This is a genomic window from Paenibacillus durus ATCC 35681 (genome assembly GCF_000993825.1).
Lineage (GTDB): Bacteria > Bacillota > Bacilli > Paenibacillales > Paenibacillaceae > Paenibacillus_AQ > Paenibacillus_AQ durus_B.
Map to the genome: position 1 here is coordinate 3,456,643 of NZ_CP011114.1, position 57,671 is coordinate 3,514,313.

At 53.8% G+C, this 57,671-nt stretch carries 50 protein-coding genes, 2 tRNA genes and 1 other annotated feature (2 of these 53 only partly in view); of the genes, 9 read left to right on the plus strand and 43 right to left on the minus strand.

Going from position 1 to position 57,671, the window contains the following annotated elements; translation table 11 throughout:
* From VK70_RS15970 to VK70_RS16055, 18 genes are all read right to left on the minus strand, one after another.
* Positions 1-182, minus strand: partial view of a DUF4321 domain-containing protein gene (locus VK70_RS15970; RefSeq protein WP_025697320.1) — the 5' portion only. 61 nt of this gene lie to the left of the window's left edge; only the first 182 of its 243 coding nucleotides appear in the window; the start codon lies at positions 180-182; its stop codon lies beyond the left edge, outside the window.
* Positions 183-324: 142 nt separating this feature from the next.
* Positions 325-1,791 carry an SPOR domain-containing protein gene (locus VK70_RS26560; RefSeq protein WP_144415248.1) on the minus strand — a complete coding sequence of 489 codons (1,467 nt, stop codon included), beginning with the start codon at positions 1,789-1,791 and terminating at the stop codon, positions 325-327.
* A 167-nt stretch (positions 1,792-1,958) separates the two neighbouring features.
* On the minus strand, positions 1,959-2,741 hold the full coding sequence (locus VK70_RS15980; protein ID WP_025696497.1) for a (S)-acetoin forming diacetyl reductase: 783 nt from the start codon (positions 2,739-2,741) through the stop codon (positions 1,959-1,961).
* A gap of 495 nt (positions 2,742-3,236) precedes the next feature.
* Positions 3,237-4,136: an ABC transporter ATP-binding protein gene (locus tag VK70_RS15990; protein WP_025696501.1), complete on the minus strand. Its 900-nt coding sequence runs from the start codon at positions 4,134-4,136 to the stop codon at positions 3,237-3,239.
* A 48-nt stretch (positions 4,137-4,184) separates the two neighbouring features.
* Positions 4,185-5,318: a taurine ABC transporter substrate-binding protein gene (locus VK70_RS15995; protein ID WP_233277693.1), complete on the minus strand. Its 1,134-nt coding sequence runs from the start codon at positions 5,316-5,318 to the stop codon at positions 4,185-4,187.
* Between the two features lie 53 nt (positions 5,319-5,371).
* Positions 5,372-6,217 (minus strand): ABC transporter permease subunit, encoded by an 846-nt coding sequence (locus VK70_RS16000; RefSeq protein WP_082210239.1) that lies wholly within the window; start codon positions 6,215-6,217, stop codon positions 5,372-5,374.
* A gap of 135 nt (positions 6,218-6,352) precedes the next feature.
* Positions 6,353-6,667 carry a DMT family transporter gene (locus VK70_RS16005; protein ID WP_025700814.1) on the minus strand — a complete coding sequence of 105 codons (315 nt, stop codon included), beginning with the start codon at positions 6,665-6,667 and terminating at the stop codon, positions 6,353-6,355.
* Positions 6,667-7,065 carry a DMT family transporter gene (locus VK70_RS16010; protein WP_025700816.1) on the minus strand — a complete coding sequence of 133 codons (399 nt, stop codon included), beginning with the start codon at positions 7,063-7,065 and terminating at the stop codon, positions 6,667-6,669. Before VK70_RS16010 ends, VK70_RS16005 begins: the two co-directional genes overlap by 1 nt.
* The gene (locus VK70_RS16015; protein WP_025700818.1) at positions 7,062-7,988 is read right to left on the minus strand and encodes a LysR family transcriptional regulator; all 927 of its coding nucleotides are present in this window, start codon (positions 7,986-7,988) and stop codon (positions 7,062-7,064) included. The genes VK70_RS16010 and VK70_RS16015 overlap by 4 nt, the downstream gene beginning before the upstream one ends.
* A gap of 125 nt (positions 7,989-8,113) precedes the next feature.
* Entirely contained in the window at positions 8,114-10,180 is a 2,067-nt protein-coding gene (locus VK70_RS16020; RefSeq protein ID WP_025700820.1) for an alkaline phosphatase family protein, read from the minus strand.
* A gap of 216 nt (positions 10,181-10,396) precedes the next feature.
* Positions 10,397-11,503, minus strand: coding sequence for a GGDEF domain-containing protein (locus VK70_RS16025; protein ID WP_051505233.1), 1,107 nt, complete (start codon positions 11,501-11,503; stop codon positions 10,397-10,399).
* Positions 11,504-11,840: 337 nt separating this feature from the next.
* Positions 11,841-13,229, minus strand: coding sequence for a UDP-N-acetylmuramate--L-alanine ligase (murC, locus tag VK70_RS16030; RefSeq protein ID WP_025700824.1), 1,389 nt, complete (start codon positions 13,227-13,229; stop codon positions 11,841-11,843).
* 6 nt (positions 13,230-13,235) lie between these two features.
* On the minus strand, positions 13,236-14,612 hold the full coding sequence (locus tag VK70_RS16035; protein WP_025700826.1) for a bifunctional folylpolyglutamate synthase/dihydrofolate synthase: 1,377 nt from the start codon (positions 14,610-14,612) through the stop codon (positions 13,236-13,238).
* Between the two features lie 5 nt (positions 14,613-14,617).
* Positions 14,618-17,251 (minus strand): valine--tRNA ligase, encoded by a 2,634-nt coding sequence (locus VK70_RS16040; RefSeq protein WP_036643320.1) that lies wholly within the window; start codon positions 17,249-17,251, stop codon positions 14,618-14,620.
* Positions 17,252-17,802: 551 nt separating this feature from the next.
* Positions 17,803-18,009, minus strand: a complete 207-nt coding sequence (locus VK70_RS27935; RefSeq protein WP_144415249.1) for a hypothetical protein — start codon at positions 18,007-18,009, stop codon at positions 17,803-17,805.
* Positions 17,993-19,144, minus strand: a complete 1,152-nt coding sequence (locus VK70_RS16045; RefSeq protein ID WP_025700829.1) for a DUF5808 domain-containing protein — start codon at positions 19,142-19,144, stop codon at positions 17,993-17,995. The genes VK70_RS27935 and VK70_RS16045 overlap by 17 nt, the downstream gene beginning before the upstream one ends.
* Before the next feature lie 15 nt (positions 19,145-19,159).
* A complete protein-coding gene (locus VK70_RS16050) occupies positions 19,160-19,555 on the minus strand; it encodes a GntR family transcriptional regulator (RefSeq protein WP_046723504.1) in 396 nt (131 codons plus the stop codon).
* Positions 19,556-19,718: 163 nt separating this feature from the next.
* Positions 19,719-21,053 carry a LysM peptidoglycan-binding domain-containing protein gene (locus VK70_RS16055; protein WP_046723506.1) on the minus strand — a complete coding sequence of 445 codons (1,335 nt, stop codon included), beginning with the start codon at positions 21,051-21,053 and terminating at the stop codon, positions 19,719-19,721.
* 207 nt (positions 21,054-21,260) lie between these two features.
* On the opposite strand from VK70_RS16055, the gene greA reads away from it, so the two are divergent.
* Complete coding sequence (gene greA, locus VK70_RS16060) at positions 21,261-21,746, plus strand: transcription elongation factor GreA (protein WP_025694499.1); 486 nt, start codon at positions 21,261-21,263, stop codon at positions 21,744-21,746.
* A gap of 164 nt (positions 21,747-21,910) precedes the next feature.
* Here greA and VK70_RS16065 read toward each other — a convergent pair whose 3' ends face one another.
* From VK70_RS16065 to VK70_RS16155, 18 genes are all read right to left on the minus strand, one after another.
* On the minus strand, positions 21,911-22,855 hold the full coding sequence (locus VK70_RS16065; protein ID WP_233277694.1) for an RluA family pseudouridine synthase: 945 nt from the start codon (positions 22,853-22,855) through the stop codon (positions 21,911-21,913).
* Positions 22,852-24,153, minus strand: coding sequence for a glutamate-1-semialdehyde 2,1-aminomutase (hemL, locus tag VK70_RS16070; protein ID WP_025695006.1), 1,302 nt, complete (start codon positions 24,151-24,153; stop codon positions 22,852-22,854). The genes VK70_RS16065 and hemL overlap by 4 nt, the downstream gene beginning before the upstream one ends.
* Positions 24,154-24,185: 32 nt before the next feature.
* Positions 24,186-25,187, minus strand: coding sequence for a porphobilinogen synthase (gene hemB / locus VK70_RS16075; protein ID WP_025695007.1), 1,002 nt, complete (start codon positions 25,185-25,187; stop codon positions 24,186-24,188).
* A gap of 425 nt (positions 25,188-25,612) precedes the next feature.
* Entirely contained in the window at positions 25,613-26,599 is a 987-nt protein-coding gene (locus VK70_RS16085) for an aldo/keto reductase (protein ID WP_025695009.1), read from the minus strand.
* Positions 26,600-26,836: 237 nt separating this feature from the next.
* Positions 26,837-27,826: an SPL family radical SAM protein gene (locus tag VK70_RS16090; RefSeq protein ID WP_025695010.1), complete on the minus strand. Its 990-nt coding sequence runs from the start codon at positions 27,824-27,826 to the stop codon at positions 26,837-26,839.
* A gap of 186 nt (positions 27,827-28,012) precedes the next feature.
* Positions 28,013-29,560: a uroporphyrinogen-III C-methyltransferase gene (cobA, locus tag VK70_RS16095; RefSeq protein ID WP_025695011.1), complete on the minus strand. Its 1,548-nt coding sequence runs from the start codon at positions 29,558-29,560 to the stop codon at positions 28,013-28,015.
* A gap of 9 nt (positions 29,561-29,569) precedes the next feature.
* On the minus strand, positions 29,570-30,532 hold the full coding sequence (gene hemC / locus VK70_RS16100) for a hydroxymethylbilane synthase (protein ID WP_025695012.1): 963 nt from the start codon (positions 30,530-30,532) through the stop codon (positions 29,570-29,572).
* A 4-nt stretch (positions 30,533-30,536) separates the two neighbouring features.
* Positions 30,537-31,184 carry a precorrin-2 dehydrogenase/sirohydrochlorin ferrochelatase family protein gene (locus tag VK70_RS16105; protein WP_025695013.1) on the minus strand — a complete coding sequence of 216 codons (648 nt, stop codon included), beginning with the start codon at positions 31,182-31,184 and terminating at the stop codon, positions 30,537-30,539.
* Positions 31,185-31,190: 6 nt separating this feature from the next.
* Entirely contained in the window at positions 31,191-32,018 is an 828-nt protein-coding gene (gene ccsA, locus VK70_RS16110; RefSeq protein WP_025695014.1) for a cytochrome c biogenesis protein CcsA, read from the minus strand.
* Between the two features lie 15 nt (positions 32,019-32,033).
* Entirely contained in the window at positions 32,034-33,422 is a 1,389-nt protein-coding gene (hemA, locus tag VK70_RS16115) for a glutamyl-tRNA reductase (protein ID WP_025695015.1), read from the minus strand.
* 292 nt (positions 33,423-33,714) lie between these two features.
* Entirely contained in the window at positions 33,715-34,344 is a 630-nt protein-coding gene (gene yihA / locus VK70_RS16120) for a ribosome biogenesis GTP-binding protein YihA/YsxC (RefSeq protein WP_025695016.1), read from the minus strand.
* Between the two features lie 20 nt (positions 34,345-34,364).
* On the minus strand, positions 34,365-36,719 hold the full coding sequence (gene lon / locus VK70_RS16125) for an endopeptidase La (RefSeq protein WP_025695017.1): 2,355 nt from the start codon (positions 36,717-36,719) through the stop codon (positions 34,365-34,367).
* Between the two features lie 167 nt (positions 36,720-36,886).
* On the minus strand, positions 36,887-38,596 hold the full coding sequence (gene lonB, locus VK70_RS16130; protein ID WP_025695018.1) for an ATP-dependent protease LonB: 1,710 nt from the start codon (positions 38,594-38,596) through the stop codon (positions 36,887-36,889).
* A gap of 202 nt (positions 38,597-38,798) precedes the next feature.
* Positions 38,799-39,935, minus strand: a complete 1,137-nt coding sequence (ispG, locus tag VK70_RS16135) for a flavodoxin-dependent (E)-4-hydroxy-3-methylbut-2-enyl-diphosphate synthase (protein WP_025695019.1) — start codon at positions 39,933-39,935, stop codon at positions 38,799-38,801.
* A gap of 102 nt (positions 39,936-40,037) precedes the next feature.
* Positions 40,038-41,294 carry an ATP-dependent protease ATP-binding subunit ClpX gene (clpX, locus tag VK70_RS16140; protein ID WP_025695020.1) on the minus strand — a complete coding sequence of 419 codons (1,257 nt, stop codon included), beginning with the start codon at positions 41,292-41,294 and terminating at the stop codon, positions 40,038-40,040.
* Positions 41,295-41,305: 11 nt separating this feature from the next.
* A complete protein-coding gene (gene clpP / locus VK70_RS16145; RefSeq protein ID WP_025689984.1) occupies positions 41,306-41,896 on the minus strand; it encodes an ATP-dependent Clp endopeptidase proteolytic subunit ClpP in 591 nt (196 codons plus the stop codon).
* A gap of 208 nt (positions 41,897-42,104) precedes the next feature.
* Positions 42,105-43,445, minus strand: coding sequence for a trigger factor (tig, locus tag VK70_RS16150; RefSeq protein WP_025695021.1), 1,341 nt, complete (start codon positions 43,443-43,445; stop codon positions 42,105-42,107).
* Between the two features lie 121 nt (positions 43,446-43,566).
* Complete coding sequence (locus VK70_RS16155) at positions 43,567-44,448, minus strand: hypothetical protein (RefSeq protein WP_179945318.1); 882 nt, start codon at positions 44,446-44,448, stop codon at positions 43,567-43,569.
* Positions 44,449-44,622: 174 nt separating this feature from the next.
* Here VK70_RS16155 and VK70_RS16160 point away from each other — a divergent pair.
* Positions 44,623-44,696, plus strand: a tRNA-Arg gene (locus VK70_RS16160).
* Between the two features lie 226 nt (positions 44,697-44,922).
* On the opposite strand, the gene pstA is transcribed toward VK70_RS16160, so the two are convergent.
* From pstA to VK70_RS16180, 4 genes are all read right to left on the minus strand, one after another.
* Positions 44,923-45,807, minus strand: coding sequence for a phosphate ABC transporter permease PstA (pstA, locus tag VK70_RS16165; RefSeq protein ID WP_025695023.1), 885 nt, complete (start codon positions 45,805-45,807; stop codon positions 44,923-44,925).
* Entirely contained in the window at positions 45,807-46,751 is a 945-nt protein-coding gene (gene pstC / locus VK70_RS16170; RefSeq protein WP_025695024.1) for a phosphate ABC transporter permease subunit PstC, read from the minus strand. Before pstC ends, pstA begins: the two co-directional genes overlap by 1 nt.
* Before the next feature lie 81 nt (positions 46,752-46,832).
* On the minus strand, positions 46,833-47,690 hold the full coding sequence (locus VK70_RS16175) for a phosphate ABC transporter substrate-binding protein (protein ID WP_025695025.1): 858 nt from the start codon (positions 47,688-47,690) through the stop codon (positions 46,833-46,835).
* 60 nt (positions 47,691-47,750) lie between these two features.
* Complete coding sequence (locus tag VK70_RS16180; protein ID WP_025695026.1) at positions 47,751-49,184, minus strand: TolB family protein; 1,434 nt, start codon at positions 49,182-49,184, stop codon at positions 47,751-47,753.
* Positions 49,185-49,431: 247 nt separating this feature from the next.
* Between VK70_RS16180 and VK70_RS16185 the strand changes: the two genes are divergently transcribed.
* Genes VK70_RS16185 through VK70_RS16195 form a run of 3 tightly spaced genes read left to right on the plus strand, consistent with a single transcriptional unit; the run spans position 49,432 to position 51,969 of the window.
* Positions 49,432-50,163 (plus strand): ABC transporter ATP-binding protein, encoded by a 732-nt coding sequence (locus VK70_RS16185; RefSeq protein ID WP_025695027.1) that lies wholly within the window; start codon positions 49,432-49,434, stop codon positions 50,161-50,163.
* Positions 50,160-51,209, plus strand: coding sequence for an ABC transporter permease (locus VK70_RS16190; RefSeq protein WP_025695028.1), 1,050 nt, complete (start codon positions 50,160-50,162; stop codon positions 51,207-51,209). The genes VK70_RS16185 and VK70_RS16190 overlap by 4 nt, the downstream gene beginning before the upstream one ends.
* Before the next feature lie 58 nt (positions 51,210-51,267).
* Complete coding sequence (locus VK70_RS16195; RefSeq protein ID WP_025695029.1) at positions 51,268-51,969, plus strand: TetR/AcrR family transcriptional regulator; 702 nt, start codon at positions 51,268-51,270, stop codon at positions 51,967-51,969.
* 116 nt (positions 51,970-52,085) lie between these two features.
* On the opposite strand, the gene VK70_RS28725 is transcribed toward VK70_RS16195, so the two are convergent.
* Complete coding sequence (locus VK70_RS28725; protein WP_201778732.1) at positions 52,086-52,187, minus strand: sporulation protein YjcZ; 102 nt, start codon at positions 52,185-52,187, stop codon at positions 52,086-52,088.
* Positions 52,188-52,328: 141 nt separating this feature from the next.
* Positions 52,329-52,546 (plus strand) — a binding site (T-box leader).
* Positions 52,547-52,589: 43 nt separating this feature from the next.
* On the opposite strand from VK70_RS28725, the gene VK70_RS16200 reads away from it, so the two are divergent.
* A complete protein-coding gene (locus tag VK70_RS16200) occupies positions 52,590-54,449 on the plus strand; it encodes an arginine--tRNA ligase (protein WP_046723509.1) in 1,860 nt (619 codons plus the stop codon).
* 359 nt (positions 54,450-54,808) lie between these two features.
* On the opposite strand, the gene VK70_RS16210 is transcribed toward VK70_RS16200, so the two are convergent.
* Positions 54,809-54,882: transfer RNA gene (locus tag VK70_RS16210), tRNA-Arg, on the minus strand.
* Between the two features lie 233 nt (positions 54,883-55,115).
* On the opposite strand from VK70_RS16210, the gene VK70_RS16215 reads away from it, so the two are divergent.
* Positions 55,116-55,781 carry a LexA family protein gene (locus VK70_RS16215; RefSeq protein WP_025695479.1) on the plus strand — a complete coding sequence of 222 codons (666 nt, stop codon included), beginning with the start codon at positions 55,116-55,118 and terminating at the stop codon, positions 55,779-55,781.
* Positions 55,782-55,803: 22 nt separating this feature from the next.
* Positions 55,804-56,169, plus strand: coding sequence for a hypothetical protein (locus VK70_RS16220; RefSeq protein WP_025695480.1), 366 nt, complete (start codon positions 55,804-55,806; stop codon positions 56,167-56,169).
* Positions 56,170-56,269: 100 nt separating this feature from the next.
* Here the strand turns inward: VK70_RS16220 and VK70_RS16225 are convergent, their stop codons facing one another.
* Positions 56,270-56,626, minus strand: a complete 357-nt coding sequence (locus VK70_RS16225; RefSeq protein ID WP_025695481.1) for a hypothetical protein — start codon at positions 56,624-56,626, stop codon at positions 56,270-56,272.
* Positions 56,627-56,778: 152 nt separating this feature from the next.
* Here VK70_RS16225 and asnB point away from each other — a divergent pair, with 152 nt between their 5' ends.
* Positions 56,779-57,671, plus strand: the beginning of a protein-coding gene (gene asnB, locus VK70_RS16230) for an asparagine synthase (glutamine-hydrolyzing) (protein ID WP_025695482.1). The gene runs 952 nt beyond the window's last position; 893 of the gene's 1,845 nt are visible here — the first part of the coding sequence; the start codon lies at positions 56,779-56,781; its stop codon lies beyond the right edge, outside the window.

Genomic DNA, 57,671 nt, shown 5'->3' on the forward strand with positions numbered 1-57,671 from the left:
TTCAGTTGAATCGTAACGTCATAAGAAAGGATGTCCAGATCGGCTTGCGGCGACCATTTGATCAACGTCGACTTTGTCAGGAAGGACAGTGCTTTAACCGGCTGCAGAAGCTTCGCTGCCCAGGCGCCGACCAGCCAGCCCAGAATCAAGTAAAGCAAAAGCATACCTATATTTTTCTTCATTAACTATCTTCCCTCCGCCAGCCTATGACATCCCCATCATTATACGGTGAAAATACGGTGAGTACAATGCAAAATCCGGCGCGGGAAGGAGTCGCCCCAGCGCCGGGCCTGAGCTAACGCTCATATCACAATACATCCTTGCCTAACCTTGTTCCATTGACGCAAGCAGCCGTTTCTGGCCGCTGAACATGTCGAGCATCGCCGCCTGTACTTCCCACAGCAGGCCGTCCGCCTTGCTCTTGCTATACTCGTTCATAGCCGACACGCCCCGGCTCACGGATTTCTCCAGTTCCTTGGCGGTGGCCAAGGGCCCAGACGGCAGTCCCGCCTCCAGCGCCTTCACCGCTTCCGTCCATTGCAGATGCAGATCGCTTACCTTCGCGGTGTCCGCGGCCGCATCACCGCCGAGCAGCGAGGCGGAGAGGGAGCTGAGCTCGCTCAGCAATTCTCCGCTGGTATTAAAATAACGGGTAACCGTCTCGCCATTCCCGCCAAATACAAGCTGGCTCTCGGAAGGAAGAGAGACTTCCTTCACATATAAATCGATGCCCTGCGCCTTCAGTCTGCTTCCGAGAAGCTTCGCCTGCTCCCGGTCGGATGACAATCCGGCGTACACCCGGTTCCCATCCCCAGGGTCTAGCCCTGCGGCAAGCCCGGCGCTCTCCAGCTCCTGCTGCGCCTGAGCCGCTCCTTCCGGCGTGCTGAACACCCCGTATTGGAGCAGGTAATAGCTCTGCGGCGCTACCTGAACCGGAACCGCCGGAGCGCTTACCGAATTGCCCGCGGCATTCTGCTGCGAGGCAGTTCCTGGCGTAGCCGTACCTGTAGAACTGCCGTCATTAACTCCGCCGAAAAAAGTCAATGCGGCATAGCCCAGCAGCAGACCGATGCCGATGGCTCCGGCAACTGAAGCCGGGAATTTCCACCAGGATGAAGTACGCCGTGTAGTGTAGTAACCGCCGCCCGCATCTTCAGGCTCCTCCAGCCATTCCCGGCGGGGGCCGCCGGAAGCCGGTCCTCCGCCCGTGGTATAGGCCGGAGAGCCGTAATCGAAGCCGGCATAGCTCTCTTCGGCTTCCGTCTGCTCTGCCCGCAAATCTTCGCTTGGCCGGGAACGGAGAAACGCATCCCGCAATAGCTCCGTGTCCGTCTCCCGTTCTTTCCCGGTCAGTAGCCCGGGTGTCCATTCCGGGAGCGGATCGGCATACGGCCCGTACGCATCGCCCGCGATATCCTCTCTGTCCCGGATGGCGGTAATGTTCCATCGATCGCCAGGACCGCTGCTTCCCTGTTCATCCCGATTGACTTCGTCAATCCTTCGATCCGGATTAGCGCCGGAACCGGAAATTTTCTTTTGGTTATTGTAAGCCTGTTCCAGCTCCTCCAGCCGATATTTCCGGTCCTGCGTTCCGCTCCATGCCTGAGTGGGAATAGGGCCAGCGGCGCTGCCCTGCTCCCGGCCTACACCTGCCGTTCGCCGAGCCTCGTCCAGGCTGTATATTTCCGCGCACTGCTCCTGCTTCGTCTCTCCGGGTCCGGGTTCCGGCTGAAGCTCCTTCGGCTTGTCCTTTCCGGCATCGAACCGGAACGTCATTCTTCCGTTACTCAATCCGTCCACCTCACCTTATCAAGTCTATAAGACAAGATATGATAGACGGTAGGAAAGTATGCATCGTTTGAAAGAGCCATCCAAAAGAAAAGCTGCCCCGTAAATGAAATTTCTGGGACAGCCTCTATCTAAAGATTTAATATCATTCGATTGGTATCATGACTCTCTTACAGGAAGACCATTCCGCCGTCAATCAGCGGCGATTGACCGGTCATGTAGTCGGAATCAGGACCCGCCAAGAAAGAAACAAAGGCGGCAACATCTTCCGGAGTCGACAGGCGTCCAAGCGTGATTTTGCTGCCGAACTCCTTGGTTGCTTCGCCTTCGGATTCACCCTTGGAGCTTGTAATTTGTTTATCGATGGAACCCCACATCGGAGTTTGGACGATGCCGGGGCAATAAGCGTTTACGGTGATACCGTATTTGGCCAGTTCCTGAGCGGCGGTCTGCGTTAGCGAACGAACCGCGAATTTCGAAGCGGAGTATACGCTGAGGCTGGCATTGCCGACATGACCGGCTTGGGAGGAGGCATTTACGATTTTACCGCCGTGCCCTAGTTCCTTCAGCTTGGCAGTCGCAGCCTGGATTCCCCAGATGACGCTGGCTACATTGATATGGAATACTTTGTCCAAATCCTCAATCGTTACTTCTTCAAGCATTTTTACAGGCGCAATACCTGCATTATTGACAATAACGTCGAAGCCTCCCAGCTTCGCGGCCGTTTCATCGACTGCGGCGAATACCTGATCCCGATTCGAAACATCAGCTTTCAGCGCCAGGGAGCGCCCGCCGGCCGATTCAATTTCCCCTGCAACTTTCTTCGCGTTGTCCTCATTCAAATCTACAACCGCAACAGCAAACCCGTCTTGACTAAGCCGAAGCGCAATAGCGCGGCCGATACCTTGTCCTCCGCCTGTCACCAGTGCTACTTTCCCGTCAACTCTACTCATTTTCGTGCATCTCCTTTGTACGTATAATTTAAAAGATTTCAGATAGCACGGCAAACGATTAGTACTATTTGCCCTCATCTACTATAGCACTCTGGGAGAAAAAGGCAAAAAGACAGGGTGATTTTCAGAAAAACATCAAATAACTTTCAATAAATGTTAATAAGTCTGATACAGTTTGTTCTAATCTCACTCTCATTGACCGGCCAATAATCCTTCCGGGCACTGTTCGTCTCGGGCCCTGGTAAAGCAGATTCAACACACGGTACAGCTTGTCCGCCATTGTTCTGTCTTCTTCAACCTTCGCATCCCAATAGGTATACATTCTGAGACGTACCCGGTGCCCCTGAAATTCGCTCAATGCGTCCAATTCCGGCAAATGAAGCGCCAGCCCATCATCCGTTGTCATTTTGAAACTGGTCGAACGAATGCTCCCGGCGTCAATCGCCTTGGCATACAGCGCTTTATCGCCAAAATATATCCGGATGACTTGATCGCCTAATATCCGCCGATTCGCGAGACCAAAAACTGCCGCAATACGGCATATTCCTGGCTGGCCCGAATCTCGCCGAATGAACGCTGCGTATCTCCGGTTGTCAGCGGATTGGCGAAATCCTCCACAATCCGGCCCGGTCCCGGATGCATAACGACAAGGCGGCTGGCCAGAAGCAGCGCTTCGTCCACATCGTGGGTAATGAAAAACATGCATTTTCCCGTCCGGCTCCAAATCTGGCGCAAATGCGCCTGCATGTTCTCCCGGGTAAGGGCGTCGAGCGCGCTGAAGGGTTCGTCCAGCAGGACGATTTCCGGCTCAGCCGCGAGTGTGCGGGCAATGGCGGCCCGCTGCTTCATGCCACCCGACAATTGATGCGGCAGCAGACCCGCCGAAGAGGTCAGGCCCATCATCTCCAGAAAGTACGCCACCCGTTCCTTACGCCGGGCCTTGGGCATACCTTTCATCCTCAGGCCGAACTCGATATTCCGGGCAAGCGACAGCCATGGAAACAGATTCGCCTGCTGAAAGACGACGCCCACATCGGAATCGGGAGCGGTGTGCCGCTGTCCGTTGATGGTGATCGTCCCGCGGGTAGGACGCAGATATCCGGCGATGATGTTCAGCAGCGAGGTTTTGCCGCACCCGGAGGGACCCAGCACCACCACAAGCTCGCCCGGTTCAAGCTTCATATTGATGTCGTCAAGCGCCTGCTTGAGGACCTTTCCGCCGCGGTAGGACAGCCCGATTCCCTCAAGCACAATACCGTGCCCCTGGTCAGTCAAGGTCTCTGTATCCGAGGATGCATCCCGGACGGCGGCTGCGCCCTCCGATGTTTGTCCATTTTTCCCGTCAACTCCAGCGTTCAATATCTCCTGGCCGCCAAGCCGCTCCTCCAAGATCATAGTGCCTCTCCTTCCTTGAAGCTAAAATAACTGCCCGACGAGCTTAGATTAGTTGACCGGATAAAGGTCGTTTCGCAGCGCTTGTTGATACACGGATAAATCCGGCGAAGCCGTAATCGATTTCTGCTCCACCAGAAAATCCCCGGTGTCTTTCAGCAGTTGGCCGAATGCTCCCGGCTTGTCCGGTGTCCCCATATATTCCGGCGAGGTCTGCTGGGAAGCGTCAAGCACGATAATTTCATTCATCGCTTGGAGAGTGGCTTCCGGCGTTAATCCAAGTTCCTTTGACAGCGCCTGCGCCGACTCCTGCGGATGCTCGCGGTAGGTCTTCACCGCTTCATCCAATACGGAGATATACCCTTTGACGAAATCCGGATACTTGTCGACAAAATCCTTGAGGACTACGCCGAACTCTCCGGTTATACCGCCTTTGGCCGCTACCTCGGCGGAACTGATAATCACATCGCCGCCGTCCTCGGTCAGCTTGCTCTGGCTCGGCTGCCATGTATAAGCGCCGTCAATGTCGCCCCGTTGCCATGCGGCGACAATATCGGGCGCCTGCATATCAAGAATGGTAATGGTGGACGGGTCGATATTTTCCTGCTTCAGCGCGGACAGAAGGCTGAAATGGGAAGTGGAGCCGAAGGTGGTCGCGATTTTATGTCCTTTCAGATCCTGAAGCGATTTGATGCCCGAATCCTTCTTGACGACCAGCGCCTCACTCTTGCCGATAACGTCATGAATGTAATAAATCTGGTATGGAAGTCCTTGGGCAATGCCCGAAGCTCCTGGGGGAGTGCCGACCAGACCGAAGTCGATGCCCCCGCTGGCGGCCGCCACATTGACATCACGGCCGGAATCGAATTTCAGCCAGGATATTTTAATATCGGGATATTTCTTCTCGAGCAGACCGAGCGCTTTGGCCAGAAGCTCGCCGTTTGGAGACACCTGATAACCGATGCGGACTTCTTTGGGCAGTTCTCCTGTTGACGCACCCGCCGGGTCCGACGAAGCCGCTGCTGGCCCGGCCGAATTTTCCGTGGAGGGGGCGGCATTTTCGGCTGCATCCCCCGAAGTATTGCCGCCTACGCTGCCGCCATTGTTCCCGCAGGCCGATAATAGGAGCAGCATGGCAATTAGACTGAGTGAAAAGATCCATTTTAATTTATTAGGCTGTTTCATTTCCTGTTTTCTCTCCCTTTAGTACGTCTAGTACATCAACTGCGTGAACCTTTTTATTGCTCGATCCATGGCGACACACGCCGAATCAGACTCCGGATGCACAGATCGATTATGATTGCAATCAGCGCCATGATAATAATGCCCAGATACATAATATCGCTTCGCAGGAATTTGCTGGCGTCCAGCACCATCCAGCCGATGCCGGACACGGCGGCCACCATCTCGGCAGCTACCAGTGTGGCATAGCTGATGCCGACGGCGGTACGCAGCCCGGTCAGAAGCTCGGGAAGGATGGACGGGAAGATGACAAAGACATAGAGCTTCCACCCTTTTGCGCCAAGCGATTTGGCCCCGTTAACCACTTCGCCGCCCAGACGCTGGACGCTGAATACGGAAGTTATAAATAACGGCGCAAACGCCCCCAGGAACAGCAAAATGACTTTGGACACATCGGTAATGCCGAACCAGAGAACCAGCAGCGTGTAATAGGCTAGCGGCGGGAGCGGGCGGTAAAATTCGATAAACGGATCAAAGATCGCCCGTAGCCAGCGGTAACGGCCGCATAAAATGCCCAGCGGCACTGCAGTTGCGAAAGCGGCGGCAAGAGCCAGAAACAGTCTCCGCATGCTTGCCCCGATATGGCTTAGCAAACTCTCCCCTTTGTACCCCTCATGAAGGATATCAATGAAAGCTGTCCAGACCGTATGCGGAGAAGGGAGAAACAGGGGGTTCACCCAACCGCGGCCGCTTGCAAGCGCCCAGATCAGTGCTGCGGCCAGCAGTGACAAGGCGGAAATACAGCGATACAGCCACTTTTCTGTAAAAGATGGATGGACCGACCGGTCCGATTTACCGCTTTTTCGTTCTCTTGTCCCGGTTTCCCGTATCTTTGTCTGCATTATATTTCCGTCCCTTTCCCCATTCCAGCTCCAGCACGAGGAAAGGCCTTCCTTTATCGCCGCAGACTTGCAGTCTGATGCTGACTTAAGCGGAAGGCCTCCAGTTGTCCGGTAGGCTTGAAGATATCATTATTGTTACGAGGTCAGCTTGAGCCCGACCATTCCCACGACGATCAAAACCATGCATGCCAGCTTCAGCGGATTTACGGATTCTCCATACAGGAGAATGCCTGATGAAATGGCTCCCACGGAGCCGATTCCGGTCCATACCGCATAAGCCGTTCCAATTGGGATGTAAGACAGCGACTGTGAAAGCGCGTAGAAGCTGAGCGCCAGAGCGGCAATTGCGGCAGCGGCCCATCCCGGCCTTCTCCGTCCTTGCCATTCCTTAAGGAGCGGAACGCTGATTACCTCGCCCGCTCCGGCAAGCAGCAGCCAAATCCAGGCCATCAGATCAGTTCACCGCCCTTTGGTTGAACGGTCTCGCCTCCGGATGCAAGCTTCAGTCTTGTGATCCCCAAGAGGAGCATACCGATGAAAAAAATTCTCCAGCCACCGGCAGGCTCGCCAAGGAATAGAATGCCGATCAGCCCTGTCCCGGCCGTTCCGATCCCGGTAAATACTGTATAGGCCGTTCCGGCCGGCAGAAGCTTTAACGACAATACATACAAAAAATAGCTGACCGTTATGGCGGCCAATGCGAACACGCTCGGCCACAGTACGGTTAATCCTTCCGAATAATCCAGCAGAACCGCCCAGACTACATCCATCAGCCCTCCGGCAATCACAACCATCCAGGCGGCCTTGGTTCCAGTCGAGCTAACCGGACATTGCAGCGTTTGTTTCATTTCAGTTCTGCTCCTTTAACCGGAAAATGGAACATTGAACAGAACGATTGAATCGTCCCCATCATCTCTTTTTCGATCAGCGACAGATGATGCCGCTTGCTCCAGGCCAGAACGATGGAAATATCCAGCCGCGTGTCGGATATGTCCAGCGGTACAATGCTCTCCCGGTTGACAAAGTATTCGCTCATAAATTTTGGAACGAATGCGGAGCATTCATTCAGGGAAATGACTTTTTCGAGCATGGGGAAGCTGTCGAGCCGGTAAGCCGCATGGAAGGTGCCGTACTTTCTCAAAAGTTCCGATACACCGCAATCGGTGGCGAATTCGGTATTGTACAACACAAGCGGCTGGGCCATCGCCTCCGCAAGCGTCACCGAGGAACGCGCCGCCAAAGATGACTCGCGGCTGACCATGAGCACCAGCTGATCCCCGAATAGCTCTTTGATGCACAGATCCTTTTCTTCCGGATGCTCGCAGGTTTTCATAAGCACCCCGAAGTCGGCCTTGCCCGCTGCGATGTCGCGCAGATTGTTATTGGATTCTCCCACCTTCATCAGAACGTTGACATTGGGGTGCCTATTTTTGAAGGTGGTTAACGTATTGACCATAATCGAGTTGCTGATAAACGGCTCTACCGCCAAATGAATGCTGCCGGTCAGCGTGTGCGTGCTCTCCTCGGCGATGGAGCGGATATCTTCCAGCAGGCCGATCGCTTCCATTGCCTTCTTGATAACCGCTTCTCCAATTTCCGTGGGGTACACTCCCTGATTGGTCCGCTTGAATAGCGTAATTCCGAGCTCCATCTCCAGCTTGGATACCGAGGAGCTCAGCGCAGGCTGCGAAATGTAGGAACGTTCGGCGGCAAGTGAAATCGAACCCGTCTGCGCAATTGCTACGATATGATAAAGCTGTTCCACACGCATGCGTTTCTCCCTCTTTGCCCTTTAGTAATCCATAGTATATTATAAATCCAATGCGAATACTATGATAAAGATAGAAGAAACGCCGCGTATTGCGAAACGGCCTTGCTGTTATTTTTAGACGATGATTAGAATAATTCGCCCAATCCGGCAGGAACAGGCTGCTTGGCTTCATTTTCCCGATGCGGCGCTGGACTGCCGTCTCCGCTCAAAATTTGATAAATAACCCCTCCCTCCACATTCCGCGGTACCGGCGTCCCGGTCAATTCGCAAATGGTCGGTACAAGATCCACCACCTTGACTTTGCGGTCAATCGTTTCTCCCGATTTCACACCTGCGCCAAGCGCAATAAACAGCGCCTTCATGGAATATCCAGACAAGGTATGGTTGCTAAGGCCGTTGCCGTGGCAGCGGGTAAAATCGGGCTCCAGAATGTAAAAGATGTCGCCGCTGTGCTCTCCGCCGAGACCGACGACTTCCATATCGCTGCGGTTAAGCGCAAAGCTGATCACTCTTCTGCCCGTCTTCGGATCGCGGTAGTTGTACAGATCGTCAATAATTTTCTCCACCGTCTTGTCATAATCGGCCGGGTCGACAATCCCTTGAGGGTCTCTGCCTTTTACATTCAAATAAATGAAGGTTGCACGCTGGGCAACGGCTGTGGTGCGGCTCCAATCGATTTCTTTGGCCCCGAAAGCGTCCTCCTTGAGCTGCGTGTAGCCCAGTTGTCCGAGAATGCCGACGTTGATCCCCCACATATCGCCGATCAGCGGATGATCGGTTTCCGGATTTTTGGCTACGCCGCCATGATCGGATACGATGAATATCGCCGTTTCGCCGTCCAGCCGATCAAGCAGCGCCCCGATAAAATGGTCGGTGATTTCATAGATTTTATAGACGATTTCCTGGTAGCGTTCATACTCGGGCGAGGCGGCTTCCAGCGTATGATCGAGATAGAAGTGCATGAACATGTCGATGCCGTGCATATGGGTGTAGAACAAATCCCACTCTTTGTTGTCCAACAGGTAATTGATCGCGTCCTCATGCCAGCGGTACATTTCCTCAATCGACTCCAGCAGCACGTCATCGGCCTGCGGGTTCAACCGGCTGTAATTTGAAGGCTGCAGCATCGGGCCGACATTGGTGTACAGCTCCTCGCCGATGCTCTGCGGGTAAAAGTATTTTCCCGTCTTCAGATCGAGCACGTAGGAGGAATAGAACGTAAAGCTCTCGCCTGAAGGGTCAAGCTCCAGCACACGGATTTTATAAGCTACGTCAACAGCTTCGCCGTTAATAGTATATCGGTCGTAAATCCAATCGCTCCATTCACCGGATGCCGCTTCGCCGAGAGGGACTTCGCTCTCTTTGGACGAATAAATGGCAATACGGTTGTAAGTAACGCCGTCGTCGGCTGCGAGCAATCCCCAGCGCCGCTCCGCTCCGCCGTTCACCGGAACGATAAACTCAAGTGTGCCCTCCGGAGCGTGCTTCCAGCCGGATGCCGGCTTAATCGGTGTCTTGATCTGATCGGCCGTCGGGACATCGGCGGAGAGTTCGCCGTCCTGAGTCGTTGTTACGAGTCCCGGCTGGGTGTAGCCAAAGCCTTCATAGGCGTCCTTGCTGATCTCCGCTTTTTGCGTCGTCTCCTCGCCCTCGAAGCGGCAGTTGGCTCCGGTATTGTCCACGGTATGCGGAATCTCGATCAGTTCAAAATCCCCGGCTTCTCCTTCATATACTTTCTCGTAATCGATATATCCGCGAAGATTGGTATAAATGCTTGTGCCGTCGACGTAGATCGCGTCTTTCACCTGAGGCGGCCAGGAGGTCGGATAATTGAAAATAATGCTCTTCTTCCCCGCTCTCGCATAAGCCTCCCAGATCGTTTCGGCCTTCAGCAGGCTGGAATCGAAACCGTAATCAAGTACATCCAGTTCATTGCCGAGCGTATGGTTCCAAAAGCAGGTGATGCCGTGCGTATTCGGATAAGCGCCCGTAGCGATCGACGCCCAATTGGGCGGGGTAATTGCCGGGAGCACGCTTTGCATACTGAGGTCCTCTGTCGATACTCCAAGATTCAATGCTTTCTTGAAATTGGGCAGCTTGCCCTGTGCGATGTACCGTGCAACGAGCGTCGGGTCCGCGCCGTCGAGCCCGAGCAGCATCACTTTTTTGGCTTTGCCGTTGTTCTGTGCCATGTCTCCACCCCATTCATCAATATATAATCCAATGAGTTAACTAGGAATTATATTATGGTCTTATTATAGAGCCGTGAAATAGAGGTTGTTAAATAGTTGTTGATTATATCGGGTATAAGTCACGGTTATTCATTGCATATCAAAAAAAGCTCCCTCGCCTGCCCGAAAGGCAAACGGGGAACCTTTGGATTAATATCGGAGCAGCCCAGCCCCGCTTTATTCCGACCAGCGGCTTCGCACTACCCGATTTCTTCCTTCCTGCTTCGCTTGGTAGAGCGCCGCGTCGCTGAGCTTGTACAGCTGATCCAGCTGCGTGCTCTTATCCGGGATAACAGTAATAACTCCGATGCTGACCGTATATTTGAGGGGATGGCCTTCAATCCGTGAGCTCATAATCGCTAATCTGAATTGCTCCGCTTTCCGGTCACTTTCTTCCTCGCCCGCTCCTGGAAGCAGAACGGCGAATTCTTCGCCTCCGTACCTGCCGAACAAGTCCTCCGGTCCTAAGTAAAACTCCACGGTAGAGGCGAAATTCTGAAGGGCCCAGTCGCCGGTGATATGCCCGTAATTATCATTAACCTGCTTGAAATGATCAATGTCGAGCAAAAGAAAGGATATCGGCTCTCTCCGCTCGGCTGCTGCGGCGGCGGTAATCTGGGCCCTATCAATGAATGCCCTGCGGTTCAGGATTCCGGTCAGCTCATCAATATCCGCCATCCTGCGGAGCGCTTCATACGATCGTTCCCTTGAGAGCAGGACAAAGCCCGCCATCCCCAGAATCATTACCAAAAAAATGCCGATATAGTAGAGCTGCCGGATAAACCCCGTCAGAAAGATATTCATGTCGCTTCCCGCCAAAAGCGCGGTGAAAGCACGGGCCAGCATGACGAATGCAACCGCAGCGTAAACTAATCCCATCACCGTCTGAAGCAGTGAGTCGCCCTTGTTCGCAATAAAGCGGTAAGCCGGGAAAGCAATGAACAGCACTACCCCCAGGGAAGCTGATGCGATGCGGAGGTTGTCCGAATGATCGAAAAAATAGGTGAGCCCATAGCTCAATACACACAGTGCCGTGACGACCGCATAGTAACGTTGCGCCTTCGCGTCAAATGCTCCCGCCATCAGCAGCAGGGCGACAATCTCAAGCCCTCCGCCTACAAGCATCAGCGCATTGCTCAGCAGAACAATCTGCTCCCCGGGAAGGCTGTAGCGTATGATCACCAGCAGCCAGCAGGCGGACTGCAGCCACTTTGAAACAATAAACAAAGAACTTGCTGTATCGCGGGGAGCACGGTAACGATATGCGCTAATAAGCAGCGCCATAAACACATTTCCAAGTATAAGCGTTACTAACAACGTTCGTATGTCTAACTGATAAACCACACATTCACCACCAATATATGCCCAAGATCGTATCGTCCACTCCGGTTACTGATGGCTTAGCACAGGATAGGTACAATTATTTCAAAAATAGTACTAGTAAAGATAGTAGCACACCCTAATGATTGAGTTCTGTCGAATTATGGGAGATAACCGATTATTTTGTGAAAAAAAGACGCTTCCCTTCCAGAAATCGTGAAGAGAATGCGTCTATTGCTGTGCATTGCCATGGCATAACCGTTTCGAATGAGGCGGCATGGGTAAGCAGCATAGCTCGATTTTATTTCGAGGCTCCGCGCTTCCGGAGGTTATCCGCAAGCGCATAGCCGACCTTGTAAATATCTCCCGCTCCCATGGTGATGACAAGATCGCCGGGCTTGAGCCGGTCCTGAAGATCTTCAAGAACATCTTCCTTGGCGGGCAGATGGCGCGCACCGGAGTTGCTGTTCTGTGTGATCAGTTCCACCAGCTTGGCGGAAGTTACGCCTTCGATTTGCTTCTCGCCAGCCGGAGAGTAGATATCGGTGATGATCACCTCATCGGCTTCACCGAAGGCGTGGCTGAACGCATCAAGCAGGAAGAAGGTCCGTGTATACCGCTGCGGCTGGAATACCGCAATAATCCGTTTGCCGGTTGTTTTAGCCGCGCTGATCGTTGCCTGAATCTCCGTTGGATGGTGGGCATAATCATCGATAATCAGAATGTCGTCAGCTTCCCCGAGCACCTGAAAACGCCGTTTAGCCCCGTGAAATTTCACGATAGCCGATGCAATGGCCGCGAACGGTATGCCTGCTTTAAGACAAGCTATAACCGTAGCCATTGCGTTGTAGAGGTTATGCTGGCCGGGAACCGACAGCTCGATTCTTCCCAGAACCTCTCCCTGATGCTTCATTGTAAACGATACCTGCCGGTCGCCCAGCGCAATGTCCGTCGCGGTATAGTCCGCGGTCTCCGAGCGGATGCCGTAGGTCGTCACATCAGCCTTGACCCGGGGCAGCAGCGAGACTACCGTCTCATCATCCGCGCATACAATGGCCGTACCGTCCTCGCGCAGCTGATTCATGAACTGCATGTAGGCGCTCTTCAGGCGTTCGAAATCGCCGCCGTAATTCTCCAGATGATCGGCTTCGATGTTCGTAACGATGGCAAGCCACGGATGATACTGAAGGAAGGAGCCGTCGCTCTCGTCCGCTTCAGCCACAACGAACTCCCCTTGTCCCGCCTTGGCGTTCGTGCCGACATTCATAATTTCTCCGCCGATAATATAAGTAGGGTCAACCCCGCATTCTTCCATAACGAGGGCGATCATTGAAGAGGTCGTTGTCTTTCCGTGCGCTCCGGCGACGGCAACGCCCTTGCGCTGGTTAAGCAGCCGGGCCAGCATCTGCGACCGGTGCAGAATCGGAATATTCAGCCGCTCCGCTTCCACCCGCTCCACATTATCCTTCGGCAAAGCGGTAGAGTAGACAACCAGATCAGCGCCTTTCACCTGTTCCGCCGTATGGCCGATATATACTTTTGCGCCTTTGGCAATTAACTTTTCCGTCAGTTCCTGAGCGGCCACATCAGAGCCTGTTACCGTATACCCCATCTCCAACATGACACGGGCAATCGCGCTCATCCCGTAACCGCCGATTCCTATAAAATGAACTCGTTCCGTAGTATCCACAGTTTGTCACCAGCCTTTTTCAGAATCGGGTTGCCTCAAAAGTGCGCTCCGCACATCTGCGATCAAATACAGCGTACCGGAAACAACCGCCAAATCGTCGCCGCCCGTAATCGACTTCAGAAGCTGCAGCGCTTTGCCCCAATCATGCTCTACAATGATTCGCAGATGCTTCCTGGCATAATTCTTCCGCAGACTCTCTGCAATGAGCTGAAGGTGTTCCGCGTCCATTTTCTTCCGGAAATCCGGTTCGGTTAGGATAAGCGTATCCACTATAGGAAGTATATGCTTGAAGTAGGATTCATGATGCTTGTTCGACAGCATACCCATCAGTAAATTTAATTTCCGGTATTGATAGAACTTCGGAAGGCTCGCTGCCAGACTTTCCGCTCCCTCGGGGTTATGTGCGCCGTCAAGAACAATCCGCGGGCTTCCCGGGATTTCCTCCAGTCTTCCGGCCCAGAATGTACAGCGAAATCCGGCGAGCACATCCTCGTCGTTAAGAATGAACGCCATGTATTGGCGCAGCACCTCCAGAGCCATCATGGCGCCGGCCGCATTGGCAAGCTGATGCTCTCCTTTCATCGCAATAGCGATATCCAATGAACGGAAAGGACCTTTAAAAGTAAAGGTCTGCACGCCTTCCCGGATTCCTTTGCTTTCATACGCAAATTGCTCTCCGGCCAGATAGAGCGTCGCCCTGCAGGACGAGGCCTTATCTTTAAGCACAGAGACGGCTTCCGGCTGGGAGACGCAGCTGATGACAGGAACGCCGGGCTTGATGATACCCGCTTTCTCAAAGGCGATTTTCTCCAGCGTGTCGCCTAGAACATCAGTGTGATCATAGCCTACATTCGTAATAACTGAGACGATCGGAGTGACGATGTTCGTTACATCCATCCTTCCCCCGAGGCCTGTCTCCCATACGACGACATCGGGATAACAGACTTCCGCGTAATACAGAATGGCAAGCGCCGTCGCCACCTCGAACATCGTGGGGGAACCGAGCGGCGTTGCCGCGATTTCCTCTACCAGCGGATGCAGGCGGTTCGCAAGCGCCGTCAGCGTTTCTTCGGGAATGTCCTCGCCGTTATACTGAAAGCGGTTCGTGAACTTCGTGATATAAGGCGAAGTAAACGTTCCGACGGAATATCCGCTTTGTCTTAGCACCGACGTTAGAAAGGCGCAGGTTGAGCCCTTGCCGTTCGTTCCCGCTACATGAATAAATTTCAGCCGGCGGTGGGGATGCCGAAGTGTCTCCATCATCCGCTCGATCCGCTCAAGTCCCGGACGGATGCCGAACGGAATGAGGCTGTTGATCCACTCAACCGCTTCGTTATATGTGTGTAAAGGGGCGGCTGCACCGGCCCCATTGATCTCTTCCATATCTGTTATCCTCTCAGCTCCGCGATACGGGCCAGCACTTTCTCGCGTTTGGCCGAGTAGTCGGCCTGCTTGGCCCGTTCCTCTTCGATGACTTTAGCCGGCGCCTTGTTCACGAAACCGGGGTTGCCGAGCTTTTTATCCACACGTTCCACTTCGCTGTTAAGGATTTGCACCTCTTTTTCAAGACGGGCGATTTCCTGCTCAATATCAATCAAGCCAGACAACGGAAGCAGCAATTCGGCGCCCGTAACCACGGCTGACATCACCTTCTCCGGAGCCTCCGGATTCAGACCCGCCTCGAAAGAGGAGGTATTGGCAAAACGGCTGATGTAGGCGTTGTTCCGCTCAATGATGGCCAGCGTCTCCTGACTGCCCGCCTTGACTATCAGCTCGACTTTTTTGCTCATTGGGACATTCACTTCAGCCCGGATATTCCGAACGGCGCGGATCATGTCCATCAAGAGGTTCATTTCCGCCACCGCATCCGGATTCTCAAGCGCGGCATCGTATTCCGGCCATGCAGCCAGCGTAATCGTCTCGCCTTGATGAGGCAGATGCTGCCAGATCTCTTCCGAAATAAACGGCATGAACGGGTGAATCAGGCGCATCGTGCGGTCAAGCACATAAGCCAGTACGGATTGCGTGCTGCGCTTGGCAGCCTCGTCCGAGCCATACAGGGACAGCTTCGCGAACTCGATATACCAGTCGCAGAGATCATCCCAAATGAAATTGTACAAGAGACGTCCGGTCTCGCCAAAATCATAGGCATTAATAAGACGCGAAATATCGCGGGAAGTTTCGTTCAGGCGGTGTAAAATCCAGCGGTCGGCGGTGCCGAGCTTGCCGGAAACGTCGATATCTTCAAAGGTCACGCCCTCCAGGTTCATCAGCGCGAAGCGCGAGGCATTCCAGATCTTGTTCGCAAAATTACGCGCCTGCTCGACCTTCTCCCAGCGGAAACGCAGGTCCTGCCCCGGCGTGCTGCCTGTCGAAATCATATAGCGCATGGCGTCGGCGCCGTACTTCTCGATAACTTCGAGCGGATCTACGCCGTTGCCGAGCGATTTGGACATTTTGCGTCCTTCGGCGTCGCGGACAAGGCCGTGTATCAGCACATCCGAGAATGGCTTCTCGCCGGTGAATTCCAGCGCCGTGAAGATCATCCGCGCCACCCAGAAATAGATAATGTCGTAGCCCGTTACAAGCACATCGGTCGGATAATAGCGTTTCATATCCTCGCTGTCATCCGGCCAGCCAAGGGTCGAGAACGGCCACAAGCCGGAGCTGAACCACGTATCAAGCACATCCTCGTCCTGCTTCAGATCGCTCAGGCCGCTGATCCGGCGCGCTTCTTCTTCGTCGCGGGCGACTACCATCTCGCCGGTGGATTCGGAATACCAGGCCGGAATGCGGTGACCCCACCACAATTGGCGGGAAATGCACCAGTCGCGCACATTTTCGATCCAGTGCAGATAAATCTTCTCGAACCGTTCAGGCACGAAGTTAACGCCGGTGCCGTCTTTTTGCGCCTTGATCGCCGCTTCGGCGAGCGGCTGCATCGCGACGAACCATTGCGTCGACAGATAAGGCTCAACCACGGCACCTGAGCGCTCGCTGTGACCTACCTGATGAACATGGTCCTCGGTGGAAATGAGCACGCCCTGTTCTTTCAGGTCAGCGGTAATGTTCTTGCGGCATTCGCTGCGGTCCTGCCCCTGATAAGGCCCCGCTTCGCTGTTCATCGTGCCGCTCTCGTCCATAACGACGATCTGCGGCAGGTTGTGGCGCTGGCCGACCTCGAAGTCGTTCGGGTCATGGGCCGGCGTAATTTTAACCGCGCCGCTGCCGAACTCTTTATCCACGTACTCGTCGGCAATAACCGGAATCTCGCGGCCCACAATCGGCAGAATCAGCGTCTTCCCGATCATGTCTTTATACCGCTCATCCTCCGGATGAACCGCTACCGCCGTGTCCCCAAGCATCGTCTCCGGACGCGTGGTCGCTACCGTAATGAAGCCGCTGCCGTCCTTCAGTGGATAGCGCAGATGATAGAGATGGCCGTTAACTTCCTTATACTCTACCTCGATGTCGGACAGGGCCGTGCGGGCTGCAGGGTCCCAGTTGATGATGCGCTTGCCACGATAGATGAGGCCCTTTTCGTACAGCTTGACGAAGACCTCGCGAACCGCTTTGGACAGCCCTTCGTCCAGCGTGAACCGTTCGCGGCTGTAATCGAGCGACAGCCCCATTTTTGCCCACTGCTCATGAATCGTTGCCGCATACTGGTCTTTCCATGCCCATACCTGCTCCAGGAACTTCTCGCGGCCGAGATCGTAGCGGGAGATGTTCTGCGCGCGCAGCTTCTGCTCCACCTTGGTCTGAGTAGCAATCCCCGCATGGTCCGTTCCCGGCAGCCACAGCGTATCATAGCCCTGCATCCGCTTCGTGCGAATGAGAATATCCTGCAGCGTAAAATCGAGCGCATGCCCGATATGCAGCATCCCCGTTACGTTCGGCGGCGGAATGACGATGGTGTACGGCTTCGCATCCGGTCGCTGTCCGGCGCGGAAAAACCCGCCTTCCATCCAATAAGGATACCATTTCTGCTCCGCAGCTTTAGGGTCATATGTGGTCGGCATGTCGGTCTTAGCGCCTTCGGCGGAGCTGCCCCCGTTAGCTTCTAATTCCGGCTGCTGCGCCTGTATCAATTGATCTTGTTCTGCCATTGCTTTCTACCTCCGTAGGATTCGGTTATTACTCTTATTTCCAACAAAAAGACCCTTCGCCCTCAAAGGACGAAAGGTCATTCTTTCGCGGTACCACCTTTGTTTCGCGTTATTCGCCAGATAATGGCGAAGCCGGCACACTACGAACACCCGCCTATAAAACGCGACACTCTGCGCAGAAATAACGGCCTGCGGCCGGCGCGCTCTAACCTCATGGCCGTTACAGCCACCTGACGCTCAAGCGGGCGACTCCGGGGCGACTTCGGCTGGCCTTGCGTCCTACGGAAGCTCACAGCTGCTGCATTCCGCTCTCTGAAGGGCTGACCGCCTACTCTTCCCGTTCCCAGTCTTTGAAGAAATATTGCTTAATACCTTACATAATACATTTTGAGTCCTGCCTAGTCAACCGGAAGGCCCATATTAAGACAGCAGTATCGACGCAATCCGATAGCGGAGTTGGCCGTTTACGCTTCTGTATCGTTAAATACAATATATTCATCCGCAAGCCTGATGACAATGTAAAGAGGCGAATGCTTGAATATGTACGCCCGGGTATTCCCCCAGCCTTTCAATCTGAAATGCCCTCTGACATAGGTGTCGGTGTCGGCGCCGTTCATCCGCGTTCCTTCCGGCAGTTCGTTCTCCAGCCTAAGTTCACGGATTTGATTCAACGGAAAGATACCCGTAGCTTGGACTTTGCACATGCACGGTTCTATCCGTACCCAGAGTAAGTGTCGGCGCCATCCAATCTTCCCTTATGAAAAAAATCGTAAGTCCCGCAATAATCATAGCCACTAATGTAAGGGTGACGCCCATCAAGACCTTACCGCCGCGCGTCGCCATATTGAGTGTCAAGCCAAGCCCGGTCCGCTTGGGTACCAGCATGCTTCGGTCGTTTGGATTGCAGTAAGTAATCCCGTTAATCCAGTATTCATCATCATCGGTGTAGAATCGCTGTCCGTCCGCTTCATCAAGCCGTCTGCTCCACTCATTCATTTTATAATCCGTGTACCAGGCAACGGCAAAGGGTGCCACCACTTGGATCGCGATGATAGTATGCCAAATGGCGCCAAAGTGAGCCCAGGTATCCAGTCCGGACAGCGTGGCAGCTGCGGCAAATACGGCATCCAGCATGGCGATTGCCAGAAACAGCACCGACCAGTATCTTCTCTGAGCCCGGTTAAGCCCCTCATTTATCGTGCTGTCGGCGCTGTACACCTTGGTCCGCATACGCCGGAACGCCAAGGACAGAAGAAAGAATAGCAGTATCACTCCGGTCGCCTGAGCGCCCATCACTGCCCCAAATTCGCTGGAAGAACGCCACGCATAGAACATAACAGCCAGAGACAGCAGAAACGGTGCAATAAACCATATAGGAGAAAGGGACATTTGTTTCTTCAGAAAAATAAGCGTAGTATCGGCCCGGGCGACGCGCCGTTCTCCGATACTCCATTCGTGCGCACGCTTGATCCGGGCCGCAGCTCGGTGATACTTCAAGAACAATCGGTATCCTGCCCACAGCACGATGCCCATCCAGACCCACCAGTACATAAAGACCAGTGAAAAATAACGGTTTAGCATAAACAGCGGCAGAAGGGCCAGTGCGCCGACGACGATAAAGAAGGTATTACTTCGGCGGAAAGAGGACCGCAGGCTCTTCAATTCCTCGGCCTGGGAAGCATGCTCCGGGATGCCTACCCCGAAGATGATAACTCCCCCTGTTATACGCGTATGCGTGCCGTAGGATAGCTGCATTGCCAGAAGGAAAATAAGGCAAATGGGGAGCAATATCAATACCATTGTCATTTCACTCCTCCCTTTCTATTCCGCAATCGGTCGCTGTCCGGCAGTGATCGCGGCAAAAATATCCGCGCAGGTGTCCAAGAACTCCTTGCGGCCAACTCCCTTGAGGCTGGCTTCGCTAATGACAAGGGTCAGTTCCTGCTCCAGCTTCTCCCTGTACTCCGCGTTTCCGCCCTCAGGCCTTGTTACCGCGGCACCGTGCCTGCGGTCAATCGTAAGGAACCCTTCGTTTTTCAGAATGGCAAAGGCTTTATTTACCGTCATCGCATTTATGCCGAGCTCCTCCGCCAGTTGGCGGATCGTCGGCAGCCTCTCGCCGTCCTGCAAATCGCCCCTGCCGATTCCCACGACCACCGCATTGCGGAGCTGCACGTAAATAGGCGTCTCGCTCTTGAAATCCAGCGTAATAATCATGTGATTCCTCCAATTAATAAGTATTATTTGTATTATATAATATAATATAAATAATACAATATAAAAACGCCTCCCTTGTAGGAAGACGTGTTTATTGGTATAGCTCAATCATAATCCCGGCTGCGAGTCAGCCGATAGGTAGCTATATTCTGTCTGCAAGTCCTTACGGAATATAAAGCACCTGTCCTTCCTCCACTGTCTGGCCGGACAGGCGGTTGTACAGAACCAGCTCGCGGGCGCTGAGCTGATATTTCTCCGCAATCGTATCCAGCGTTTCCTCACGCTGCACGATGCAGAGGCGAACCTTGCGGAAAGCCTTCTCGCCATCCGTATTCCGGATGAACCGGCTCTTCCATTCAGTGTCATCGGAGACTTCAACGGGAACGGCCGATGCTGCGGAAGGCGCTTTTTCCGCCAGGTCCTCCTCCTGTTCGCTGTGCGTGCGGCCCGAAGGCAGCAGGGATGAGAAGGTCAGATTCTCTTTCGCCTGTTCTCCGCTGTCCTTTTTGCTGCCAAGGGCGACCTTTAGATCAGGCTTCTCCTCCGGGGAAAGGGCAGGCGCCGAGAGACTGCCGGTATCCTGTGCAAGAAGTTCCTCCGTCTCATTGCTGCCGATCTGGGCGAGGGACTCAAGGGAGGCGCCGTCTGAAGGATCCGTAATATTTGTACTCTCCGCGCCGTCCGCCGCCGCAATATCCGCCGTTTCCGCAGCGGGCGTCCGTTCGCGGGCAAACGGGCTGCCGCCTGCTTCTGTGCCGTCCGAGGCAAAATGACTCCAGCTATCCGCAGTCTTCCGCTGGCCGCTAAACTCCGTCTCTTGCTCTGCGGTAAACGGCTGGCCGCTCTCCGTATGAATCTCGGCATCCTGGTTCTCCTCCAGATTCAAGATGGGCGATGCATCGCCGCCTTCACTCTGCGTGATGCCCGAAAACGCATGAGCGCCACTGAATGCTCCCGTCTGCTCCCGTTCATGGACAGCCTCATCTGTTATCCCTTCTCCGAATGTCCAAGACGGATTTTCATACGATCCTTCGCCTCCTTCTGCCGGAATCGCGGTCTTTGCGGCCTGCCCTCTATCTTCTTCATCCGGGGAATAAGCAACGGTAAACTCTTCTCGCTGCCAGGCGGGAACCTGCTCCGTCCCGCCGATTCCGCGCAGCGACAGCACACCGGTAATATTCACGCTGCGCATCGTCAGCAGGTCAATGTCGAAATTTTCAATTTCCACCCCGATCTCTTCAAGCGAGTTCACCCGGGCTAGAGGCACTGTAATTTCAACTGGAATGGAATGTTCCAAATGGTTCGTTCTGTCGTCTTCGCTCCGGTAAAGGCCCGTCAGCAGCAGCTGTCCATGCAGCTCCGCCCGGTCCTCGCGTTGAGTGACCTGAATATCCGGCAGCAGCTCAACCTCTTCCAGTGCGGCGATCCCCGGAAGGTCTTGAGGCAGGTGAATGCGTTCGTAAATATCAAACCGCAGGCCGTGGGACTGGTCAAACACGGGAAATGTCCTCCTTTTTGGCATAATCTAACCCCGGAACAGACCCGGAGCATAAGCCCAAAATGTTACTCTCCCCATGTATATGCTTCTAAAAAGGACACATGACAATCTGCCCGAAAACGCCGGAATGGAATAGCCCATTATCACATACACCCTCATATAGGGTACAATAGAGTTAAAAGCGACAAATTGGGAGTAGTGATCAAAATGGCTAACAAGGAAGATGAAATCATTCTGACACCGGAGGGCTTTGCCCAACTGGAGGAAGAGCTTAAAGAGCTTAAAACAGTCAAACGCAAGGAACTGGCAGAGCGTCTGAAGGTGGCAATCAGCTATGGCGACCTCAAGGAAAACAGCGAGTATCATTCCGCCAAGGACGATCAGGCATTTATGGAGACACGAATCAAGCAGGTGGAGAACATGTTGAAGTACGCCCGTGTCGTTGATGCAGACAGTTTAGACGTTACCTCCGTCGCCATTGGCTCGATTGTCGTGCTGAATGATGTTGAGTTCTCGGAGAAAGTCGAATACCGGATTGTCAGCCCCGCCGAGGCCGATGTGGCCCAGAATAAAATTTCGTATGAAAGTCCCTTGGGCAAAGAGCTTATCGGCAAAAAAGCCGGCAGCGTCATCAAGGTGGATGCGCCTGCAGGCGTGATCGAGTATGAGCTGCTTGATATCCGGCTCGTATAACATAAGCCCTACGAGAAGAAACGGCTCCGCCGTCCTTTTAGCAGCTTAAGCTTCCGAGGTGGCGATACGAGTATCGTTTTTAAGTACCGTTTCTCGTAGGAATAAAAAAAGGATCGGAAGCAATCGGCAGCTTGGCTGACGCGCTTCTGATCCTTTTTGCTTGTTTACCCGATGCGGCCGCTAAGGGCATTCCGCAGCAGGAGCATATCCTCCGGCCAGGGATCGGCAACTTCAAGCGCCTCCCCGCTCCACGGATGCGCAAAGCGCAAGGTTTCCCCGTGCAGCGCCTGCCGCAGCAGCGGACGGGTTCCATTCACTTCCGGCGCCATCGGCCCGCCATACAGCGCATCTCCATATAAGGGATGCCCCACATGGCTTAAATGCACCCGGATTTGGTGCGTTCTGCCTGTCTCCAGCTCGATCTGCACCAGAGAAGCACCCGTCCACACCTCGCTGCCGACAATCCGGGTTACGGCATGCTGTCCGCCGGGAGACACCCTCCGGCGCGAGGCATGGTGGCGGTCGCGGCCGATCGGCAGATCGATCACGGTCAGCGAATGCGGCACCTCGCCCTGGACAATGGCGGCATACCGGCGGGAAATAGCCTTGGCGCGCATGGCCTCGTCCAGAACCGTTTGCGCAAATTCATTCTTCGCATACAGCACCGGTCCGGTCGTTTCCTTATCCAGCCGATGGATATGCCGCACGGCGCAGTTCTCGCCGGAGGCGGCGTAATGGGCGGCGACCGCATGGTCCAGCGTCACGCCATTTCCGCTTCCGTCCGGATGAACCGCTATGCCAGCAGGCTTATGGACGATAAGGCAGAAATCATCCTCGTACAGCACCTCAAGCTCATGCCAGACCGGTTCAATCCCTGGTTCTCTGGGCGGAAAGAGCGCCAGCCTCAGCCGGTCACCCCTCCACTGGATACCCCCCTCACGGTGAAGCCGGGCAAGCAGCTTGTCCGGCATTCCCGCCGTCTCCCTAAGCCATCGGTCAATGGCTGCACCAGTGTCCTCCGCAGCAGTCACCCTGCGGCCGGGCGTCGTCTCCAGCCATTCCCCTCGGCGGACCCAGCCGGGCTTCCTCACAGGTTCGCCCGGCTTCACAGCGCCTTCAATGCGGCGCGGTGAGCCTCAATTGTGTCATCGATATCCTGCTCGCTGTGCACCGCCGAAATAAACATGCCCTCAAATTGCGAAGGCGGCAGGCTTATTCCCTGTTCCAGCATTTTACCGAAGTAGGCGCGGAAACGGTTTACATCGCTGCTCTTCGCGTTATCGTAGTTGGTTACCGGCTCCGCCGTAAAGAACGGGCACACCATCGAGCCGACCCGGTTTACGGTCAGCGGAATTCCGGCTTCTTCCGCATTGGCCTTAAGCCCTGCTTCCAGCCGCGCGCCAAGGCTTTCCAGACGGTCGTAAACTTCCGGCGTCAACAGCTTCAGCGTCGTAAGACCCGCCGCCATCGCCAGCGGATTGCCGCTGAGCGTGCCCGCCTGGTAAATCGGGCCGGTAGGCGCGATCTGATCCATAATCTCCCGGCGTCCGCCATAGGCGCCGACAGGAAGTCCGCCGCCGATCACCTTCCCGAAGCAGGTCAGGTCCGGCCGGATGCCGAACAGGCCCTGTGCGCAGCCCCGGTTCACGCGGAAACCGGTCATCACCTCGTCAAACACAAGCAAAGCGCCATAGTCCTCAGTGATTTTGCGCAAGCCTTCCAGAAATCCGTTGGCAGGCGGGACAACGCCCATATTTCCAGCAATCGGCTCGACAATGACAGCCGCGATATCGTTGCCGTAACGCTCGAAGGCCAGCTCGACCGATTCCAGGCTGTTGTACGGCACCGCAATCGTGTTCGAGGCTATGCCTTCCGGCACCCCCGGACTGTCCGGCAGCCCAAGCGTCGCAACGCCGGAACCGGCTTTGATCAGCAGACTGTCGCCATGACCGTGATAGGAGCCCTCAAATTTCAGGATTTTATTCCTTCCCGTATATCCGCGAGCCAGACGAATCGCGCTCATGGTCGCTTCCGTGCCGGAGTTTACCATACGCACGATATCCACGGACTCGACGCGCTCCACAACCGTCTTGGCCATTTCCGTCTCCAGCAGCGTCGGCGCGCCAAAGCTCGTTCCTTTGGCCGCCGTTTCATGCAGCGCTTTGACGACTTCCGGATGGGCATGGCCCATAATGAGCGGTCCCCAGGAGCAGACATAATCGATAAAGCTGTTGCCGTCAATATCATAGATCCGGGAGCCTTCCCCGCGTTCCACATACACCGGAGTCAAACCAACCGACCTGAACGCCCGAACCGGGCTGTTCACCCCGCCGGGAATATAATGCTTCGCCTCTTCAAAGGCGGCCCGGGAAGCTTCCTCTCTCCGGGCGATCCTTTCCTTACCCACACTTCATTCCTCCTGTCTTGGAATCTGCCGTTCTATTCCCCGCGCAGCCAGCGAACCGAGTCCTTCGCGTGGTACGTTATGATGGTATCGGCCCCTGCACGCTTCAGTCCTGTCAGAAGCTCCAGAACAATCGCTTTCTCATTGATCCAGCCCTGCTGCGCAGCCGCCTTGACCATCGAGTATTCGCCGCTGACATTATAGGCGACGAGCGGAAGATCAAATTGCTCGCGGATAACGCGGATAACGTCCATATAAGCGAGCGCGGGCTTCACCATCAGCATGTCGGCGCCTTCCAGCACGTCGCTCTCCGCTTCACGGATCGCTTCGCGAACATTCGCCGGGTCCATCTGGTAAGTCTTCCGGTCGCCGAACTGCGGCGCCGAATCCGCCGCCTCCCGGAACGGTCCGTAGAAAGCGGAAGCGTATTTAACCGAATAGGACATGATCGGCACATGCTCGAACCCGGCCTCATCCAGCCCGGCGCGAATCGCCTGCACGAATCCATCCATCATGTTCGATGGCGCGATGATGTCCGCACCGGCCTTCGCCTGCGACACCGCCGTACGGGTGAGCAACTCAAGCGAAGCGTCATTTATCACATCGCCGTGCAGGACGCCGTCCACAGTATGAGTATGCACCATACCGCAGTGGCCGTGGTCTGTGAACTCGCACAGGCAGGTATCGGCGACAACAAGTAGTTCGGGATACCACTCTTTAATCAGTCGCGTCGCCTCCTGCACGATTCCGTTCTCGTCAAATCCGGAAGAACCCACAGCGTCCTTCGTCTCGGGAATACCGAACAGCAGAACGGCGGGTATGCCGAGGGAGACGATTTCATCCACTTCCTCCTTCAGCATGTCAAGCGAGAAATGATAGACGCCCGGCATAGAAGCGATCTCTCTTTTAATTCCGGTTCCATATGTAACAAATATCGGCTGTATCAAATCCAGCGGATTCAGCACGGTCTCGCGCACCATTCCGCGAATACCGGCGGAAGCGCGCAAGCGGCGGTGCCGCACAATCGGAAAAGCCATTCAACTTCCTCCTAAATGAAAAATATGATTGCAAAGCCGCAGGCTCGGCTCTGTTGTAAGAACAATGGGCCAAATTCGAGCTGCTATTGCACTTATTGTAAGCAAATCCACTCTTGCCATCCGCTGCAAGCGGAAGAAATAAGATATCAAGGAAGGCAGACCGTCCTTGCCGAAGCCCCGTTCAGAAAGATTCACTCCCCAAAACAGCAAGAAACCCCGGCAGGCCGCCTCCCTCGCAGGCAGCGCCTTGGCGCTCGCAAAAGGCAACAGCCGGCTCAGGGTTGGAATGCCAAGGCGGCACCTATCCAAAGGGACCTCGCAAATAAGCCAGTCCACTCACCACTCATAACGTATTATTGGCAGTTTCTTTGTTAAGTATATCACACGAACAACTGTGAAACTTATAATATTCGATGATTGCGGCGTTATTTATCGATAACTTTCATCGAAGCTTCAGGATACCGAAATCCGGCCGCCGCCCCTATCGGCGCAGCTTCGTCGATCCGGCGCAGTTCATCCTGGCTGAGCGTTACGTCAAGCGCACCGGCGTTCTCTTCCAGGTAGGATCTCCGCTTCGTTCCGGGAATCGGCACGATGTCGTCTCCGCGGCTGAGCAGCCAGGCCAGCGCCAATTGAGAGGACGAGCAGCCTTTTTCCTTGGCGATCTCATGGATGCGTTCCACCAGATCAAGATTCTTGCGGAAGTTGTCCCCTTGGAATCTTGGAGCGAATCTCCGGTAGTCGTTCTCTTCCAAGTCGTCGAAAGATTTGATTTGACCGGTCAAAAACCCTCTTCCCAGCGGACTGTACGCCACAAAGCCAATGCCGAGCTCCCGGCAGAGCGGAAGAATCTCATCCTCAACCTCCCGGCTCCACAGCGAGTATTCCGTCTGCAGCGCGGCAATCGGATGAACGGCATGCGCTTTGGCTATCGTCCGGGGCGATGCCTCGGACAATCCGAGAAACCGGACCTTGCCGGCTTGCACAAGATCGGCCATGGCGCCAACCGTTTCTTCAATTGGGGTATTGGGATCGACCCGGTGCTGATAATAGAGATCGATATGATCGACACCAAGACGCTTCAGGCTGGCGTCGCACGCTTGCTTCACATATTCGGGACGGCCGTTGATTCCAAGCGGCGTTCCGTCAGCCGCGCGCACATTGCCGAACTTCGTGGCCAGTATGACGCTGTCCCTCTGACCCTTGATCGCCCGTCCGACCAGTTCCTCATTTCTGCCGACTCCGTACATATCCGCCGTATCGAGGAATGTAACACCCATCTCAATCGCCCGGTGGATCGTGCGGATGGATTCATCTTCGTCGAGGCTGCCGTAGAATTCGGACATGCCCATACAACCGAGACCAAGAGCGGAAACCTCAAGACCGGATTTGCCCAATTCGCGTTTCTTCATGCCAATCCCTCATCTCTATAATTAATTTCCAACCATTGTCTAACCCTTTAATTTTACCGCAGCCTGTTGGAAAAAGCATCCTTGCCCCTTTTACAGGTGATTGTAAGTAACCCCTATCTGATGCGGGCCCGACCGATTGCCAAGTCCGCCAAAAGAGCCGGGGTACAGCAGGTTCGCTCCCGATGTAAAATCCTGCCCAATGGTCTACCCTATGGTCCGAACCAGCTCCGCCGCTGCTTAAAACGGGAAGGACAGCTGCTCAATCGGCGGCTCCCCGGCGATTTCGGCCAATCCGGACCGCTTCGGTTCTTCCCCTGTACGGTAATCCTCCCATACTGCGGTCCTTTCAGGCACAGAACGGAACCTTGGACCGTATTTACGGTGCAGCTCGTCCAGAAGCTGGGACATATTCTCGCGGTATCCCGACTCAGCATAGCCCCCGTCCGCATACAGTCTCCGGTACAGCTCCAGCTTATCCGGGAACTGTTCTTTAAGCGTACGGAAGTACCAGCCTTTTACATCCCGGGAAAGACGCAGCAGCGAAGTCATGACCGATTCCGCTCCGAGGTCCGCCGCAGCAGCGAACAGCGCTTCAAGCTCGCCCGGCTCATCGGTCAGAAACGGAAGAATCGGCGCGATAAATACGGCCGTCCTGATCCCCCGTTCCGTCAGCTTTTGAACCGTATCCAGCCTCTTGGACGGCAGGGGAGATTCCGGCTCCAGCCTGCGCGCAAGCCCGTCATTCAACGTATTGATGCTGATATTAACCGACAAAGTATGCATATTCTCAAGCAAATCCAAGTCGCGCAGGATCAGAGGAGATCGGGTGGTCACCGAGGTCCGTATACCGTACTTCGCCAGCACCAGCAGACATTTTCGGGTTAGCTTCGTTCTGCTCTCTACCGGCTGATAAGGATCGGTCGCCGTCCCGATCATGACCTCGCCCACTTCATTTCTCATCGCTGCAAGATCGTACCTGAATTTGCGGGCCAAACCCGACAGCTGCGCCTCCAGCGCTTCCGCCACGTTCGTCTTGAGCAGGATATGATTTTGGAACTCGTCATCCGCTTTTTTATCGATAAATCCTTGAAACCCTCTGGCAAAACAGAAGCTGCAGCCATGTGCGCACCCCCGGTACGGATTGACCGACCAGCCGAAAGGCATTCGTTCCTCTTTCACACGTGTCATTCCCGTCTTCGATGTTACCGGTTCGTATGTCTTCGGCATTCTCAACCCTCCATACAGGAACGTTTGTTCCTATATAATAACACATCTGAAGGATTTCATACAAGGAACGAAGACAAACAAGCGCAGGCCGGTATCAATACCAACATCAAACAGCCCGGCGCACGCATATCGGGCCAGGCTGCTGCAAATAACCAAAACATTTATACCAATTCCGGACTACAGCTTTTACCGGTTCCGCGTCTGTTCATTCCAGCGGCACAGCTCATTCACCAGCGAGTCGATCGTCGCCTCCTCCGCCAGCAATCCGGGAGTCAGCCCGGCTTCCACTGCCGTCTGCTGCGTGATCGGACCGATGCAGGCCATCTTGACGTTCTCCAGTAAAGGCAGCGGGTCCGTTAGTCCCATCCTGTTCAGGATATCAAGGAAATTACGCACGGTGGAGGAACTGGTAAAGGTAACGGCATGAATCCGTCCCTCCTCCAGCAGCTTCATAAGCTCTATGTCATCCTCTCCGGTAACGATCGTTTCGTACGTATCGATCTCCGTGACCGCAAGCCCCAGCTCAGTCAGCTTCTGCGGAAGCCAGTCCCTTGCCAGATCGCCGCGCGGCAGCAGTGCCTTCTGCCCGGGCAGCAGCCGGTCGCCGTGCGCTTCGATCAGCCCCTCCGCCTGGAACCTTGCCGGCAGCTCTTCGGCCACAAGGCCGCGCTGGGCGAGCGCTTCGGCAGTCGCAGGACCGACGGCGGCGATACGGGCGCGGGACAGGCCGCGAATGTCCGCTTTAAGCTCTGCCAGATGGCGGAAAAAGAACTCCACTCCGTTTACACTCGTAAAGAACACCCAATCATATTCCGGAAGCTTTGTGAGCGCCGAGGCAATCGCCTGCCGCTTCTCAACACTCTCCGGCATAATCGTCTCGATAACCGGAAATTCGTAAGGCTCTCCGCCCAGTTCCTCAATCCGGTCCACCAGTTCACTGGCCTGGCTGCGCGCCCGGGTGACAAGAATCCGCTTGCCGAACAGCGGCAGCTCCTCGGCCCATTTCAGCTCCTCCCGCTGCTTCACCACATCGCCGACGACGATAACGGCCGGCGACTCGAAATTCGCCGCCTTCACTTTCTCTTCAATATCGGCGAGCGTGCCAACCAGCGTCTCCTGCTCCGCGCGCGTCCCCCAGCGCACCAGCGCCACCGGCGTCTCCGGCGGGCGGCCGTGCTTGATCAGATTGCCGCTGATATAGCCGATTTTGGCGACCCCCATTAGGAAAACAAGCGTGCCCGTGGCATTCGTTACTTTATCCCAATGAATCGAACGGTCCAGCTTGTCCGGGCTTTCGTGCCCGGTAATAATCGACAGCGAAGAAGCGTAATCGCGGTGGGTAACCGGGATGCCGGCATAAGCCGGCACACTGATCGCCGACGTGATACCCGGAACGATTTCGTAGGAAATGCCGTTTCTGCGCAGCAGCTCCGCTTCCTCGCCCACCCGGCCAAAAATCGTCGGATCGCCGCCTTTTAACCGTACTACCGTCTTGCCCTGAAGCGCCAGATCGACGAGCAGCTGATTAATCTCCTCCTGCTTCATCGTGTGCCGGTCCGGAAGCTTGCCCACATAAATCTTTTCTCCGCCGGGGGGCATCCATTTCAGCAGCCTGGGACTTGCCAGCCGGTCATAGACCAGCACATCCGCTTTTTTGATACACTCCATGCCTTTAATCGTGATGAGCTTTGCATCCCCAGGGCCCGCGCCCACCAAATACACTTTGCCTACCATTCTCTCAACTCAACCCCTTAGCTCTGCCAAAATCTTCTCCGCTCCCTTGGCAATCAACCGTCTCGCCGTCTCTTCGCCCACCTGAACCGGGTCGGTGCCCGTGCAGCTCTCTTTCAAAATCACAGCGCCATCCGGCGTTCCGACCATACCGGTAAGCGTGATGCTCCGGCTGCCCGCCGCCTTCTCCGCGCTATCCTCTCCGCTGCTCTCAAGTGTGGCAAAAGCGCCGATCGGCACTTGGCAGCCGCCGTTCAGCACGCCGAGAAAACGGCGTTCCGCAGCTACCGTGAGCGCAGTCTCTTCATCATTATACAATGAAAGCAGCCGCCGCAGCTCGCCATCCTCTTCTCGGCATTCGATACCCAGCGCGCCCTGCCCCACAGCGGGCAGACATTCCTCGGGCAGCAGGTAAGCCGTCACACGGTCCTGCCAGCCCATTCGGGTCAGGCCAGCCGCCGCCAGCAGAATCGCGTCGTACTCGCCGCTCTCAAGCTTCCGCAGCCTGGAATCGATGTTGCCGCGCACCGGTTCAATCACGAGATCCGGCCGCAGCGCCGCCAGCTGGCTGGAACGGCGCAGACTGCTTGTGCCGACCCGCGCTCCCGAAGGAAGATCGGCTAGACCCTGGCCGCTGCGGGTAATCAGGCAGTCTCTGGGATCGACGCGCCGGGGAACCGCGCCGTTAACGAGACCCGACGGCAGCTCGGAGGGCATATCCTTCATGCTGTGCACAGCCATGTCGATCTCCCGTTCCAGCATAGCCTGCTCGATTTCTTTGACGAACAGCCCTTTGCCGCCCACCTTGGACAGCGTAACATCAAGGATGCGGTCGCCTTTGGTGACGATTTTTTTCACCTCAAATGTAAAAGGGAACCCATGCTCCGCGCAGAGCCGCTTCAAATCGTCAATGACCTGGCCGGTCTGTGTCAATGCCAGCGCGCTTTGTCTGCTGCCTACAATAATCGTTCGCATTCTTTTATTCCTCCCGATGTTGTGCGATCCAGGTCTTGATCTGTTCCGAATCCCATGCTGTAAAAGCGCCGCCCCTGATTTCATCCAGCACATTTAATGTCCCGAGCCTTTTCAGCAGACGCTTCCGGACCTCCGGCGACCGTTCCTGCCGCTTGATCTCCTGGCGCATTTCATATATAAAATCCAGATAGACTTCATACTCTTCACCTAGCATTTCTTCAAGCAGCTTCGAGATTTCTGCGGTAATACCGGGTCCCGCACCCGAGGTCGACACCGCCACCGTCAGACGGCCCCGGCGAAGCACGCCCGGCGTAATGAAGCTTCCAGCCTCCGCATGGCTGCCTACATTGACCGGTACACCCAGACTGTCCGCTTCGCGCGCCACTTCCTCGTTAACCGCCGGATCGTCGGTTGCCGCATAGACAAGAAAAGCTCCTCGGGCATCCCCGGGAGCATAGTTGCGGTTCAGCCAAACCACCGATGCGTTGTCCGACAGTTCCGCCAGCCGCGGCGTCAGGGCAGGGCTAATAATCGTTACCGCCGCCCCGGCCTCCAGCAGCCCCAGCGTCTTGCGCTCCGCTACCTTTCCTCCTCCGACCACTACACAATGCTTGTCGCTGCAATTCAGCATAATCGGCAAATACACCGTCATATCATCTCAGCCCCCGCCCCAACGATGAAAATCGGACCACGAATTCAGCAAAAAATTAAGGATGATAAATCCGTAGCCCGAGACCGCCCAGCGCGCCATGACAATTCCGCTGCGCCGGCCAAAACGCTTAAATATAAGATAGGATATATAAATGCCGAGCCCGATAAGCGTGGACAGCACTTTTAAATCCTGAAACAGCGGCAGACGCCCTTCGGAGACAATCGAGATCCCGGCTACTATAAGCGACACAGCAAGCAGCGGCGTCCCGGCAAGCACGGAAGTGTAGGCATATTTGTCCAGAATCTCCAGACTTGGCAGCCGCCGGACCCTGTCATTCCATTTCTTGCTTTTCAGCCTGGTATGCAGGAATAGGTACATCACTCCGAACACAGCACCCAGCGTCAGCGCTGCAAAGCTCAAGTTGGCGAAAATAATATGCATAGCCAGCCAGCCGTGCACCGCTTTCCAGCTCTGAAGCGTATGATCCTCCGCCGTCAGCCACACCCGGTTAAGGAAAAAAGCGCTGAACCCCGCTACACTAAGCAGCAATACCGTGAACTCGGAACGCCGCATAAAGGAATGGGTTAGCGAGATCAGCACGATGCTGAAGGAGAACCAGAACAGAAAATCGTACGGCGTAAAAATCGGCAGCCCCTGCTCCTCGTAAAAGCGTATGCCAAGACACGCGGACTGCAGCAGGCTGACAAAAACAAGAAGCCCCGTGCCTAACCGCTTCCGATCAGGATTCCGTTCAAGGCAATCCAGGAAATAAAACAGCAGGCTCAGGGCATACAGCAGCAAGGCTGCGTCATATATTCCATTCAGGTAACGCATACCGCTATCCTCCTTCTAGAGGCTTGCCGGAGCAAAAGCGCTCTTCGGCAGAGCGGCGTTTCCGCTGCCGGACAGCGTGTCCGCCGGTTTGCGGTTTCTCTCGGGAGCAGCGCTCCCTTTTTCCGATTCGGGCTCTAGCCGGTCTTCAAGCGCAAAAATCTTCGTAAAAAACTCCAGCGCTTCGTTTCCGTTCTTATCGCCGGACATTTCTTTGATCACATTAATCGGATCATGCATCATCTGGTTCACAATGCTCTTGGTCAGACGGCGGATAATCTTGCGCTGATGCTCGTCCAGCTCAGGCAACTTATTGAATAAGCTCTCCAGCGTTTCTTCATGTATAGCGCTCGATTTCTCCTGCAGCGCCCGGATGACCGGCTGCACGCCCAGCGTCTTAAGCCAGTGCTGGAAATTATCGCTCTCCTCCGCAATCAGCCTTTCGATCTTCGCGGCTTCGCCGCGCCGCATCTCCATATTGCTCTCCACGATGCCCTCCAAATCGTCAATGTCATACAGAAACACATTCGGAAGCTCGGACGCTGACGGATCAATGTCGCGCGGGACCGCAATGTCAATCATGAACAGCGGACGCGACTGGCGGTTCTTCATGCTTTCCGCGATTCTGTCCGCCGTCAGTACGTAGCCTTCCGCCCCAGTCGAGCTGATTACGATATCGAACTCGTGCAGACGCGAAGCCGCTTCTTCCAGCGTGCACGGACGGCCCGCGAACTTCTCCGCTAGCTCCGCAGCGCGCGCAAGGGTGCGGTTCGCAACAATCACTTCTGCCGCTCCGCTCGCGTACAGATGCTTGACCGTCAGCTCGCTCATTTTGCCCGCGCCGAGGATCAGCACCTTTTTGCCGGTGAACATGCCGAAGATACGCTTGCCGAGCTCAACCGCCGCATAGCTGACCGATACCGCGCTCTCGCCGATCGACGTCTCGCTGTGCGCCCGTTTGCCTACCGTCACCGCTTGCTTGAACAGCCGGTTGAACCACGTTCCCGTAGCGCCCTCACTCTGAGCGGTCAAAAAGGCGCTGCGAACCTGACCCAGAATCTGCGTCTCGCCGATCACCATCGAATCCAGCCCGCAGGTCACCCGGAACAGATGCTGGACCGCTTGCTCGTCCTCGTATTTATACATATGCTGTGTAAATTGTTCGCTCTTTACGCCGAACCACTGCTCCATAAAGCTGCGGAGAAAATGTCCGCACATATGAAGACGGTCCACAACCACGTAAATTTCCGTACGGTTGCAGGTGGCGACGATGACCCCTTCCAGCACGCTCTTCGTCCGCATCAGCTGATGAAGCGCTGCCGGCAGATCCTGTTCCGCAAAAGCAAACTGCTCCCTCACCTCGACAGGCGCTGTACGGTAGTTCAAGCCAACGGCGACGATGTGCATCTATAAGTTCACCATCCTAGTCTTAATTCGTTGCTGTATATAAGCATTTGCATAACAAATATTTGTATTCCACAGAATACCAAATCACATCATATACAATCACTATGTTAAGTATATCACACGACGAGATATTTCTTTTGTCTCTTTATGAATTATATATGAAATTAGAATAATTATAAACAAGCAAAAAAGTAAAAAATAACCACGCCTACGCATGGTTATCAAATGTTTTAGGTAATAATTCGCTGTATTCCAGAGCAGCCTGACGTTTACGAAATAGATCGGGTAGCCTTCAGCTGCGGTTCTCTTTATCCTGTTCTTCCTCTGCTTGCTCTCCGGAAGCAATCCGGCTTTCAATCAGCGCCCACAGCTCGTCTCTTCCAAGACCGAGCTCCGAAGAGAAAGGGATAAAGCTTTCGCCGGGAAGAATCCCGAGCGTCTCTTTCACAATCTTGATATGCCTTGGCAGACGGGTCTTCGGAATTTTATCCGCTTTGGTTGCGACGACGCACATCGGGATGTCATAGTGCTTCAGCCATTCATGCATCATCCTGTCGTCTGCGGTTGGAGGATGGCGCAGGTCAACCACGAGCAGCACCAGCTTGAGCGTCTCGCGTTCGGCCAAATACTTCTCTACCATCTTGCCCCAGGCCGCCCGTTGGACCTTGGATACTTTGGCGTAACCGTAGCCGGGAAAATCGACATAATACATCGTATCATTAATGCGGTAATAGTTCATGTGCTGCGTCTTGCCCGGGGTGGAACTGGTGCGGGCCAGATTTTTACGGCTAATCATTCGGTTGATCAGGGACGACTTCCCCACATTGGAGCGCCCTGCCAGAGCAATCTCCGGCAAGGCGTCCTCAGGGTATTGATTCGGGCCGACGGCACTGATGACAAACTCGGCTTTGGTTACTTTCATCTGACTTCCTTTCTAAATACCTATTGCAAACTTTGGACAGCCTGATCCGCGATCTTGGCCACAAGCGCGTGATGCAGCACCTGATCCATATGTGAGACCGGCACAAATTCCACGTCGTTCTTCACGCTCTCGGGAATTTCCTTCAAATCCCGCTCGTTATCTTTGGGGAGCAGAATTTTCTTGTAGCCCGCGCGATGGGCGGCAAGCGATTTCTCCTTAAGTCCGCCAATCGGCAGCACCCGCCCGCGCAGCGTGATCTCTCCCGTCATCGCAACATCCTTCGAGACTTGGCGCTTCGTGAGGGCCGATACAAGTGCGGTTGCAATCGTAATGCCCGCCGAAGGCCCATCCTTCGGTATCGCTCCTTCGGGAATGTGGATATGAATGTCATTCTTTTCGTAAAAATCAGACGGGATGCCAAACTCTTCCGCCTTGGAACGTGTATAGCTGAAGGCGGCCTGCGCCGACTCCTTCATAACGTCGCCTAGCTGACCGGTCAAAATAAGCTTGCCGCTCCCCGGAACGACCGTTACTTCAATCAGCAGCGTATCTCCGCCCACTTCTGTCCAGGCCAAGCCGGTTACCGTACCGATTTGATCTTCCAGCTCCGCCATCCCGTAACGGTATTTGGCCGTTCCCAGGTAATCCTTGATATCGGCGGGGGAGATGCTGACGCTCTCCTTCTCTCTCGACACAATCTGCTTGGCCGCCTTTCGGCAGAGCGCAGCAACCTGCTGTTCCAGGTTCCGGACACCGGATTCCCTCGTGTATTCCCGGATGACTGACAGCAGCGTACCTTCCTCAATCGTCAGTTGGCCTTCTTCCAGACCGTGATTCTTCATCTGCTTCGGCAGCAGATAGCGGTTTGCGATTTGCAGCTTCTCAAGCTCCGTGTAGCCGGGGATGTACAGCATCTCCATCCGGTCAAGCAGCGGACGAGGGATATTGTGCACGGCATTGGCCGTCGTCACGAACATGACATTCGACAGATCGAACGGAATTTCAACAAAGTGATCACTGAACGTGTTGTTCTGTTCCGGGTCCAGAACTTCCAGCAGCGCCGCAGAAGGGTCACCGCGGAAATCGGAAGCCATCTTGTCGATCTCATCAAGCAGAAAGACGGGATTAAGCGAACCCGCCGTCTTCATGCCCTGGATGATCCGTCCGGGCATCGCGCCGACATAGGTGCGGCGGTGGCCGCGAATCTCCGCCTCATCCCGCACGCCGCCGAGGGAGATGCGGACGAACTTGCGGTTCAAGGAGCGTGCGATCGAACGCGCCAGCGAAGTTTTGCCGACCCCCGGAGGGCCGACAAGACAGAGGATCGGGCCTTTCAGCTTTTTGACAAGCTTCTGGACGGCCAGATATTCCAGCACCCGCTCTTTCGGCTTATCCAGCCCGTAGTGATCTTCGTCGAGCACTTGCTCGGCCTTGGCGATGTCCAGATCATCCTCGGTAAATTCATTCCAGGGAAGGCTGAGCAGCATTTCCACGTAATTGCGGATAACCCCGCCTTCTGCGGAGCTCGCAGGCATTTTCTCAAGCCGGTCGATTTCCTTGTCAATCTTCTCTTTGACCCGCTCCGGCAGATCTTTCTCCTCCGCCTGGGCGCGCAGCTCCTCGGCTTCACCGGCCCGGCCTTCTTTGTCGCCAAGCTCCTTCTGGATCGCCTTCATCTGCTCGCGCAAGTAGTATTCCTTCTGCGTCTTTTCCATCTGCTTCTTGACGCGCTGGTTAATCTTGCGTTCCAGCTCCAGCACCTCGCGCTCGTTGCCCAGAATATCAAGCAGCTTCTCCAGACGCTTGCGCACGTCGATCGTCTCAAGAATTTCCTGCTTATCCTTGATCTTCAGCACAAGATGGCTTGTAATGACATCGGCAAGGCGCCCGGGCTCCTCGATGTCCGATACGGCCGCGAGCGTCTCCGGCGTTACCTTTTTGGATAAGGTAATATAATGCTCGAATTGGTTCAGCACAGTGCGCATCAGCGCGTCACTTTCCGGATCATCGTCAGGCTGCTCGGGAAGCTCGCGTGCCATGACCTCGTAATATTCCTCATTATCCAAATAGTGTATGATCTCGGCCCGTTCAACGCCCTCCACAAGCACACGAATCGTGCCGTTGGGGAGCTTCAGCATCTGCCGCACATTCGCAACTGTACCCACCCGAAAAATATCTTCTTGACCCGGCTCTTCAATATTGACTTCCGATTGAGAACAGAGGAGGATCAGATTATCTTCGACCATCGCTTTTTCCAGCGCTTTAACTGACTTCTCGCGACCCACATCCAAATGAAGGACCATGCTTGGGTACACAAGGAGACCCCTGAGCGGCAATAAAGGAAAACGACGACCTTTTGTCTGTTTGGATACCATCGCTTTCGAACCTCCAATCGCTCTCGTGTATGTCATTTCTTTTGTTCTTTATTTTATCAAAAGCGCCATCAAAACACCAACTGACCGCACACAAGGCGGCCAGTTGGCGCAGAAGTTGCATAAACCGATCCCGGAACCGACCGGCAGCTTGAGAAATTGGCACGGTTTTATAGATTGGCGCTTTCTCCCGAAGCATCCGCCTTAAGCAGCGCCGGAGACGCCGCAAAAGTGTCTCCGGCAACGGCGGACAGTCGGACATCTTCGAGATGGGCGCCGAACAGAAGGCGGAATGCCTCTTCCACGGTCTCAATAGGAACGACGCGCACCTGCGCCAAATCGGCGAACAGTGATTGCCAATTGTCTTTGGGCACGAGCACCGTCGTGGCGCCGGCCTGCAAAGCCGCCTCCACCTTCGCTACTACGCCGCCGACCGGCTTCACCCTGCCGCGAATGCCAATCTCCCCGGTCATTGCTACCGTATTGTCCACCGGCAGACCCCGGATTGCCGACACAATCGCAACGGCCATTGCGAGCCCGGCCGAAGGCCCGTCGATGGGGGTGCCGCCCGGAAAATTCACATGCAGATCATAGCTGTCAGGTGAAAGGTTCATGGAGCGCAGAACGGTCAGGACGTTCTCAACCGATCCCTTAGCCATGCTCTTGCGGCGAAGCGTACGTGAGCCGCCGCCGATTTCTTCTTCATCGACAACCCCGGTAATATTCAATCTGCCTGCTCCATTCGCGGCAGGAGCCGCCGAGACTTCGATCTCAAGCAGCGTACCCATTCCCGGACCGCAGACCGCCAGCCCGTTCACGAGCCCTACTTGGGGCTCGGAAGGAATCTTGCGCTCGGTGCGCAGCGGCAGCTGGCTGCTGCCCGCTACCCATTCCACATCGGCCGCGCTTATAGTTTCTTTTTGTTCCGTAAGCGCAAGGCCTGCCGCGAGCTGAACCATATTGACCGCCTCGCGCCCGTTCGTAGCATACTTCTGGACAACAGAGACGGCGTCCGGGCTTGGCTTTAGCCCGATTTTCTGAATCGCGTCCCGGGTGATAAGCGAAATTTCATCCGGAAGCAGCGGCCGGAAATAGATTTCCATGCAGCGCGAACGGAGCGCAGGAGAAATCTCCTGAGGCGAGCGTGTAGTCGCGCCAACCAGCCGGAAATCAGCGGGCAGGCCATTCTGGAAAATGTCGTGGATATAAGCCGGCGTATTGCTGTCCTCCGAATTATAATATGCACTTTCCAGCAGAACCTTGCGGTCCTCCAGCACTTTAAGCAGCTTATTCATCTGAATGGGATGCAGTTCTCCAATTTCATCCAGAAACAAAATCCCTCCATGCGCCTTCGTTACCGCCCCCGGCTTAGGTTGAGGCACACCCGCTACGCCCATCGCTCCGGCTCCTTGGTAAATGGGATCATGCACGGAGCCGATCAGAGGATCTGCGATGCCCCGCTCGTCAAATCGTGCCGCCGTGGCATCAATTTCCGTAAACTTGGAATCCGCCTTGAAAGGAGAGTACGGATTTTTTTTCGCTTCCTCCATCACGACGCGGGCAGCCGCCGTCTTACCCACACCGGGAGGGCCGTAAATGATAACGTGCTGGGGGTTGGCGCTACACAGCGCCGCCTTCAGGGCCCGTAGACCATCCTTCTGCCCAACGATATCCTTGATCGCAGCCGGACGTGTCTTCTCGGCCAGCGGCTTCGTCAGCGAGATCGCCCGCATTTTCCGCAGCTTCTCCAGTTCCTTGCGCGACTCCCGCTCCACCGCCGTCTTGTTTGTCTTTTGTCCCCGGAGCAGATTCCAAAAGTAAACGCCGATGACCAGCGCGAAAAATAACTGCACGACCATCAGCACTATGCTCAGTTCCATAAGTCATCCTCCCATTCATTGGTACTACTAGGTAGTATAGCCGTTTCCCTAACGGCTAAACGCATTGGAGAGGATTTACCAAAACAAGGCGAAACAAGGCGAAGGCTTTGCGTTAAAACTTGCTTCTGAGCTCGAAAAAAACACGGCCCCTTCCCGCTGGCGGGAAAAGACCGCAACCTTAAACTTATGAGATTCTTAATGCTCAGTCTTCCGATATCCCCGCTCCCTGCATGGACTCGTGATGAGCCTTGCGGCCGGGGATTTCCCCGGTGGCTTCATAATGGGACACAATCGCATCGATTTCTTTCTTCAGCTCAGTCAGCAAATCCGCCTCCGGAACTTTGCGGATCATTTGTCCGTATCGGAACAGCAGACCTTCGCCGCGTGCTCCAGCAATACCAATGTCGGCCTCGCGGGCTTCGCCGGGTCCGTTCACCGCACAGCCAAGCACCGATACCTTGATCGGCACCTTGATCTTGGAGATATACTCCTCGACTTCATTCGCAATAGAGAACAGATCGATGTCAAGCCTTCCGCAGGTCGGACAGGAGATGAGGGTGGCCGCATTCGCGATGAGGCCAAATGTCTTGAGTAGCTCGCGCGCCACCTTGACTTCCTCTACCGGATCGGCGCTGAGCGAAATGCGTACGGTATTGCCGATTCCCATGAAGAGGAGAGCGCCAATGCCTGCCGAGCTCTTCACGGTACCGGCGAACAGGGTGCCCGATTCGGTAATGCCCAGATGCAGCGGATAAGGAATGACCTCAGCCGCTTTGCGGTAGGCTTCAATTGCCATCGGAACGTCAGAAGCCTTCAATGACACGATAATGTCATGGAAGTTGAGCTCTTCCAGAATTCCGATATGGTACAGAGCGCTTTCCACCATCGCTTCCGGCGTCGGGTAGCCGTATTTCTCCAGCAGATGAGCCTCCAGCGAACCGGCATTGACGCCGATGCGAATCGGAATGCCCTTGTCTTTGCAAGCCTTGACAACCGCTTCCACTTTTTCGCGCCGTCCAATATTGCCAGGGTTAATTCGCACCTTATCGATGCCATTCTCGATCGCGAGCAAGGCCAGCTTATAATTAAAATGAATATCCGCAACGAGCGGAATATGAATCCGTTGCTTGATTTCCTTGATGGCCGCAGCAGCCTCTTCATTATTCACCGTGACGCGCACCAGTTGACAGCCCGCTTCCTCAAGCCGGAGAATTTCGGCTACCGTAGCCTCAATATCTGCCGTCTTAGTGGTACACATGCTTTGGATGACAACCTCATTATTTCCTCCGATTGTGATGCCTCCCACATTTACTGGACGCGTCTGATGTCTAAGGAACATGGTTTCTCCCCCATAACGCCCAAAGCTCCACCCCCTCGCTCCCGCATGAGACGGGGGGCGGAAGAAGGTGGAGACATAAGGCCTGTATTGTAAGGCTAGCTATTACGCGCTTTCCTCTTGCTTCTTGTCTTTCTTGAGGTTCAGTTCAGGCAGCGCCTTCTCATGAACGACCTTCTCCGTAATGACGCAATCCTTGATGTCATCGCGGGAAGGCACTTCGTACATCACATCAAGCATAATGCTCTCAATGATGGCGCGAAGACCGCGCGCTCCGGTATTGCGCTTGATCGCTTCCTTCGCGATGGCTTCCAGAGCCAACGGTTCGAACTTCAGCGATACATTATCCATTTCCAGCAGCTTGGCGTACTGCTTCGTCAATGCGTTCTTCGGTTCGGACAAGATACGCACCAGCGTCTTCTCGTCAAGTGGCTCGAGTGTTGAGATGACCGGCAGACGGCCGACAAACTCGGGGATCAGACCGAATTTCAGCAGATCCTCCGGCAGAACCATCGACAGATACTCTCCGGCTTTCAGTTCCTTTTGACCGCCTTCGGATGCGTTAAAGCCAATCACCTTTTTACCGACACGGCGCTTAATCAGCTGTTCCAGTCCGTCAAAAGCACCGCCGACGATGAACAGGATGTTCGTCGTATCAATTTGAATGAATTCCTGATGCGGATGCTTCCGTCCGCCCTGCGGCGGCACCGAGGCGACCGTTCCTTCGAGGATCTTCAGCAGTGCCTGCTGAACTCCTTCGCCAGAAACGTCACGGGTAATCGACGGGTTCTCGGATTTACGAGCCACTTTATCAATTTCATCAATATAGATAATGCCGCGCTCGGCTTTTTCCACATCATAGTCTGCGGCTTGAATCAGCTTAAGCAGAATGTTCTCGACGTCTTCGCCGACATAGCCCGCTTCCGTCAAGGAAGTAGCATCCGCAATCGCGAACGGTACATTGATAATCTTGGCCATCGTCTGCGCCAGCAGCGTCTTACCCGAGCCCGTCGGACCAAGCAGCAGAATGTTGCTCTTCGTCAGCTCAACATCTTCAATCTTGCTTTGGCTGTTAATCCGTTTGTAGTGGTTGTACACCGCAACAGACAGCGATTTCTTGGCTTGTTCCTGACCAATAACATACTGATCGAGAATGTCGCGGATCTCCTTTGGCTTCGGAATATCCTTCAGATCCAGCTCTTCCTCATGTCCGAGCTCTTCCTCTACAATCTCCGTGCACAGTTCGATACATTCATCGCATATATAAACGCCGGGCCCTGCTACGAGCTTGCGTACTTGCTCCTGCGATTTTCCGCAGAAAGAGCATTTCAGCTGCCCTTTTTCATCATTAAATTTAAACATTTAATCACCCCTTAGGATTTGATCGGTGAAGCCAGAACCTCGTCAATCAGGCCATATGCCTTTGCTTCTTCCGCGCTCATGAAGTTATCACGGTCCGTGTCGCGCTCGATTTTTTCAAGGGGCTGTCCTGTGCGCTCTACATAAATCTGATTCAGCTTCTGTCTTGTTTTGAGAATCCAGTCCGTGTGAATCCAAATATCAGACGCCTGACCCTGAACGCCGCCAAGCGGTTGGTGAATCATCACCTCGCTGTTGGATAGCGCATATCTTTTACCGGGCGCCCCGGCCGTCAAAAGAAGCGAGCCCATGCTAGCCGCCATTCCTACGCAAATCGTGGATACATCTGGCTTGATAAATTGCATCGTATCATATATACCCATGCCGGCTGTTACAGAACCACCGGGCGAATTGATGTACAGGTTGATATCCTTCTCAGGGTCCTCGGCTGCCAGAAACAGCAATTGGGCGATTACCAGATTGGCAACATCATCATCAATCGCGTTGCTCAGGAAAATGATGCGGTCCTTGAGCAATCGGGAGTAGATGTCGTAAGAGCGTTCTCCTCGATTCGTCGATTCCACAACCATTGGTACCAGACTCATGCCACCAACCTCATTTCTCTATACAAATTAGTCTTGCCTTTTCAGATGTATTTTAACACGTTCAAGGCGCAATGTCATTTTTTCACTTAGAGAAAGGCATCTCTTCAAAAAAATAAGGCACGTAGACAAAATATACGCACCTTATCTCTTGGGTATGAGGCCCAAAATGGACCGCTCTAGTTAACACGCTCTAAAGTCTATATGATAATTATTCAGCGCTTGCTTCTTCGGATTTCGCTTCCGCAGCCTCGGCCGGAGCTTCAACTTCTTTGCTGTTCTCCACGAGGAACTCGATGGTCTTGCGAAGCGAAATTTCGCCCTTCAAGCTGTCCAGCGAACCGTTGGCTGCAAGAATGCCGCGAATCTCTTCCGGAGAACGTCTGTAAGTCTCTGCCATTTTGGACAGTTCTTCTTCAAATTCTTCGTCAGAAACCGTAATGTTCTCTTGCTTCGCGATCACTTCAAGAACCAGATTGTTGCGAACGCGCTGCTCAGCATCATTCTTCATTTGTTCCCGCAGGTCATCTTGAGTTTGTCCGGAGAAGCTGAGGAACATATCCATGTTCATGCCCTGCTGACGAAGACGCATATCGAAATCGCGGATCATGTTCTGAATTTCGCTGTCAATCATCGCTTGAGGAATTTCAACTTCAGCATTGGCAGCAGCCTTGTCAACAACAGCGTTTTCCTTCACGCCTTTCAGCTCATCGGCCTTACGGGATTCCAGTTGTTTCTTCAGATCTTCCTTATATTCGTCGAGCGTTTCGAACTCGCTTACGTCTTTGGCAAATTCGTCGTCCAGTTCAGGAAGCTGCTTGCGTTTGATTTCATGCAGTTTCACTTTGAATACGGCTGGTTTGCCTGCAAGATGCTCGGCTTGATATTCTTCAGGGAAAGTTACTTCGACATCCTTGAAATCGCCGGTAGCCATACCGATGACTTGATCCTCGAATCCAGGAATGAAGGAGTTGCTTCCCAGTTCCAGAGAATGGCGCTCCGCTTTGCCGCCTTCAAAAGCTTCTCCGTCGACGTATCCGTCAAAATCGATCACGGCAATGTCGCCGCTCGCTGCCGGTGCGTCTTCGACAACAACGAGCTCAGCATGACGCTCTTGCAGGCGCTTGAGTTCAGCACCCAGCTCTTCGTCGGTAACTTCCGCTTGTTGAGCGGGAACTTCAATTCCTTTGTACTCGCCAAGCGTTACTTCAGGCTTAACGGTGATCGTGGCTTTGAACTTAAAGGTTTGTCCCTTGCCGAACTGCTCGATATCCACTTCAGGACGGTCTACAGGGAAGATGTCAGTCTGCTCAACCGCTTCGCCGTAGGCTTCAGGCAGCAGAATGTCGATGGCATCTTGGTAAAGGCTTTCTACGCCAAAACGGGATTCAAAAATCGGCCGCGGCACTTTACCTTTGCGGAAGCCGGGTACATTTGCTTTTTTAACGACATTATTAAAGGCTTTGTCGAGAGCTTTCGCTACACGCTCAGCGTCTACTTCAACTTCAAGAACGCCAAGGTTCTTCTCTATTTTTTCCCAAGTTGCTTTCATTGTTTACTTTCCCCTCCAAAATTGGTTCACATATCACGCACAGAATAACCATTATATTATATAAAATATTATTATATTTTTCAAGTAGCTTGTGGTCGTTTACTTCCAGGAAATGCGGCTTTTATTGAGGCTTTCCGGCAAAGCCGTTCAGCATCCGGTATGCTTGTTCGAACTGAAACCGCATACTCTCCGTTATGCCGTACATCGCCCGAGTCTCTTCTTCATTCCTTGTTCCGTTAAGCGTCTCGGAAACCGTCTGATGCAGCGCTCCCGCCCATAGATCCAAAATTCCGTCCTCACCGGTCAAAATCGCGTGATAGGCTTCCGAACCGTAAATCGACATGATAAACTGCTCCCACAGTTCCTGTGCAAAATAATACAAAGTGGGCTCATGCGTCTCCGTATGCTCCGCAACCCGTTCCAGCACCTGGCCAATTTGTGAAGGGAAATCCTCCTTCTGCAATGGAATATTATCAATGTCCACTATAATGTTCTGCGGCCCGCGCTTCAACTCCACAGCACCCTGTACACCGCGCCGGCGAAGCGTCTGCAGCGTCCGGAATTGAAGAATAGGATGGATGCCCGGATTCTGAACCCAGTCGGTCAGGGCGTAATCCACCTCATCCCCTTCAAAATGGGACAGTTGTTCCAGAGCGAGCAGTGTCGCTTCCGATAAAGGCTCGTGCATAACCCGGTGCAGCAGCTTGCTCCCGTATTCCGGGTCCTCTTGAAGCTTGGTCTTGGCCAGCTGCCGGGCCATCTCTTGTTCACCTATATCTTCTTCATAAGCCGGAGAATCGTTGATGTATTTGTGCTCTAAAGCATATGGAAACGCCGCCTCCAGCCACTCGAGCAGAGATTGCCACTCCTCATAGTGCCGTTCTTCCTGCCCCTGGCACTGCAGTAAAAAACGCAGCAGCTCAGCTGCTTCTCCGTAACGTTCGCTTTCCAGCATAACGGTCAGTTGAATTTGATAGTAGTCCAGCGTTTTCGGGAAAAGCACAATGTTTTCTTTAATGGGGGAATTGGAATTTCGAATGACGGCACCTCCTTCCTGATTCTCCAAAAACGTCTCAGTAGATGATTATAGCATACCCTGTGACGGGTTTGAAAAAACAGGTTGAATATTCGTCGATTTTATGATACTATAATTTTTGCTTGCTTTTCAGTATTTTATGTCCCAATAGCTCAGCTGGATAGAGCATGCGCCTTCTAAGCGCACGGTCGGGGGTTCGAATCCCTCTTGGGACGTCAAAGGTCTTCCCTTTTGGGAAGGCCTTTTCTCGTCCGGAGATGAGAACACCTAGGGGTTCGTCGGAGCATCAGCTTCGTTAGCACCCACTTCGCAGTCAGCCCGTAGGGCTGCACCCCGATTAAGACGTACAAAGAACCTTCCCTCGGGAAGGTTCTTTGCGCTTGGATTTAAACTCCATACGGGATCACCGAGGCCTATGCTTCGTTAGCGGCTACTCCGTAATTACCGCCGTCCCGTCCCGCGCTTCGCCCACCAGAGCGGCAGACGGAACGCCAGGTTGATCAAGAGCACGACGATAACGAGCACGGCCGCGGATTTGTCCGCGATCTGCCGGGCATCCTCAACAATCGCCTCCGACTGCACGTACCATAAATGCACAGCCAGCGTCTCTCCCGGGGAGAGCAGATTGAAATCCCACATTTCCCCCGAAGTGCTGAGGCCCGCCGTCAAAATAATTACGGCCGACTCCCCGAATGCCCGTCCGGCAACGAGACAGATGCCCGTGATGATAGACGGCAGCGCCACCGGCAGCACAATTTTGCGGATGCAATAGAATTTGGTCAGGCCAAGCGCATAGCCCGCCTCGCGCAGCTCTTTCGGAACCGCCCGAACCGCTTCCTCCGTTACCCGAGCCAGCATCGGCAGATTCAGCAGCGCCAGACTGACGCCGCCTCCGAGTATGGTCAGGCCTAAACCGAAATACTCCGCGAAAATAGCCAGTCCGAGCAGTCCGAACACGATGGATGGAACGGAGGACAGAGCCTCTACGCAAATCCGCATCGCTCCGGTAAACGCGTTATCCGGCGCATACTCCGCCATATAAATTCCCGCACCCAGCCCGATGGGAACCGAAATAACCAGAGAGATCAGCAAAATATAAAAAGAGTTGAACAGCACGGGGCCGATGCCGCCGCCGGCATCGATCTCCTCGGGCTGGCGAATCAGGAATGAGAAATCAAGCCCGGGCAGCCCTTTGCTCAAAATCGTAAACAGCAGCCAGAAAATAAGCAGCATAACCAAAGCTCCGAGTCCGTAAAAACCGCAAGTCGCCAGCTTATCGCGGCGGACGGCCCAGCTTGTGTGCCTTGTACGGGAAAAATCGCTCATTATCCTTCCCTCCTTTTACGTCCCAAGAAGCGGATAACCACGATTAGCAAGAAAGAAATCAACAGCAGTAAAAAAGCCATCATATGCAGGGCATAGTTCCAGGTAGAGTCGAATTCCACGTTGGAGATTTGCATAACGATGTTGCTTGTCAGCACCGACGCCGGGGTAAACAGCGTCTTGGCCAGCTGCGGCGTGTTGCCGATTACCATTACGACGGCCATCGTTTCGCCGATCGCCCGCGTCATCCCAAGGATGACCGCCGCTAGAATGCCCCTGCCGGCCGCTGGCAGAACAACGCGCAGAATGACCTGAAGCCGGGTAGAGCCGAGCGCGTATGCGGCGTCGCGGTATTTACCCGGTACGGCGGTGATCGCATCGTCACTGATCCGGGCAATGGTAGGCAGCACCATCAGCGCCAGAACGAGCGCCGCCGCCAGCAGACCGTCTCCAAGGCTCTCGCCGCTGGCGCGCCGCAACAGCGGCAGGAGGACAGTCAGACCGAGATAACCATATACAATGGAAGGAATACCAACTAGAAGATCAAGAATTGGCCGAATAAAGCGTTTGAGCCAGGGCGGTACGATTTCGGCGGTCAGTATCGCCATTCCTACCGACACCGGTACCGAAATCAGCAGTGTCAGCGCGGTAAGCGATATCGTATTGATGATAAATGCCGCAGCCCCGAACTTATCTTCTTCCGGCGTCCAGTTAAAGGAGAGGAAGAAATCGGCCAGGGAAATCTGCCCAAGCAGCAGCATCGCCGTCTTGCCGATAAAGACGATGACTAGCGCAAGCACGAGGCAAAGCGCCAGTATGCTGAACAAAAAATAATACCGGGCAAAGGTATTCGAAAGCAAGTGCCTAAAGTGACGTCTGCGGGTATCCCCTTTACTGTGGAGACTTCCATTTACCGCAGGGGGTGAGTCGTAGGTCGGTTGTACCATACTTGTCCTCCTGTAAAAAACCAGCCCCGCTGTCGCCGGAGGCTGGCTCATATCATTCGTTCTATTGGATGCGCAAAGGAGTTACTTCATTGCCGAAATCGGGATGAACTTCAGCTTTTTCAGCGAACCCTGTTGGAACTTCTTGCTTTGAACGTAATCGATAAAGGCTTTAACAGCGCCTGTCGGTTGTCCTTTAGTCATATAGTAGCCATATGCCCAAATTTTGTAGGAACCGTTAATGACGTTTTCAGTAGTAGCGGCTACACCGTTGTACTTAACGGCCTTCACATCACCGCTGACATATACCAAATCGATATATCCGATGGCATTAGGAGTCGTCGCAACAGCCGTTTTCATATCGCCGCTGGAGCCGGTTTCTTTATAGTTCTTCTCTTTTTTCACGATATCGCCGCCTGCAAGCGCCTTGGCTTGGTAGTTAACGCGAGTACCGGAACCGAAAGCACGGGTAATAACGACGATATCCGCGTCAGCACCGCCGACTTCCTTCCAGTTCGTAATTTTGCCGGAATAAATACCTCTGAGCTGTTCAGTGGTCAGATTGTCCACGCCGACATTCTTATTGACAATCGTAGCAAAAGGAATAACTGCAACTTTGTTCGCTACCTGTCCGCTAAAAGCTTTAAAGCCAGGAACGTCGATGCTGGCATCCCAGTCGCAGGCGCCAATGTCGGCGATACCCTTCTTAACGGCTTGAGGGCCAGTTACAGAGCCTTTACCGGAAGCAGCTATTCTAACCTTCGGATTCATTCTTTGAAATTCCTTGGCGGCCTGCAGTGTCAGCGGCAGCAGAGCTGTCGAACCGTTGACCGTGATTTTACCCGATAGCGTTCCCGCTGCGGAAGCTCCTCCCGCGAAGGATGCCGTAACAGCAAATACAGCAGCTAAGGCTGAAAATGTGATTTTTTTAAATAATTTCATGATTAATTCCCCTTCCGGCTTGAAAGCCGATATAGTATAAATTCACGCTGGAAAAAGTGTTTATTTCGTCAGTTGCACAGCCTTGCCGTTCTCAATCTCCCACAGTTTGCCGCCCGAGATTACTCCCAGCTTGGCGCCGTCTCCGGAAACCGCAACTTCCGAAATGTCCTGGGTGGTGCGGAATAACTCCTTACTTACTCCGGCGGCCGTAATGGCGTAGATACGCGACGTGCCGTCAGCTGCCGTACCGGATGCGATCAATCCGCCTGCGCCTTCTTGCGCCCATACAACCTCGATATCAAGCGGAATGTCTGCGAAGGTTCCGTCAGGCTTCAGCGTCTTCAGGGTATTGGGAGCTTTGCCGTCAGGGTCTGCACTTAAGTAGGCCACGGTTCCATCGGCCAGAATTTCAGGGTACAGCTTGTTGTCGCCCGAGGAGGTCAGAGCGGCCGGTTTCGCATCCTTTGTAGACAGGTCAAGCTGGTACAGCTGCTCTCCAGCCTTGCTGTAGTCGACCGTCAGCGAATCTTCGGTGCTGTCGGCGTCATTTTTGGCTGTTCCGGTAATGTTGACGATGTAGACCGCCTTCTTGCCGTCTGCGGAAATTTGCAATTCGGATTTGTTCTCCACCTTATCCGCCAGCAGTTCCGTTACAGCGCCGGTATCCACAGAAATTTTCGAAAGTTTCTCTTGCTTGTCTCCCTGGATAAAATAGATTGTCTTGCCGTCAGCCGACCATGTCAGATCCGTCTTGACGCTGGTATCCGTACCAAGCGGCTGTACCGCTCCGGAGGCCAAATTGATGACTAGCAATTGACCCGACTCGTCCGTGAATGCACCGAAACGGCGATCGTCCGAAACTGAGAAATCAGCGGCTCTGCTGTCACTAGAGAACAGTCTGTAGCTGCCTGGGCTAGACGCAAATTTATAAATTTCCGTTGTTTCTCCCTCACGGTTCGCGAGAAGGCTTCCGTCAGCGGCCCAATGGAGCGTATCGAATTCGCCCTGCGGCCGGGCGATGCTAAGAATTTGCAGCGGGCTGCCAAACAGTTCGCCGCCAAGTCCATATACAATTGCACTCAGCTCAACGTACAATTTCCCGCCATATACGGTTGGAGCCGTTGTGAAGCTCCGGTTCACGCCGTCTACCGAATAGCTCTTGGAGCCTGCTTTCAGCTTAATTGTATGTACGCTTGCTCTGTCTGTCAGCGCGAGACCTCCCGCTTCTGCTTTCAGACCTGCGCCCAGTCCGGCTGCAAGCTGGCTGACCGAATACAGCTTGTATCCTCTGGCGTCAATCGTCTTGATGGTTTGCTGAACGCCGTTAATCGTCCAGGCTGCCGATCCTTCTTTAATTTTTGCCGCCTTGGCGGATGATTTCACGGCTGCTGGTTTGCTGCCGTTCGTGCCTGCTGCGGCATAAACACTTGCTTCACTGACAGACACAAGAAGCGCCGAAGCCATCAGCACGCTTAACCACTGATTTCTCTTCAAATGGATTCACCCTTTTCATATAGGTAACTTCTAACGTTATTTTCCGCCCTGGTTGTAAAATCTGTTACCGAGAAATATTTGGTAAAGATGAACTTGTCCCGATTTTTCGAGTTCTTTTTGCCCAGAGAAGGCAGTTTTGTCAACGGAATATTAACCCAAAGAAAAGGATTTACAATTTAGGAACTCTGATCTAATATAATGAGTGAGTACTCACTCATATTGATTTGAAAAGAACGGAGTGATTCTTATGAACCAGGAAGCGCCTGTAATTACGGTATCTCATATTCGCAAAGCATTCGGCAGCAAAGTTGTCCTGGAAGACATCAGCCTCAAGGTACGCAAAGCCGAGACTTTCGGCTTGCTGGGTCCCTCAGGCTCCGGCAAGACTACACTGGTCAGGCTGCTGACCGGAATTGATGAAGCCGACTCGGGGGAAGTGCATGTGCTGGGAGTGAAAGTCCCCAAGCTGTCCCTGCTCTCGCAAATAGGCTACATGGCCCAGTCCGACGCGCTGTACAGCGAGCTTAGCGCCAAGGATAATCTGGAGTTTTTCGCTTCACTTTACGGACTTAGGAGAGAGCAGAGAAACAAGCGTATTAAGGAAGTGATGGAAATCGTTAATCTGGAAGAGCATCTCCGCAAAAAGGTAAATCAATACTCCGGGGGGATGAAGCGCCGGCTATCGCTGGCGATCGCCCTGCTGCACGAGCCGCCGCTGCTCATTCTGGACGAACCGACCGTCGGCATCGATCCGGTGCTCCGCATGTCCATCTGGAGGGAGCTCAAAGCTCTGAATAAACGGGGGACTACCATAGTGCTTACGACCCACGTGATGGATGAAGCTGAAAAATGCGACCAGCTCGGCATGATTCGCGAAGGCCGTCTACTTGCGGAAGACACTCCGGCGAATCTCCTTCAGGCCACAGGCTCCTCATCCATTGAAGAAGCGTTTCTGTATTACGGAGGTGTGCGCTCATGAGAATCGGTGCGCTTACGCTGCGCATTTTACGGCAGTTTATTCACGATAAAAGAACGATGGCCCTGATGTTCGTCGCCCCCCTGCTCGTTCTCAGCCTGATGAGCCTGGTATTTGGCGGGGAGACTTATAAGCCTAGTATCGGACTTGCGGGCCAGGCGGCGGTTCTATCTGAGGCGTTGACCAAGCATGATGCACAGATAGTAAAGTATAATGCGGAAGAAGAAGGGACCCTTGCGCTAAAAAATGGAGAAATTGACGCGCTGATCTCGATTAACGGCGGTGCTCCGAAGGTCATACTGGAAGGAAGCAATCCTACGGCTAACCGGGCGGTTATGCAGGCGCTGGAGCAGGCAGCCCGGGATCAGCAGATTTCCAGGCAAGCTCAGATGCAGGCGGGGGCCCCGATCCAACCGCAGGTCAGCTATCTGTACGGCTCTGCCGATATGAAGACGATCGACCGGTTCGGACCGATTATGATCGGCGTATTCGTCTTCTTTTTCGTCTTCCTGATTGCCGGGGTCTCCTTTCTGCGGGAACGGACGACGGGAACGCTCGAACGCCTGCTTGCCACACCGCTTAAACGCTGGGAAATCGTCATCGGCTATGTCTGCGGCTTCGGCATTTTCACCGTGTTCCAGGCGCTGCTCATTTCCTGGTTCTCCATTCAGGTGCTGGGCATTATGATGGCCGGAAGCTTCGGTTATGTTCTGCTGATTACGCTGCTTCTGTCGATGACGGCATTAACGCTCGGTACGCTGCTGTCGGCGTATGCCGGAAACGAGCTGCAGATGATTCAGTTCATCCCGCTTGTCATTGTGCCGCAAATCTTTCTGTGCGGATTATTTCCGCTGGACACCCTTCCGCTCTGGCTTCAGCGGGTCGGATATGCGACTCCGTTATTCTATGGAGCCGAGGCAATGACGAACATTATGATTCGCGGCAAGGGCTGGAACGCGGTGGAGACGGATGTGTATGTGCTGATCGCCTTCTCGCTTGTGTTCATGGTGCTGAACGTGCTGGCCCTCCGCAAGCACCGCAAAATGTAAATCAAGCCCTCATATATGGTACGATAGGCAGACAGAAAACGTCTGGAGGGTTGACATTATGGCAGAACATCTTTCTGCAGACAATAATACGGAGTCGTGGGCTCTGGAGCTGCTTGCTCTTGGCGATGAAGAAAACATGACGCCAAAGCAAATCGCGATTTTGCAGGCGGCCGTGGATGTGTTTGCCGAAAAAGGCTATGCGGGCGCGGCGACTAGCGAAATTGCCCAGAGGGCCGGCGTAGCGGAGGGAACGATTTTTCGATACTACAAGACCAAGAAAGATTTGCTGCTGTCCATTGTCGGGCCGATGATGAGCCGGCTGCTTGCCCCTTTTGTTATGAGAAACTTCGGGAATTTGCTGGATACGTCTTTTGACAGCTATGAGGATTTTCTGCGCGCCCTGATCCGGAACCGGCTCGATTTCGCCCGCAAGAACTTTAAGATCCTGCAAATCCTGATTCAGGAAATCCCGTTTCATCCAAAGCTGCGCGAGCAGTTCATGGAGGATATTATTGGCAAGGTCCTTGAACGGCTTTCCGCGCAAGTCGAGCATTTTAAGCAAAAAGGGGAAATCATCGACCTTCCGGCGCCAGCAATCATCCGCTTTTCGGTATCCGCGACCATCGGCTTCATTATGACCCGTCTGCTGCTGCAGCCGAACAAGGAATGGAACGATGAGGAAGAAATCGAGCTGCTGATCCGGCTCATTATGCATGGCATCGCGGCGGACCTAGGAAATCAGGCATCCGAGTACAAGTAACGGCAGGAGCGTGAACTCTCCCCTTCTTCAAGATCAACGGCAAAACATTCTTAATATTCTTAAAAAAATCCCGTCAGGCCCTGAGACCTGGCGGGATTTTCCGTTCCATGAACAAATTATACCCACAGAGATTTGGTGATGATTACAAGCAGAATGAACAGCACCAGAATCGCAGTTGAGGAATTGCAACCAACGCCATATCCGCCAACTTCGCCCATGAATAACTCCTCCTCTCAAGTAGAATACGTAAGCAGATTATGCAGTGGCTATCTCATACGTTTGGGAGTTTCGGCAAGTAAATAAAATGAAAGAACAAATTGCTTTTTCCCAAAAAACGTTTATAATTAGAAAAAATTCATAGACAGTCGATGATCGGGAGAGTAATGAAGGGCCTCTGATGCCCAGCGAGCCGGGTTGGTGGGAGCCGGTGGAAGACCTTCATGAAGCGTACCCGGGAGACGGACTTCCGAAACCTCAGTAGGAAGCCCCGGCATGGGTCCGTTATCCTGTAAGCGGCCAGACCTTCCGGTCCGGCAAGTAGAGTGGTACCGCGAGAACACAAGTCCTCGTCTCTTTTTGAGACGCGGGCTTTTTTTTATATTTAGAAGGGGGTCTTTAGGATGTTAAGCCGGCTTATTCAAAAAGAGATTGAGCAAAGCGTAAAACGTGTCATGAAACGTCTTGGTTTGGAGATTTCGGAAGAACTGTCCGTGGTTGTAGAGCAGCCCGCAAACCCGGAGCACGGGGATTATTCAAGCAATATTGCCATGCAGCTTGCCAGAACATTGCGTAAACCGCCGCTTGTCATTGCGCAGCTGATTCAGGAGGAATTGAAGTCCGCAGGTCTGGCGGAAGGTTTGCTGGAAAAGGCGGAAACGGCGGCTCCCGGCTTTCTTAATGTTCATATCTGCTGGAACGCTTGGGCCCGGCGGGATTTCGCTCCGCCTCCGGCACCGGAGGAAAAAGTGGTCATCGAGCATACCTCAGTCAATCCCAACAAATCCATGCATATCGGCCATCTGCGGAATTCCTGCATCGGTGACACACTCGTGCGCATGTTAAGAAGAATCGGTTATGCGGTCGAGGTCCATAATTATATCGACGATCTTGGCAATCAATTGACGGATACCGTCGTCGGTCTGCTGAATGTGCCTTTGACCGGAGAGCATGTCCGCTTCGGTGATTACTGCTGGGATATTTACTCGGCAATCAACAAAGAGTATGCAGTGAATCCGGAAATGGCGGCCAAACGCGCCGAAACGCTGCATGAGCTGGAAGAAGGTGCGGGGAATGTCGCCTGGCTCGGCAGCCTAGCCGCTGAACGGATCGTTCGGGAACATATCGCGGAGATGAAGCCATTTGGCATCGAATATGATTTGCTGGTCTGGGAAAGCAGTATTGTCAGGGAAGGGTTCTGGTCGGCGGCATTTGAGCGTCTGCGGCAGACACCGCTTTTTTATCAGGAAACCGAGGGGAAGCTGGCAGGCTGTTGGGTGCTTAAACAGGGAACGGAACAAGGGCTGCAGGAGTCGGAGCATATTACGGATAAGGTGCTGGTGCGCTCGAACGGGATTTTGACGTATACGGCTAAGGATATTGCTTACCATCTCTGGAAATTCGGGCTGCTCAACAAGGATTTTACGTATAAAAAGTTCGAAGAGAGCTTGTATACAACGGTCACCGGAGGAGAACGATTGCCACTCGGCGGGGCCGATGTCGTCATTAATGTCATTGATTCGAGGCAGGAGTATCCCCAGAATATGGTCAAAGAGGCGCTGCGGGCGCTGGGATACTCCGCTCAGGCCGATAAGCTGTACCATGCGGGTTACGGCGTCGTTTCCCTAAGTCCCGCTTCCGCAGCCGATCTTGGCATCGACATTTCGGACGGCAAAGCCTCTTACGCCATGTCCGGGCGCCAAGGGATCGGCATCAAAGTCAGTGATTTGATCAACCTTGTGGAGGAAAGTATTGAACAAAGCCGTGCTGATAAAGATGGATTACCTAGCCGGACGATCGCTATCGCCGCCATCCGCTACTACCTGCTGCGTTTCAATCTCGGAACCGAGGTGGTGTTCGATCTGCGCCAGGCGACGGAAATATCCGGCAACACCGGCGTGTATTTGATGTACTCCCATGCGCGTGCAGTCAGCGTTCTGGCCAAGGCGCCGATGAGTGCCGAGAACATAGATGAAGATGTTGTTATACCGGACCCTATGGAAAAAGCCGAGGCCGCTCTGCTGCGGCATATCGCTTTTTGGCCGGACACGCTCTATGCGGCGGGAAGGGATCTGGCGCCGAACGCTATCTGCGGTTACGCGCACACGCTCGCTACCCTGTTTAACAATTTTTACTCCGCCTGCCCCATCCTGAGGGCCGAACCGGAACGGCTGCGTTTCAGACTTTGGCTGGTCCGGAGATTCGCCGGTACACTGAAAGACGCGCTCGATGTGTTGGGCCTGCCTGCGCCGGACCGGCTGTAGGGAGGAGAGTTGGCTGCCATGCAGATTCTAACGATGTTGATGCTCCGACGAACCCTAGGGGGTCTCTTCCCTGTACGCAAAAAACCTTCCCAAAGGAAGGTTTTGTACGTCCCAATCGGGGTACAGCCCTCACGGGCTGACTGCGATGCAGATGCTAACGATGTTGATGCTCCGACGAACCCTGGGGTTCTCTTCCCTGAACGCAAAAAACCTTCCCGAAGGAAGGTTTGTACGTCCCAATCGGGGTACAGCCCTTCGGGCTGACTGCGAAGTGGATGCTAACGATGCCTATGCTCCGACGAACCCCGGGGGGTTATCTTCCCTGTACGCAAAAAACCTTCCCGTAGGAAGGTTTTGTACGTCCCAAGAGGGATTCGAACCCCCGACCGTGCGCTTAGAAGGCGCATGCTCTATCCAGCTGAGCTATTGGGACACAACGGTATGTATTGCAACAACGTTAATTATTATATAACGATTGTACCAGAGAGATCAAGTTTTGATTACGTTACAATTCTTCGAAAAAATAATATGAAGGGATTATAGGAAACAGAAGAGAATGAATAAGACACGATAAATAAAAAACTTGATTTCGTGTCTTATTTTGTTATAATTACTTCAACAAGAATCAAATTTGCATTCTTAATATTTCTGAATAAATAAAGGCGCGTGATTAAAATAAACAAAACTCAGGAAATCTCCCGGTTTTATGAAATTGTAGGCAGAAATATCCGCAAACATCGTAACATTGGACAACTGAGCCTGCAGGCTCTTGGCGACGCGCTCGGACTTACGAAAAAGACCATTCAGCGGTACGAAACCGGAGAGATCAAAGTGGATATGGACCGGCTTGGCGAGATTGCTTTAGCTCTGAACGTTGAGCTTGCCGCTCTGCTTGAAGGAACGGAGACAATGCTGGGCGCAGAGCCGCGTGAGACCGAGCTGGTACAGCTGCCTGTTGCGGGCAAGCTTTCTTTTCACAACGATGATCTCCATGTTCGCGAAGTTAAAGGCTACGAGGCCACACCCAAGAAGTGGATTAAGGACGGCGAATGTTTCTATCTTCAGGCAAGGGATGATAGTATGTCTTCCGCCGGCATTGCCGAGGGCGATCTACTGCTGATTCACAAACAAGACAAGGTGGCAGACGGCGAAATTGCCGTCGTGCTGATTAACGGTGAGCCGGCGCTTCGACGGGTGTACTGCCAGGGTGATCATTTTATTTTATTAACCGATAACGTTAAGCTCTCCCCCATAATACGCGAAGCTCGGGCAAGTTACGGCTCCGAGAATAGAGTTGTCGGACGAGTGTTGAAATCCATTTCAACCCATTAAATTTCCAAGGAGGCGGCCAACCATGAGTGAAGCCATGTTCGAAAGGATCTTAAACGAACTGAAGGAGATTAAAGCAGAACAGCAAGAAATGAAAGCACAGCAACAGGAAATGCGGGCGGAGCAGCAAGAAATGAAAGTACAACAACAGGAAATGCGAGCTCAACAACAGGAAATGCGTGCGGAGCAATTGGATATGAGAGCTGAGCAACGGGAGTTCAAGCAAGCTCTTTTCGAGACACTTGAAACAGTAAAGCGCATTGAGACGGCGCAGCAAGTATTCGAGCAGAAGACGAACAAGCGCATCAATACACTGGAATCCGGTATGGATCTCCTTAATCGCCGCCAGTTCAAGCTGGAGGTTGAAATGGAGCTGCTAAAGAGCCGCTGATGCATCATCCGCTTATTTTGCAGAATACTTAAGGGAGTGTTCTTTAATCTCTATATGGCGAGTAGAAACACTCCCTTCTTCATGTTCATTTCGAGTTGGCTTATGAATAGTCCCGAAATCGCAGCTCTAGCTGTTTTTTCAAATCCCCGAAAATCAGCAGTTCCCGTTGAAATTTGTCCCTTTCTTCTTCTGGACTCATGACCGGGCTGCCTGTAAATGCGCTTGAAGTCACATCGACAAAGGCGTCATGCATGTTATTGTCAAACCAATCGCTGGCTGTATCCGCATCATTGGTCAAAATACGGACAATTTCATACCCCTCTTCCCGGTTATCTTCCACAATATAGACCAATAGCGCGGAGTCACCTACGGCTCCCGGCAGTACCCCCACTTCGGCACAGGGCGCCCCGTCATATTTAAGCATTCTGCGTATTTTCGCATCCTTTATATAGTACATCGGTCATCCTTCCCTCCAAACCAAATTTCCCCCTCTCTAGTGTTCGGATAAGGACATACATTTTATGCCTTCCTTCGGCATATATCTGTACTAATTGGCAAAAAGATAGGGACACAGTAATTAACGATCCACACAAGAGAGGATGAACCGTCATGTGCGGAATAACCGGATTTATCCAGTGGCGCGGAGATTTGACGCAAGATTCCAGGCTGCTGGTCAAAATGACAGAAACCTTAGCGAATCGCGGTCCGGATGCGGCGGGGACTTGGATCTCGGGCCCCATCGCTTTCGGACACCGCAGACTCAGCGTAATCGATCCCGAGAACGGTGCACAACCGATGATTGCCCGCCATGAAGACCAGGTCTATGCAATCGTTTATAATGGAGAATTATATAATGCACCCGAATTAAAAAATGAACTGAAGCAGCGGGGACATGAGTTCCGTACCCAATGCGACACCGAGGTGCTGCTGCATGCTTATATTGAGTGGGGACCGGACTGTGCGGAAAAGCTGAACGGTATCTTCGCTTTTGCCGTCTGGGACGGTCTGCGCGAGCAGGTATTCTTCGCACGCGACCGGCTGGGCGTGAAACCGCTCTTCTTCAGCAAAGCGGATGATACGCTCATCTTCGGTTCGGAGCCGAAGGCGCTGCTGCAGCATCCCAAGGTCCGGCCGGTCGTGGGACCGGAAGGACTTGCGGAGATTTTTATAGTCGGTCCGGCCCGGACGCCGGGACACGGCGTATACAAGGATATGTCAGAGCTTCGCCCCGGCCATGCCATGATATACAGCCGCGAAGGGCTGCGGAGCTATGCCTACTGGACGCTGGAAAGTTCCCCCCATATGGACAGTCCGGAGGAGACAGCCGCCAAGGTACGGGATCTGCTGCAGGATACGCTAGAGCGTCAGCTTGTATCTGACGTCCCCGTCTGCTCCCTGCTGTCTGGGGGCCTTGATTCGAGCGCATTATCTGCGCTTGCCGTGGATTATTATAAACGGACCGGTCAGGGACAGATGGATACCTATTCGGTCGACTATGTAGA

What these genes read in the sequence shown, in the direction of transcription:
- VK70_RS16090 (WP_025695010.1), bottom strand. Translation starts at nt 27,826, where the DNA reads ATGCCGAAGACATACGAACCGGTAACATCGAAGACGGGAATGACACGT.
- greA (WP_025694499.1), top strand. Translation starts at nt 21,261, where the DNA reads ATGGCTAACAAGGAAGATGAAATCATTCTGACACCGGAGGGCTTTGCC.
- hemA (WP_025695015.1), bottom strand. Translation starts at nt 33,422, where the DNA reads ATGCACATCGTCGCCGTTGGCTTGAACTACCGTACAGCGCCTGTCGAG.
- hemC (WP_025695012.1), bottom strand. Translation starts at nt 30,532, where the DNA reads ATGCGAACGATTATTGTAGGCAGCAGACAAAGCGCGCTGGCATTGACA.
- VK70_RS16020 (WP_025700820.1), bottom strand. Translation starts at nt 10,180, where the DNA reads ATGGCACAGAACAACGGCAAAGCCAAAAAAGTGATGCTGCTCGGGCTC.
- VK70_RS16015 (WP_025700818.1), bottom strand. Translation starts at nt 7,988, where the DNA reads ATGCGTGTGGAACAGCTTTATCATATCGTAGCAATTGCGCAGACGGGT.
- ccsA (WP_025695014.1), bottom strand. Translation starts at nt 32,018, where the DNA reads ATGCGTTACCTGAATGGAATATATGACGCAGCCTTGCTGCTGTATGCC.
- VK70_RS16185 (WP_025695027.1), top strand. Translation starts at nt 49,432, where the DNA reads ATGAACCAGGAAGCGCCTGTAATTACGGTATCTCATATTCGCAAAGCA.
- ispG (WP_025695019.1), bottom strand. Translation starts at nt 39,935, where the DNA reads ATGTTCCTTAGACATCAGACGCGTCCAGTAAATGTGGGAGGCATCACA.
- VK70_RS16045 (WP_025700829.1), bottom strand. Translation starts at nt 19,144, where the DNA reads ATGACAATGGTATTGATATTGCTCCCCATTTGCCTTATTTTCCTTCTG.
- VK70_RS15995 (WP_233277693.1), bottom strand. Translation starts at nt 5,318, where the DNA reads ATGAAACAGCCTAATAAATTAAAATGGATCTTTTCACTCAGTCTAATT.
- VK70_RS16200 (WP_046723509.1), top strand. Translation starts at nt 52,590, where the DNA reads ATGTTAAGCCGGCTTATTCAAAAAGAGATTGAGCAAAGCGTAAAACGT.
- yihA (WP_025695016.1), bottom strand. Translation starts at nt 34,344, where the DNA reads ATGAAAGTAACCAAAGCCGAGTTTGTCATCAGTGCCGTCGGCCCGAAT.
- VK70_RS28725 (WP_201778732.1), bottom strand. Translation starts at nt 52,187, where the DNA reads ATGGGCGAAGTTGGCGGATATGGCGTTGGTTGCAATTCCTCAACTGCG.
- VK70_RS16000 (WP_082210239.1), bottom strand. Translation starts at nt 6,217, where the DNA reads ATGCAGACAAAGATACGGGAAACCGGGACAAGAGAACGAAAAAGCGGT.
- VK70_RS16050 (WP_046723504.1), bottom strand. Translation starts at nt 19,555, where the DNA reads ATGATTATTACGCTGGATTTCAAGAGCGAGACGCCTATTTACGTGCAG.
- VK70_RS16220 (WP_025695480.1), top strand. Translation starts at nt 55,804, where the DNA reads ATGAGTGAAGCCATGTTCGAAAGGATCTTAAACGAACTGAAGGAGATT.
- cobA (WP_025695011.1), bottom strand. Translation starts at nt 29,560, where the DNA reads ATGGTAGGCAAAGTGTATTTGGTGGGCGCGGGCCCTGGGGATGCAAAG.
- VK70_RS16225 (WP_025695481.1), bottom strand. Translation starts at nt 56,626, where the DNA reads ATGTACTATATAAAGGATGCGAAAATACGCAGAATGCTTAAATATGAC.
- VK70_RS16175 (WP_025695025.1), bottom strand. Translation starts at nt 47,690, where the DNA reads ATGAAATTATTTAAAAAAATCACATTTTCAGCCTTAGCTGCTGTATTT.
- VK70_RS16105 (WP_025695013.1), bottom strand. Translation starts at nt 31,184, where the DNA reads ATGACGGTGTATTTGCCGATTATGCTGAATTGCAGCGACAAGCATTGT.
- VK70_RS16035 (WP_025700826.1), bottom strand. Translation starts at nt 14,612, where the DNA reads ATGGAAGAGATCAATGGGGCCGGTGCAGCCGCCCCTTTACACACATAT.
- VK70_RS16040 (WP_036643320.1), bottom strand. Translation starts at nt 17,251, where the DNA reads ATGCCGACCACATATGACCCTAAAGCTGCGGAGCAGAAATGGTATCCT.
- clpP (WP_025689984.1), bottom strand. Translation starts at nt 41,896, where the DNA reads ATGAGTCTGGTACCAATGGTTGTGGAATCGACGAATCGAGGAGAACGC.
- VK70_RS16190 (WP_025695028.1), top strand. Translation starts at nt 50,160, where the DNA reads ATGAGAATCGGTGCGCTTACGCTGCGCATTTTACGGCAGTTTATTCAC.
- VK70_RS15990 (WP_025696501.1), bottom strand. Translation starts at nt 4,136, where the DNA reads ATGATCTTGGAGGAGCGGCTTGGCGGCCAGGAGATATTGAACGCTGGA.
- lonB (WP_025695018.1), bottom strand. Translation starts at nt 38,596, where the DNA reads ATGGAACTGAGCATAGTGCTGATGGTCGTGCAGTTATTTTTCGCGCTG.
- clpX (WP_025695020.1), bottom strand. Translation starts at nt 41,294, where the DNA reads ATGTTTAAATTTAATGATGAAAAAGGGCAGCTGAAATGCTCTTTCTGC.
- VK70_RS16005 (WP_025700814.1), bottom strand. Translation starts at nt 6,667, where the DNA reads ATGGCCTGGATTTGGCTGCTGCTTGCCGGAGCGGGCGAGGTAATCAGC.
- hemB (WP_025695007.1), bottom strand. Translation starts at nt 25,187, where the DNA reads ATGGCTTTTCCGATTGTGCGGCACCGCCGCTTGCGCGCTTCCGCCGGT.
- VK70_RS16010 (WP_025700816.1), bottom strand. Translation starts at nt 7,065, where the DNA reads ATGAAACAAACGCTGCAATGTCCGGTTAGCTCGACTGGAACCAAGGCC.
- lon (WP_025695017.1), bottom strand. Translation starts at nt 36,719, where the DNA reads ATGGTATCCAAACAGACAAAAGGTCGTCGTTTTCCTTTATTGCCGCTC.
- VK70_RS15980 (WP_025696497.1), bottom strand. Translation starts at nt 2,741, where the DNA reads ATGAGTAGAGTTGACGGGAAAGTAGCACTGGTGACAGGCGGAGGACAA.
- tig (WP_025695021.1), bottom strand. Translation starts at nt 43,445, where the DNA reads ATGAAAGCAACTTGGGAAAAAATAGAGAAGAACCTTGGCGTTCTTGAA.
- pstA (WP_025695023.1), bottom strand. Translation starts at nt 45,807, where the DNA reads ATGAGCGATTTTTCCCGTACAAGGCACACAAGCTGGGCCGTCCGCCGC.
- pstC (WP_025695024.1), bottom strand. Translation starts at nt 46,751, where the DNA reads ATGGTACAACCGACCTACGACTCACCCCCTGCGGTAAATGGAAGTCTC.
- VK70_RS16025 (WP_051505233.1), bottom strand. Translation starts at nt 11,503, where the DNA reads ATGGCGCTGCTTATTAGCGCATATCGTTACCGTGCTCCCCGCGATACA.
- VK70_RS16085 (WP_025695009.1), bottom strand. Translation starts at nt 26,599, where the DNA reads ATGAAGAAACGCGAATTGGGCAAATCCGGTCTTGAGGTTTCCGCTCTT.
- VK70_RS16195 (WP_025695029.1), top strand. Translation starts at nt 51,268, where the DNA reads ATGGCAGAACATCTTTCTGCAGACAATAATACGGAGTCGTGGGCTCTG.